Here is a 53192-nt window from a genome sequence, read left to right on the forward strand (position 1 = left end):
TTCTTCGCTAGCATTCAAAATTGCCAGCATACCCGCCATGGCTTCTTTACCAAAAAGAGTTGTGGCAGCTTGAGTTTTTTGTTCTTCGCTTAAACCACTAAATGATTGCCTCATCTCTCCCATAAGTTGGTTAAAAGGTTTGATTTCGCCATTGGAATCCGTTATTGAAATTCCTAGTCGCTCCATCTCGCTTGCAACTTCATTGGTTGGAGAAGATAACCTTAGTAGTGCGGATCTTAAAGAAGTTCCCGATTGACTCCCTTTAATACCAGCATTAGCCATCAATCCCAAAGCTACAGAAACATCTTGTACTTTGTACCCTAAGGCTCCAGCAACTGGGGCTACATACTTAAATGATTCCCCTAGCATGCCTACTTTGGTATTAGAAGCAGTAGAAGCTGCAGCCAAGACGTCGACAAACTCGCTTGTATCTTGTGCAGTAAGACCAAAAGCGGTTAAGGCGTCAGTCACGATATCAGAGGTAGTTCCTAAATCCTCGCCAGAAGCAGCAGCTAGGTTCATAATTCCTGGTAAACCATCAAGCATTTCTTTACTAGTCCAACCCGCCATACCCATGTACTTAAGGGCTTCTGCTGATTGAGTGGCTGAAAACTTAGTAGTAGCCCCCATCTCTTTTGCTTTTGATCTAAGGGCTTCTAGTTCTTTGCTTGATGATTTGGATATAGCTTGAACCTCACTCATAGAAGCATCAAAATCTGCCCCTGCTTTTGCTGAATAAGCTCCAAATCCTACAGCTGCAACTCCTGCAGCTTTAAAGCCTGTCTTAATTCCACTTACCGCCTTGTCAGTAACACTTTTTATACCGTTACCTGCAGCGGTTGCCATAGAGGTAAGAGAAGACAAGCCACTTTTAAATCCTGAGGTGTCTAGCTTGGTATCAAATAGCAGTTTACCATCACTTGCCATAAGTCACCTCACTTTCTTTATATTTGCATGCTTGCCATCATAGACCTTGCAAAGGATATTTCTTTTTCCTCCTCGGTTCTTTCATCTGGCAAGGCATATATTTTTTTCATTTGTCTATAAAATTTCTTTTCATCTTTACTCATCTTTGAAGTGATTTTCATAGATCTAAAAGACATGATTTTTGAGAAAAGACACTTATCACTAAGGCCATTAAAAAGAGCTTTAAACTCCCACCAATGCAAGTGATCGGTAAAAAGATTGATATTGTAGCACTCCATATAGGCTGAATAGATATAAGACCAGTCATGTTCATAAGAATAAATTTTCTTAGGTTTGCTAAAGTCTGAATCTTCTTCCTCGCCTTCTTCTTTTTTTCTGCCCTCATCTATCTTTTCACCTAGGCTATAGAATTGCAGAAGTGCATCAAACAGCTTTTCAAGGTCGTCTAGGCTTGATATAGATACATCTTCCGCCAAACATAAATTTAAGACCTCTATCACTTGCTTTTCTGAATCTTGGCTTTTGTCAAGCATAAGCTCCTCATACTTAATCCAAGTTCTAAAATCTGTTTTTATAGCTATGCGCTCACCACCTACATCTACATAGTTAGGTAATTCTTTAGTTAAGTAGCTCACTTCTCATCAACTATAATTCCGTCTACTGCCCCCTTATTTCTGTTGACAATAAAGGTTTTAGTTAGTTCTATAAGCTCTTTGTTAGCTTTATCTACTTCTCCGATTAAGTAGTTTCCAATACCTAGGTAGTCAGTAAGTAAGAGGTCATCTCCCCCAAATACTTTCTCTTGGATATCATCCATAGCTCCTAATCCTAAAATAGTATCATAAGCCCTTCTAAGTGCTTGCTTAGCCTCAGCAGAAGACATAGTTTTAAAATCTAGTTTGCCTATATCTGTAAGCTTTTGGGCAAGGTCAGTATCATGTTCTACTTCGTAGTTTAGATATTTTGTTTCGCCTTGATCGCCTGTGTACTCAAATTCAAATTTTATAAGGTGTCTTTTTTGTCTTTTAAATGCCATAATTTACTCCTTTTATTGTTTTTTATATTTTTATGAAAAGAAAAAGGGAGCTTGTCGCTCCCCTAATTTCTACATTGTTTCTGATTCGTGTGCTGGCTCGCTTGCTGCCTTACCTTCGGTAAATTTAATTGTTAGCCATTCAGAATCTCCTTCTTCTAATTCGGCGTACCCTTCAATTAGAGGACCGTTAGCTTTAAAAGATCCTGAGTATTGGAAAGCACCAGTACCATCTCCTGCTGAATCAGGTACGATTGTGTGGTTTCTTTTGATAGCGTAATACTTGCCTTTTTGCCCTTCTATCTCTTTGCCAAAGTCCACCACGACAATATCTACAGTAGCATCATCTGCCAACTGCTCTTTATCAAAGACTTCTTGTATTCTGTTGTGTACTGGGTTGTCTTTATATCTGTCGAGGGTGAATTCAGTTGTTGAGGTCATCTCTGTAACTGATGTTCTTTTTGATTTCTCATCTACGTATTTTCTTGAATATTCTTCTGTTTCTTTTGAGGTTGGAAGTTCTGTAAATCCTTTCATCCTGTAGAATTTATCACCAATCCCCATAAAGGAAACTACATCCGCTCTAAGGACTATCCCTTTAAATTCCTTCAAATTTTGTATACTGTTAGTATCTGCCATTGTTTACCTCCATATAAACTAAACGCATTTGTATTTGATACTGGCTAGAGCCTACCTCGGCACTAGATAAGTATCCGTTTGTTACTATTTCCAGATTGGTTGGGTATCTCTCCCCCTCTAAGTCTGGATAAATTTCTTTGTAATTTTGCTCTTGTATCCATTCGATTAAATTATCAAAAAAAGCGGAGTTTTCTAGTTGTGTTACTAGGTCTCCGCTCATGTGACTTCTTGTAGTAAAGATGAACCCAAATTGCTTAAGTTCGTCTCCGTCTACATATTTTTTAATTGTTGGATTTATAGGCTCAGTATAGATTCCATACTCCAGGGGTTGGTCTCCTAGAAAATCCACACTAAGCCTTACATCATCTTCTAAGTAAGGGCAATCCAAAAAGTATTCCCTTACACTTTCTATTATTGACTTCATCTTGCTTTTGCTCCTGCTATACTCGCAGCCCCTCTAAGGATTGAGTCTTTATGACTTGACTTCATACGCTCAAACCAGCGGTTGCCCCTCATAGGTGCTCCTTGGAAGTTTGCTGGCTCATAGTACCACCTTTTAGCATAAGGTGTTTGTTGTACTATCCTTCCACTTCCTATGCTCGTTTGAGTGGTCGCCGACCCTATAAGAGTCCCCACATCTTTTGGGGTATAGGGATCCATTCTTCTTATACACTCGCTATCGATATAACTTTGTACCTTGCCCCCTGTTTCTAGGTCTCTATTTTTTAAGGCTTTTACTTGATTAAAATCAAATCTATTAAAATTAATCATTATTTCGCCCCTATTCTAGTGTGCTGCATACTAGGTGAGCCAAAGTCGAATACATCTGAGACTGTCACTATCTTAGCCTTGTAATTCTTTTGATAGTCCTTAGCTGTCTTTAGTTCTTCAATAACTTTCTCTTCGTCATTTCTGATTACTAAGTCCTCGACTTCCACACTTCTTAAAAGTTCATTAGGGATATAGCAGGTTACTTTGTCTATATCGTCCTTACTTCTTACGGTACGATTGGTGTTGATGCCCCTAGTCTCTTCCCAGTGGCAAGGATAAGTTCCTAGGGTTTCATATACATTTTCTCTATCTATAACATTTCGCTTAATTATAGTTACTTTAGCGTTCGTTTTCATAAATTCCCCTATACATAAGCCCTGTATGGATAAAAGCTTCTCTAATCATTTGATCTATAAAGCCTGCCACTATTCCATCTTTTTTATCTACTGACAAGGTGTTAGCTTGTGCGTACTCGACTTTATATTCACCTACAGACTCCGATTTAATATTTCCTGATGAATTACCCTCTGAATCATTTAAAAGCTCTCTATCCTTAAAATAAAGTCCTAGAATGATATCTTCTGTTACTTCATCAATCCTTTTCTGTAGGTCTATATCGTCATCATTAATTCTTTCGAAAGTAAGAAAGTCTATACGCCTTTTAATTCGCCTTTGTAAGGATAAGAAAAGTCCTTCAGTAATATCTACATCAGGACTCATCTTTTTAAATTCTTGATAGGTTAACATTAATTAACCCCTTTCTATTAAGCTGCTGGGCTAGATGGCTCTCCATCAGCTGGTTTTTTAGCTTCAAGCTTAGTTAGAACTCTTGCTATTGGAATTTGGTTAAGTGGGAAAGTTGTTCCGTCTGCATCCTTAACTACTTCCCAGTTAGTACCCTTCTTAAGCTCTGCTTCAGTTGGTGATAGAGAAGCCATAGAAGCCTCAGTAAAAGAAATACCTCTTGGTGCAAAACAGAATCTATCTCTAGTGTATAGGGTATCTTCTCCACCGTTCTTCATTGGGTTTCTATCAGTTTCATAAGGAACTTTAGCACCTGCTTTAGTGTATTCAAAAGCACCTTGACCAAAGATATAGGTTGTGTACTCACCTTCTTTGCTTACTGGTAGGGAGTCATCAATAATGATTGGTCTACCATTAAGGTTTGCCAAGGCAAGTGGTCTTTCTATTCCTCTAGCGTCGGTGTATTTTGCATATTGAATTAGGTTTAAGTTCTCTAATTGAGTTGCAACAGCAGAATTCATTATAGCAGCTGCAAAGTTTTTCTTTCTAGCTCCAAAGGCTTGTTGTAAAGCGTTGTTTAATGTGACTTGACCGAATACATCATCCTTATAGGTGTGTCCGTCTACGAACTTCTTGTCCTCTGCCTTAGACATTGAGAAAATACCTTCAAGGATTGCTAGTAGTGAATCTTGTTTTAAATCTGCCCACCAATCTAGAAGTTGATTAGCAACGGTTCTCATTGGGTCGTGTCCGCCTGTAATATCAAATACAAAGTCTTTCTCAGTCCACGCATGAGCTCTACCAATAACTACTCTTTTTTGGTAGAAAGTATTAGTTGAATCTGATGTGATATCTGTTTGTCCGTCATAATTATCAGCGTCTCCTGATAGAATTCCTGCAATTGGGGTTACAATGATATTTCCGCCTACTTGCTCGTCCATTCTAGTTTTAAGGTCTGGTCTTTCTACAATAGCAGTAGAATTTAATAGCTCATTTGTTCTTTCTCTTTCGATTGTATCAACGTATTTTTCAAATACTTCCGCATTAAAGTATGTCTTATCAAATAATTTAGGCATTTAAAACCTCCTATAAAATACCTTTCTTGTTAGCTTTAAGCATTTCCTCATAGGTCATATCCTTAAGCTCCTTATCTCCTAGGCTTTGAGACCTACCCATGCTTCTTTGTTTTTGTTCTTCCTCAACTTTAAATAGGTATGAGTCACTTTCTTTTAGCCCCTCGATTTGTGCTTTTAAGTCGTCGTTTAAGTTCTTAGAATCCTTTAGGCTATCAATATCAAGTAAAGCCTTAGCTGCCTTTAAGTTCCTACTGCCCGCATTAACTAAGCCTAGATCAATAGCATTATTAAGAGTGATTTTATCTATATCTTCTTTAGCTTTGATTTGTGCTTGCTCATACTTGTTTTTGTACTCTTCAGCACTAGCCTTAATGGAATCAATATCCATATCTTTAAAGGCTTCTATTTGCTCATTTGCACTTGCTACTTGGGACTTATAATTTTCATTTTCAGTTTTTAAAGTTTCAAAGTTATTTTTAAGCTGGTTATAATCTTCAACTTCTTTTCCCCTTAACTTAAAAACTTTCGCTATCTGTTCATCATTTAAACCTATTTCTTTTAACTCTTCTGTCTTCATAAAACATCTCCTTTTAAGCTTTTTAAGTCGTTGCTTTGACTTAGATATGTGTTTATTTTGCATTTTAGGTCCGCTTGACCGTGGTGGGAAGAGTGGGATTCGAACCCACGAAGGCTAAGCCAACGGTTTTACAGACCGTCCCGTTTTCCACTTCGGTATCTTCCCATAAAAAAAGGAAGCCCGAAAGCTTCCTAATTTAATACTATTTAATTGTTTATAATCATCATTTTATAATTTTGAAATTTACAACCCAAGTTCCAACCTTCTAGAGTATGCACACGCAAATCTCTGCATTTATGGTCTAGAAATCCTAGTTCAACATATTTCTCTGAAATTATTTCAGTTATATCACCTTTCATTTTTTCATCAATGCCAAATCTTTGTATTAGAAAATATAAGGCATTTAAATTTTCTACTTTTTGTAATATTTCAACATCCTTTACTTTTATACTCTTTTCCTCTCTAGGAATAGATGAATTATTGAAATACTCATTAATTCTAATTCTCTTTTCTCCAGGTATGTTTTGATTTTTTGTCAACCTATAAACATCTTCATTAAAGAGAATATTCAACCTTCTTGTAGCTCCTAAAGCAAAACTATTTTCTTCTCTAAAATCTTCAAGTGATCTACCTTGTAGCAACAAACCTAAGCCATCTCTTTTAATTGCCCAATTTAAAGAATCTCTAGTTTGTCCAGTTAAATAAACTATATCTCTAACAGTCATAACAGGCTTACCCTTGTAGGTTTTCTTTTCTAGCTTATAAGGTTCTAGTTCTAGTTGTTCACCTTTAAGAAGTCGTTCCATACGATTAAACTCATTTATATATGCCATTTTGAAATCATTATATCCTTGAATGTTAAACATATATAAAGTAAAACCGTCTTTTGTTAGTAGATATTCCTTGTATTCTCTTTTTTGACCCTTTACCTTGTAGGTTGTTGGAATAATCAGAGAACTCACTTTTGAGTTTTCTAAAATCCTATCTAAATCTCTGATTATATTGCTGTGCCTTTTACCTAATCCATCGGCAACAATTCTACTGGTTGTAATTAATCCATAATCTTTGTCATTTTTAACTTGCACTAAATTGTTCATTTTAAGTCCTTTCATATTGAAAAAAACCGCTATTTATAGTACAATGTTGATAAAGAAACACTGTATTTATATTTATAAATAGAGTTTCTTGGCAAGACGGTTATTACTTTAGTCGGTATGCCGTCTTTTGTTTTACTTTTTTTTAAAATATTCAATTAATATTAACCTTACTAATGCAGCCATCGATAAGCTCTTTTTATCAGCTTCTTCTTTAATTTTTTTGTGCAATTCTTCAGGTATTTTAAAATTTAACACTTTATCTGCCATTAATCCCTCCTTGCACTACAATAATACTACTGTTTTAATAGTGCGTCAAGAAATAAATTAAATAATAGATAAATTCGTACTAAAAAAGCACATCTAACAATCGCTAGTGTGCTTAGTCTAATATTTCTACATTCCAGGAATCATTTCATTAATTCCCTTAGCTGCTTTTTGTATTCTTTTAAAAATTGTATTAGTTTCTAAATATTCTAAACCCTTTAAAGTTATTTTAGTTTTATCTAAATTTGTAACCACAAAATCTCCATCTACATAATACTTGACTGTCAATCCCTTTATATATCCAGCATCAAAAAGCATTTCAAGAAGATTGTTTCTTCTCATTTCTGTAATACCTAGTGTGCTAGCAGATATTAAGTCTGAATCAAAATATTCTTCATCAAGTGATTTGTTTAAAGATGTTAGAATCTTTAGTATTATTTTAAAGTTTTCAATCATATCAATCTACCACCTCTATATTTATGATATCAGGTGTATTAATATCGTAATATCTTTTTGGGGTTTCTAAGCTTATACTTTCTATTTCAGGATCATTATCACCTGCTGGTGTGTATATAGAATAAACTCCAGTAAATACATTTTGATTTTTAGTAGTAACTCTTATTTTTTTATTAGAATATTTTTTAAGATTTTCTAATCCTGTATATTTGTTCATCTTCTTAATTCCTTGAATTCTCTTAATGTTGGGACTATATGATATCCATTTTTAGAATAATGTACTATTGCCCTCTTTGTAGTAACTACATTACCTTCTCTATTAATACAGTATCCATCAAGTCTATTATCCTCAATTAATTCAGTCAATTGAGATTTATCTCTTCTAATAAATTCTCCACTGCCCCTGTTTTCTTTATAGACTAATTCTATTTCTTCAATAGTGTTTTTAAATTGAGACTTCTTTTTAATATTTTCCATATTATTTAAATGGTTCTCTTGCTTGCCGACTTTTAATCTATCAAATTCTTTATTCTCTTTTATATATTTTCTCAGTGGTCTATCTTTTAGGTATATGTCTAAATTCTTTTTATCAGACCCTAGATTATAAATAGTATTTGCTTTCTTTTGTGCTCTTCTATTCGCCCAAACTTCCTTACTTGCTTTACTCTTACTATACCCGTAAACGTTAGTATTTACACTAGTAGGGCGGAGTTTTCCAGCCTTGTTAAAGTCTTTATATAGCTGTCTTTGTCTTTGTAATCTGACCTGTGCAACAAGCTTGCTTTCGTCGTCTCCTACCTTGTCATACATCATAACTCTATGCTTGTACTTCCTGATAGTTCTTTCAATTTGCCTTTGTTTTTGGGTTGCTTCGTAGAAAGTATATTCCTTATCTTCAAACTCAAAAGGCTCTGGATCTATATCTTCTAGCATTTCTTTAGTCCATGCTCTTTCAGATATACCCTCAAAGAATGGATACCAGTTATGGCGACAATTTGCACCTAGAAATCCCGTTACATCTCCGTAGCCTATATCATCAAGACTTAGATATTCAGTGTTATCACCTGATAAAGAAACAATTTGTCCTTGCCATTCGGCATGGCTTGGTCTTGCTCCAGCATGGGCGGATATTTCCATTAAATCTTGTTCCATATCCTTTGCATTAAGGAAAGATATTTCCCCAGTCATCTGGTTAAGTGTAGTTCTTACAAGCATTTTAGCTGCCGACTCAACCGTGTAGTTTCTTCCTGATTGTTGGTAGTTTATTACTCTTATTCCTGAATCTGAAAGGTCATTTACTATACTTCTTACTACTTGTTGACTAGAGAAAGCTCCGCTTGCTACTTTAAAGGTTGCTTGATTAAGGGTTTTCATATAAAAATCATTAAGACCTATATTCTGCCCGTTATAGACAACGCCTAAGGACTGAGTGATATTTGCACTTCCTAAAATTAATCTTTCCATGGCATTATCTATGATGTTCTCCGCGTGCTTATTCTTGCTTAAATCCACTAATCTTTTATTTACCGACCTATAAGCCTTAGCTTCATCTTCATAGTGCTTTAGGCTCGATCTGGTAATTATATCCGATATTTCTTCGTCGATATCTTCAAGATGTGGCTTTAAAAGACTTTCTATTTCTTCTGTTGTGTAACCATTTTGTATCAATACCTCCGCTTGCCTTTCAGCAGTAGCTGTTAAATATCCATTTTTCTTTATCCTTTTAGCTATATCTTCTAGGATAGCATCTTCTAGGTCTTGGTATAGCTCTATAAGATAGTCGGTTACCCTTTCCATATATTCTGGGCTAAGCATTATTCTTCCTCAGCTATATCTTCTCTATTTTCAGATACATTTGCTTGAATTTCTCCTAATTCTTCATCAGTAACACCGTATCTCCATTTTAGATAAGCTTCTGGCTTTAAGATACCTGCTGCCACTTCTTGAAGTCTTATCTTTTGCTCTGTCTCAGAGTCAACTACAAGACTATCGTCAAAGTCGAAGGACACTTGGCAATCGTCTTTATAAGGAATGCCTAACTCCTTATACCAATACTTTAATATTTCGATAAAATCTTCTAAGCATTTTGCTAGCTCATTTTGTATATCTTTAACGGTTGAATAAGACCTCTGCTGGCTCGTATTAATTTCAGTAGCTGTCTTTGCGGTAAACTCCATATCGGACAAAGTCCCATAAGCTAGTCCACATAAGAACTCGATTTTCTTTAAGATCCCATTAAGTCCGTTAAATAGTGAAGAATCTCTTATCTGAGGGCTAAACACTTCATAGAAATCTCTTCCGCCGTCTCCCATATCAAGTCCTAAGTTTCTGAATAGCCTTTCCTTACCTGCTGGCAATTCATTTGCATTTTTAAGAGCGGTTATATCTGCGTCAATAGCAAGCTCTGACCCTTTATATTCCCAAATAATTCTTTGATATTGCTCGTCTGCGTCTTGTATCAAAGATAAGGCCCTAGCAAAACAAGAAATGCCCTCGTTAGAGTCTAAATCAAGGTTATTAGCCTGTGGATTTTTAAAGTAAGCGAATAATGGCCTGTCTTCATCCACTCTCATCTCTTCCGCCATATCCGCCCATTCTTCCACCACTCCTAAGCTTATCTTATCCCCTAATACCTCTTGATTATTAGATAGGTAGGCTGTATTTGTTATTAGATACTCATCATCTATCTTATGTTCTTCAAGTCTAGTAAAGAATATATCTTTGTCTTTCTTATCTTTTTTCTTTATCCTGTCTATAAAAACAATATGATTTATATCTCCAAAGCTTGTAAATCCTAAAATTATAAACTTATTTGCTGGAACTATATCAATATCAATAAGTTTTTTTGAGTAGTCCTCTACATAAGGCTTTACTACAATCCCACCTAAGGCTAGGCCATACTCGGTAAACTTCCTAATATGCCTTATAAACTTTTGATATGTGATATCAAGGTTTTCATCATCAACCCTTGTTTCAAGCTCCATAGTTGTTAGCCTTGCAAGTTCAGATGATATCGCTGCACACAAATTTAAAGATTGCGAAGTATCAGCGTCCCTCATATCTTCTAGCCAAAAAGGTTCACCATGGTAGCAGTCTAGCCATATCTTATAATTATTTTCTATATTGAGGGCAAGGCTACCCAGCCTCTCCCTTATTTCTCTATCTAACATCTTTACTCCTAAGCATTCATAAGCACCTTTATAAACTTCTCTATGGAGTACTCAAAGGCATCTAGGGTATCAATATCACTTGTACCATCATCAAGCCTTATATCTTCCATTTCTTCTTCCTTCCATACTGCAGTAGATAAAGCATCTACTAGACTCTTACAATTTTCAGTATAAAAAAATCTATCAGAAGCCACCAAAGTATTGACAAGCCTTATCCTGTCATTGATTGGGTTCTTGATAGAATTCTTAATCTTTATATTTAAATTTGCATCTAATAAAGCCTTTTGCATACCTTTAATTAGAACTTGCTCCGCATTATCTGCATATATTAGGTCAACATTGCCATAAGTAGATTGAATTACCCTTACAAAGTCTATAAGTTGATTGTATAGGTCTGTAGGCTTATCAGGTTCTAACCTTTCAGACCTTAAAGCATATACCTTTTTAAATCCTCGACTTATTCCTGTACAAACAAAAGCATGCTTTGAATTATTACCACCAAAGTCCACTCCAATCTGTATCATCTGTAATTCGTGAGGTTTTTCTTTAATTAGATAGTTTTCCGGCCCATCAGCAAACTGCTTATATATAAGCCCCTCAGCTACTACCCTAAGCCCCAGTATATCTCTTTTATACCAAACAGAATTAGGATCGTATTGAAGCTTAATATCCTTCTTTCTCTGGTCTGAAATATTGATATTATCATCGATTGTAAAATGTTTATAATTATATCCACCAAAATCTATTCCATCATCAATCATATTTTGGTACTTATCTATGTGATCGGAATAAATAAAATGGTTAGGACTTGATGGGTTTAGGTCCCAAAAGAATTTACGTCTTTTAGCTGCTGCGGTTCTGTTAAAAGCTTCTTTGATTGAGTCTTTATGGTGGAGGTTTATTTCTGTAGCAATCCACATTCCGAACGAATTACCACGTATCTTTTTATATGAATCAGCCTTGGCAGTACCAGCAAATATCACTATTCTTTCTCTAAATTTAGTGTAAGGCCCTTTAATTATTAAAGCTTCATTTCCTTTATGTTTCCCCCATCTGCACTGCCCACGGAAGATGTATTCCAATCCAAAGCCGTTAGCATCTCCTATGTTTAGTTTGGCATTTGCCCCAGTAGATCCAGTAGCTAGGTGAAGCCTATCTTTAGTGGTTCGTAGTTCATGGGCAAAAGCATAGATGTTGTCTACTGTTTTCCCTGCCCTTACTGCACCTTCTGCGATATTGTAGGTGTTATCTTTACACTTTCTTATGTAGTCGATATGCTTATCAGAAAAATTGAATGGTATAGTTTTTCTTTTCTTAATCTTTTCCATAAATCATCCCGTCTATATCGTCTAAGTCCTCAATTTCTTCTGATATACCTTTCATGATTTCAATTTCTGTTTTAGTTTTCTTGATTTGAGTTTCTTGTTTTTCTTTTTCTAGGTTCTTTAATTCATTATCTACAGAATCGTAACCCGCTCTATCTAATATGGTTTTTATCGCTTCTAGTTTTACAAATTCACTATCAGCATCAATTAAATCTTTTAGTCCCCTCATTGCGGGAGCTACCAAATCTTTTAAAAATTCTCTTTGAAGTTCTTCTTTTTTACTTTGGAAACTCTCTTGTTTTTTCCACCTAGATACAGTTTCTTCTCTTACATCAAGTTTTTTAGCTATTTCTCTTTGTGATAGATTGGTGAAAACCATTAAATTTATAGCTTTATCCTGTTTGCTTGCCATTGTATTCCCACCTCTCAAAACTTGATATTTTTTGATTCGAATAATGGATAACTTCGTCGAAGTTTATTACTCCATATTTATATAATGGCAAAGTAAAGTTCGGATTAAGTTTTAGCATTAATTTTGCGGCATTTATTTTATCTCTAGCTTTTACACTATTTAAATATAACCAAGCTGAGTTAAATATAACACATCTAATCATATCTTCCCTGTTTGACACGTCAATAGCTTTTTTGTTTTCTTTATCAACTAGATTGCAAAAGTTTTTTTGCTTGTTGGTGAGTTTTAATTCTAAATCTTCTACTAAGCTTGCTCCATCTCCGCCAATTGTTTGGTTGTAACCATCTCTATAAGAATTATAGTTAGATATATATTTCACTTCTAAGTCAAACAACTCTTCTTTTGAGTGTGCTATGTCTAATACTTCAATAGAAAAGTTATTTTCCCCGTATTTCCTTATAGCTCTCCCTATATATGAATTTGCTTTACAATGTTCTTTAAACCTATCTGATATATTTCTAGTAGTTATGCCGATGTATTTCTTATTATTTATTGTATTTGTAATTAAATAAACCACTCCGTACGGGTTTAGAATTTCATATTTATATTTCTTCAAAGCACATCACCTCCAAACTACCTAAAAATTTTATCTAAACCGCTGTAACGCTTAGTGTCAACTAAATCAAATGACATTTTGAAAAAAAGATGTATCGCTAATGTTTTTTTATTTGTTTCTGTATCTATATCGAAAGGAGGGTTACAGCGGTTTAGATAAGACTTCTAGGCATAAAAAAAGACGGATATAATATCCGCCTTTAAAAATATATATACTTTTATATCTTACTTAAAATCTTACCATAAAAGCTTTTTTGTCGCAAGGTTATAGGCTTTCTCTTCTAAGCCTTATCCATTCTTCCACTTCTTTTAGGTCTTCTTCATTTGCCCAATCCCTAATGTAAATTTTACAACCTGACTTATTTCTAGATTTCTTCTTTACATCGGGATTATTGGCATCCCACTTATTTCTTGCCCTAGCTTGTGCATCACTTGTCTTGTTTTCTGTCATATTATCTCCTAACTAAATAAATTAATAAACCAACAAGTCCGACCATAGCCAACGACTCGATAATCTCTCTTTTGCTTGGCTTTTCCCAAGATAAATCCACTTTGATTTTCATAACTTTATTAGTATAATGGTATCAAAAGCTAGGGGCTTAACCCCTAACTATTTTGATTTTGAGTCTTAACCCGAAGAATCTGATTTCTAGTTCGAATTCTCTGACGTTAAGGCTCTTTTTATTTTTCTTAACCATTATACTTTCCTCCTTTCATACTTATATTATACACCAGTCGTATATATTTGTCAACACTTTTTACTATTTTCCCAACAAAAAAAGACGGTGAAACCGCCTAATCAAGTATATAATCAAAAGTTTTTAGCAATGATTTCTTTAATTTTTCAACGTCAGTCGTATCTAGATTATAAATCATGTCCCCATAAACTCTATGTATTGAAACTTCTCGCATCTTATTGACCATTATAAAAGCTTTTTCTTTGCTAGGGTTTTCTTGGTATTTCTTACAATCAATTGTAAAACCGCCTCTATACTTCTTGCCAGATTTCTTACTTGTAATCGGAGCGACCACAAATGTTTTATAATCTTTATTAAAGTCTGTTAAAGCTACGGCGTAATGATTACCAGATAGCTCTCCTCCTCTTGAATTTGAAAAATTAATTAAATACACACCAAATTTTTCTATTTTCATATTGTCCCCATAATAAAATTAGGTGCGTTCAAAGAACACACCTTCGGTCAACCTTAACTAGTAAGGTTTTTTCTCCTTTTTAACCGTATCCTTAACGAATAAGGCTTTTGGTATATACATAATACCACATATTGTAGTATTATACAACTTTTATATATAAAAAGACGGATACAATATCCGCCTATAATTATAGAGTTAAACAGTTTTTTTAAAATTCTACAACCTAATTATTTTTTTATATAAATTAAGCAAAGCAACATCTGACTTTCTCCAGATCATATCTTTAGACACCCCGTATTCAGTCGCTAAACTTCTCATACTATCAGTATTATCTACCCATACCCTCATAATTATAGCTTTGTGTTGAGGGTCTTCTATGCTCTTTATAGCACGTCTTACTGGGCGTATCTCTAGCTTTATGCTATATATCTCTTCTTCTAGTCTTTGGATATCATCTAGAACCTTTACTATCGTGTCTTCTTGGCTACTACCACCTCCTTTGATTGGGTCAGTATTTCCGAACCCAGACTTTACACCATCTATCCTATCCCTTTTATTGCTTATTTCAGCTTTAAGGGCTTCTATATAATCTAAATTCTCTTTATAATTCCTTAGAATCGCTTTAGTTATTTCTCTTCTGCCCTTATCTCTTTGTCTTCTTTCTTCCCTAATGCTTTTACTCACCCAATCCTCCGTACTTATACTCCCATAGGTTTTCCACTTTCCTTATTTCTTTTAAACTATAAGGCTCTATGTATGCCTTTATTATGTGCTTTTTCTTATCTCTTGTAACTTTATATTCTTTTAGAATTCTTCCCCCGTCTATAAGACTTATAAGCTCCCTATCAGTATACTTATCTAAGGGAAAGATAGGTTTACCTTTAAAAATAATCGAACCTCTATGATATACTTCTTTAAAATACACAAAATACTCATCTAAAGATTCGCTGTGTAACTGAGCCACTCTTTACCTTTCCCCTTCTTCCAAGATAGTTTCAAAGTGTATAAAAGCATCTTCTTTGGATTCTAGGATTTTATTCCTTTCTTTCCTGTCAAATTCTTTCGCTTCCTCTAGGTCGGTAAACTCACCAATCACTTCTCCGCCTCTAAATTCGCTGTCATACTTAATCACTTCATACTTAGTCATATTATTCCTTTTTCTCCTAAATAACCCACTCTGTCTATCCTTTCTTTTTCTCTCTCTAGATCCATTTCAATAACAGTCATAAGAGCATAATTGGCAATATCTATAAAAGTATCCCTTATAGGTTCGTCTTTAACCCTTATATCCTCTGTTTTAGATAGTTGTTTGATTCTCTCCATCTTGTCACTCATCCTTACAACTGGAGCTATAATTCCAAACTCTTTATAAGATTTTGAAAAGCTGTCCCCATAGTCTGCGTTTTTATCCATGTATATCTTTAAAATTTCGTTAGTTAAATCTTTTAGTTTATCGTACTTAGTCATTTCATCCCCTAATTCTCAAACCTTTTTTATTTTCATCTATTACTTCTTTGGATATATATAAATCCAGTCCGCCACGGCTCACTCTCACGCCTGTTTCTTCAAAAATAGTATCGCTAATATCATCAAAGCTTATATCTTTTGACAAAATGCTACCCAGTATGTCTACACACCCTTCCGCCATATCTCCTAGCCTTTTTTTACCAAATCCATAATTTTTCCTCATATAGAGTAAAGGGATATAAATCATCAAGAGTGTTTTTTGTGCTAGTTGTCGGTCATAGAAATACTCCGCCCTTTCTACAGGATCCTTATTAAGTCGCCTTCTTGTTTGCCTATTCATAAGTCCTCACTTTTAGAAATTTCCCAATTGATCGTTATCCCATACAGAAATCTGCTATTAGTAAATATATTTTTTGCATATTTAAAATCTACATCAAGGTCAGGTAACATATCCTGTAATTTTGACAAAAATTTACGCTTACGCATCCATCTTTGTTCTTCTATATTATAATTACTAAATACAACATCAAGACCTGTAAATCCATTCTGATTAGCTTTTTTTATCTTTTTTTCTAGACATTCTTTTTTCCACCATTTCTCAAACCACGCATCAAAAGCTTTCTCGCGTTCTTGCCTTAACTTCTCAACGTCCAACATAAACACCTCCTAAGGTTATAAGTCCTCGCTTTTGTAAAATTGCCCATTTATAGTCTTTCCAGTCCTTTTGCTAATCTTTCTGTACGCCATATCAAGGCACATAAGAGGATCTAAGCCTAATTGCTTGCATAAAATTATAAGAGTTACAAAGATGTCTCCCATTTCTAAATTTAAGTTATCCCAAAAGTTTTTGCTTACTTCACCTTGATAGTAGCTGATATCAAATTCAGTCTTAAACTCAAACACTTCTTCGATAAACTTCATAAACTGCGTATTCGCATTTTCACTATGGAGCAAATCCTTATCATCTGCCCACTCCAAAGTTAGTTTTTGTAAATCTTCAAACGTCATCTTTTATCCTTTCAATCACACCACGCAAGTGTTAAATGCACATTTCCGTCTTCATCAATACAATTCAATTCTTCAGCACTTAATTCAGTCCATCTTTCCCTATAATTTCCATTTATGTCAACAATTTCTTCAAATAGTTCAAATTTCAATTCTTTTTCAGGATCAAAATATTCAAACCATTCTAAAAAATCTTTTACTTTCATTCTTCCACCCTATCTAGTAATTCTTTATCTTCATATATATTTCCTGCTATTGCATAATCACCACAATTAGTAATGGATTCAACAATTCCTTCATCTTTCCAAACAATACAGTAAGTATACTCATCTTTGTCAAAACAAATCCTTGCATAATCCCAATAGTCATTTTCAAAATAACCTTCATCAGTCAAGATATCACCTTCGTATATTTCATGTCCGTCTCTGTCTTTCACACCAATACCTCTCATTAAAATATATCCTGGTTCTTCAATTTCTGTCCATTCAGAAAAAGCATCTAAAACTTCAACCTTTTCATACTTATCCGTACTAGTTATTCTTACATCATAATCAAGATATTTAGCTTCTTTATCCCAAATTCTAAACTTCATTCTTTCTCCTCTTTTACCACAACAAATCGTAAACAAATTCTATAAGCTTAGCGGCTATCAAAGCTGCTAACCACATAAATGTTACAATCAACACTAACGCAATGAAAACTAGTAGAGCTAATGCTATTAATTTTAAGAAGTTCATATTCTATTCCTCAGCCTCGACCTCTTTAGTTTTTTCTAAGTTTAGATACACTTCGCTTTTATCAAAACAAAAACCTATTTCAAATAAATGTTTTTTTACACAATCTCCGCTTTTCCAGTCAAACCAGTAACCCATAACTTCCTTATCTGGGTCCATCTTGTTCAACCTATCTATAAGTTCTTTTACTTTCATATATCTTTCCTATAGTCCAATAATTTATCGTATAGTTCATTCAATGTTTCAATTTCTAATTCGCTTTCCTCACTTAAATAACCAGCATCATATTTCTTAGCCCAACCAAATATAGATGTTTTCCTTTGCTTAATCAAACGTTGTATTTGTCCTATATCAGACATTGTTAAATCAATTTTCATTCTCCAACCTCAACTTCTTTAAAATCAGCCAAATCTGTATTAAACTTTTATTTGAAGCTCCCTGTGTATCCCTAAAAATTCTAATTCGTAGTCATATAGTTCTTTATCAGTTAATTTCCTATCGTATAACAATGTGTCGTGATATTTCATACTAACCTGATCTAAATCTATCTTTAACAATTTAAAAGCATTTGAGCTCATAAGTCCCTCCATAGGCTGACAACCAATACTAAAAGGTCTCGCTTTCATACCGTAGATGTAATAGTCTGTGAAACTCATTCTTCCACATCGTTCTTTTCAAAATTATCTAAACATATTCCGTATTCTTTTTTGAATATTTCTATTTCATCATCTGTAAATTCTACCTTGTACTCAAATACATCTTTACTTGACCCTTGCAATACAGGATAGCTTATACTTGGCCTTTGCTTAATTGCTAGATAAGTTGGATTGCCACCTTTTGTTTTCATAGAATTATGCTCATAAAAATATTTTTTTATCTCTTCCCTATCCTCTGGGGGTGTTTCAGCAAACTCAACTGCTGCTTTTATCATTTTTACATCTTTATCATCACAATATTCATTTTCAATAAAAATTAGATTTTTAATAATTAAACTTATTGTAATAACATTTGAAATTAAACCGTCATAAGTCACTTTCCTTTCCAATGTAATTTCTTTAGTTTCTTTTTTTTCTTTTAATTTATAATCATTTTCTTTAGCAATTTTCTTTAATTCATCAATTTTCATATCTACTCCATTTCTTTAAAATTTGAACCTTATTCCCCATCTCTACTATATAAAGGTGCATAATAAATACCTTTAATTTTAAATGCACATACAGAATAGTAATAATCTCCATTTCCGTTATCAGCATATAAATCCGCTTGTGCTATTTTGTTTTGATTGTGGATAAATACCACTTCTTGCGTAGTAGATGTTTCCTCTCCACCATAGTAATTTAAAGCAGGTTTATTAAATCTTATATCAGTAATAACAGCTTCTAATTTAACATCTTTAAACTCTCCGTAAGCCATAGCACAGCAATCATAATCTGTCATTTCGATAGTTATGATAGACCCGTCATCTAGCTTTAAATGATCCTTGCTCCATTCAGTTATTCTTCTGCCTACAAGCCTATCAACCATTTCTTTTTTGTCTTTATACTCAAATTCTTCGTAACACATTTCTTCCTCCTTATCCCAAATACGCCCATTGCCTATACATAACAAACAAATATCTTGCTATCGCTATTAGTGTGAAGATATCTATCCACTTCTTAGCTTCTTTCTTTTCACATAAGCTCGCTATTCTTGATCCTGCTAAAAGAATCATAATCAAATTTATTGCCTTAATTGCACTTGGTGTCATCATATCCTCCATGCTTCCCAAAATACTTTGTAATTCTTTATCATCTGGCAGTTTTTGTATTTGCCATTGTCAAATACCGCTATCTTCTCATCTAGATATATAAGCTTTGTATCCTGCTTTTTATCAGACTTTCTATTATCCCCTTGGCTCACTTGTAATTTATAACTCTCTCCCAATTCTAAGTCTGGCCTCACTTTATTTTTTGGTATATCTGGTATCCTTTTAACGTGCATTTTTCTCCTCTTAATTTATACATATATTCATATTAAATCTTTATTTATTCAGCTTTTTCTATTTCAATCTCAACTCTAGGACATTCTTTGTCGTATTTGACCCTTGATCCATCATGGGAAACTACAATCTTGCAGTTGTCATCCTCGATAACTCCACAATCCGAAAGAATATCGCAAGTCGCAGCAAGTAAGTTTGTTAGGTCTACCCTGTGCTTGGTCTTTCTGTAGTACACGCATTTAAGGTTAATCGGGTAGTCTATTTTCTTCTTATACTTGCCCGTTATTTGCCTTCCGCAGTCTATTGCGTAGTCCTTGTATCTCTTGGACTGAGTCAAGAAAGGTTGCCCTGTCCTAGAGTTTTTGAAGATCTGCATTGAGTTTTTCTTAGTGGCTGGATTGCCATATAAAACTAATTTCATCAATCCTCCGCCTCACTTGCTGAGTTCTGTTCTCTTATCTCCTCAATTAATTCTAAAAAATTGTTAGCTATTACTTTATCTATATTTTTACAAGCCTTTTTCTTAAAAAAATTATTTTCCCAAGAATTTCCCATCTTGTAATCAGCTATCACAGTATCCATTTTGATTTTTTCAATATTGTTTATGTCCTTCATAACTCCTCACTTGCTTTAGAACGGAATTCTTCCATCGTCTTCTATTTCCTGGAAATCATCTTCAAAGAAATCGTCCGTATTTTGCCCTGTATTAAAATCGCCACCATCGTTGGTATAATTACTCCTGTTTTGTCCTCTCATCGCTCCTGCGTTATTCTGTGCGTTGTTTCGACTATCTAGGAACTCAACTCTATCTGCGATTATGTCAGTAGTGTAAACTGTCTTACCTGTTTCCCTATCTAGGTAGGATCCTGTCTGAACTCTTCCAATAACTGCACATTGACTGCCTTTACTTAGGTAAGTGCTTGTATTTTCTGCCATCTTGCCGAAGACCATAATCCTTGGGAAGTCAGCGGTAGGCTTACCCGCCGACTCCATTTCTTGCCTTTTATCTCTTGATAGTCCCTTATCTACAGCAAGTGTAAAGGTACATACCGCTTGTTGACTTTGTGTATATCTTAGTTCTGGGTCTCTGACTAAGCGACCGATTAGATTTACTGAGTTCACCTATTCCTCCTCGTCTAATATCTCTGCATCCATAACACCTTCTGACATCTCTGCTACCAGCTTAAAGTTAGCCATTAGGACTTTATTTGATAAGCTTGTGAATGATTTTTGAGCCCTTTCAGCCATTTCGACGTCTTCTTGGTCAAACATTCCTTTTTCCACATCCTCGCTCATTGCAAGAATAATAGCTGTTAGTACTGCCATTTCGTCATTAGTAAATTCAATTTTCATAGTTATCTCACATACTCCTTTTGATATTTTGCCATCATCTCTTTTAAGTTAGTTTTCCTTACCGCTATTTGTTGAGGAGTGGCTTCAATCTCGCCATCCTCCATCATCCCAATTATTGCTCTAAGTCTTTTTATATCTCTAAGTTTGGATCTGGCTCTTATGTCTTGATTTTCCATCACATCCCCATTTCTCTTTTGATTTCTTCAAACTGCTTTCTAGTAGACTCAGATATACCGCCTCCAGCATCACTCGTGTTTTCGTAGCTATTAGGCTTTCTAGCTGGTTTTTTGTCTGTGTAGTTGCCTTCTAGGACTTTTACAAAATTGTTAGGTCTTACAAACCAATCAAAAGTTATAGCAAAGTCATTTACATATCCTTGTAAAAACCTTGATTGTCTTATATTTTTTATTGCTTTGATTACATCATCAATCCCGTATTCATTTATTCTTGCAGTTAGCAGTTTATATCTCTTAGTGCCAGCATTTAAGGCAGTTACCTTTGGGATGTTATTATCTAGAGAGTTCCACAAACTAATTATTTGCTTGATTTGAGATGAGTTCATCGACTTTTTCTCAGTCTCTATATCTTTATCTCTATATCTATCTCTAATCTCTATATCTCTATCTCTTATATCTGTGTAACATTTTTGAACATTGTTACGCTTATCTGTAACATTGTTACGCTCATCGCTATTTAGAGTAGGGAGTTTCCTCTTGTTTTCAACGTCTATAGATTTTCTAGCTCTCATCTTTCGCATTCTAGTAGCTGCTTGTGTTTCTGAGCCTATCATCTCATCAATTTGATTCATGTAGAGTTCTCCAGTATCTAATCTTTCTACAAGACCGATATTTACAAAAAGCTCTAGGGCGACTCTAACTGTGTCTGTGTCAGTATTAGTCAGCCTTGCAAGAGATTTCACATCATAAGGCATAAGTCTTTGCCCAACATATCTTATAAGTCTGCCATCATCTGATAGGCTCTTTAGGAGCAGCTTTAAGTAGAAATTTACATAAGCCGCTCCGTTTTCTTGGTCTTCAATCCATTGGATTGTGTCATCATCGTAAAAGTCTTCTGGTAATTTCAACCAGTAATACCTTTTTTTATCACTCAAATAGACCTCCTATTCCTCAACTGGCACAAAGTCATCTCCGAAGAAGTCATCTTGTTTGCTGTCTTTCTTATCCTCAATTATTTCTCTAGTCTTTGGGTCAACATTATCTGGCACATCTTCTGCCACTACTTCATAGTCGACTTTGAATTCTCTATCCCCATCAGAGCCTTTGACGCTGTCTTTAAAGCTCGCATTGTCAAAAGTCATAGCTTGGGTTAGACCTTGAGACTCAATCGCTTTAGGAGCGTATTTTAGGACTTGTATTAAGCATGATTTCTTTGCCATGGAGTCGAAGTTGGTCTTCCATGGTCCACTGTGGTAACTTTTAGAGAATTTCTTTCCGTAGGTCTCTGCATCTTTTTTTGACATGTAGAAAACATCTTGCCCACCATCTTTGGTTTGATAAATGGCGTAGTAGCCTATAACTTCTCCACTATCGCCAGTTAGACAAGGTTTGTGGCTTATCTCTCCTGTCCCATAATTGATTGTGAAATCTTCATTCTCCCTCACTTCTCTTGCAGTAATTCTTTTAAATTGCCCCGTGTTGTAAGCAAGCTTTAAAAGTCCTTGATATCCAACTTGGAAGTTTACGGTATTTCCATAAGGAATTAGATAAGACTCGCCAAGTGGTGTGTTAAACTCTAGTCCTAATTGTGCTGAGTTCATAATTGCGGCAAGTAAGCTTTGCTGGGTACAATTAGCAAGCTTAGGATTAGAGCTTATAGCTGTCAAAGCAGTTCTTACGAACTTATCCACAGGTAAGTAGCTAGGTAGAGCATTTTGGATTTCTCCCTTCATACTCATCAGTAAGTCCCTTACTGTGTCTTGCTTGGTGTTCGCTGGTTTGTTTTGTGTGTTTTTCTTTAGTGCATTTTTTGCGTTAGTCATTTGCCGTCTCCTTTATAGAAAATCTCCTGTACTCTGATTGTCTTGTATATTCTTTGTATAAATTTGGCTCTTTTTCCTTAAATTTCTTACTGTCAAATCTGTTACTTACATAAGGCTTATATGATACAGATATGAAGTCATTAGACCCAAAGTTGTTATCCTTTAGCTGTAGTTTGATCTTCTGTTCAAACTCTTTATTGTCTGCTTCTAGGGTCTTTATAAGGTCTTTTCTCTCCTTGTAAGCCTCATAGTCTGTCTTATCTACTTCAAGGCTTACCTCTTCTTCTTGGCCGCCTTTAAATCTTTCTTTTAAAGCTTTATCGTATTCGCTTGTCCCGTCTGGTGCTGGAATCTCTCCTTTTAGCACGTAGTTTTCCCAAAAATCTATTTCTTGGGATTTTAACATCTCGATAACTTCTTCATCTCTTGGAATTTCTCTTATGATGAAATCAGTTGAGAATATCAAGCAAGCTATATAACATTTTTCAGCCCCTGTTACCATCATGTAGTGGTGGCATTGTAGTTCATAGTTTATTGGTATTGCTCCATCATCCCACTTGTTTTTTGCGTATGGGCTTGTAGTTTTACACTCTAGGATGGCGTTTTCTCCTACTACTTCCCTATCTATATCAGCTAGTAGATAAGGATGGTCTGTATCTACCATCATAAAATTATTTCGCCTTACTTTCTTGCCTGTAGCTTCTGTAAATCTTTTTGCTACATAGTCTTCAAGGTCTCGTCCCTGTCTTAAAATCTCATTGTCTATATCTTTTGTGACTTGACCCGTCTTTTCAAAATATAGCTGGGCTTTAGATTTCCATGGATTGAGTCCACAGGCGGCAGCTGCATCTGATCCACCTATTCCTTTTTTTCTAAGTTCAAGCCATTCTTCACGGGTAAGTGTTGAAACATTAGCGATTTTCTCCATTACATAAGCCCCTTATAGTATTGTTCTTTCAGAATTCTTTCGTCTTCTTTCTCTTCCTCATCTATCCTTCTAAGGTAAGCCTTATCGTCTTCATCTAGTTCGCCCTCTTCGATATCCTCGAATTCAATATCTTTTATCTTACAGTTTTCGGAAACTTGAAATCTTTCTTTCAAAGCCTCTTCTATATCCCCGTCGTAGCCTTCTTCTATAGCTTGTAGCGGGATATCTACTTCATCTTCTACATATAGGATCTTTGTAAATTTAACTTTCATAGCCTATTTGCTCCTCTTAGTAGCGTTTCTTTACCTTCAATTACAACTTCAATAATTTCTATCTTGTCTTCTCTGCTATCTTCACTAGTTTTAGTTTTTAGCCAATCTCTTAAATTCTTCAAATCCTCAATTTTTAGAGATTGTATGGCATCCGCAAATTCGCATCTTCTTTTAAAATTCATCTTTACTCCTTCTTAGCTATAAGGTATAATCCTTACATAGCTTATTTTATATGTCCCTTAGTATGTGCTAGGGGCTTTTTTATTGTCTTCATATACTCCAGCATCTTCTGGAAACATCTCTCTTATATATCCACAAATTTTCTTATGCTCTCTTTTTCTGCTTCTTAAATCAATCCCTTCTACTACTTTTAACTCTGGTCTTTTGTTTCTTCTGTTTGCTTTTTTGTTTTTTCTACTAAATAATTTCATTGTCATTTTCATCTCCTTATTTAAATAAATCTTTATTTCCTGCCAAACACTTTTCAAAGGCATTTTTATCTACTAAAAACACCCACTTGCCACTTTTCTGTTGATATCCTGTGGCAAAAGATAATTTGTTATTTCTTATAGCTTGCCTCATGGATTCCGCATCCCAACCCATACGATCGCTTGCTTCTGGTAGGCTTATAAGATAGTCACTTCTTGCCACTTATGTCCTCCTTAAACTCTTTCTATCATTGGTAAGTATCCATTTTTCTTAAGCTCTTCATATAGGAAAATTCTTCCTTTTTGAGTCCATTTAGTAAGTAGTTTTACATCTGTAGTTCCATCTTTTTTAGGGTATACATGAGTTTCTGAACTTGTATATCCTTTATCTTGAATATTTGCATATAGTAGCCATTGACCGCCCTGGTTGTATTGAATTTTTAACTCGTGGAGTAGTTTATTCATCTGTCGGGCACTCATTCCGTAGTCTTTAGCTATGGAGCTAACTTTTATTAGTGATTTGTTTTGTAGTATTTTATCTACATAATCAGCTTTAGGTTTTAACTCTCCTATGATTTGGTCTTTTTGCTTTCCTTCCAGTTTTAGCCTTTCGATACTTTTGTTTGCAATTATTATTGCCCTTGCCAAGATCTCTTCATCGCTCTCGCCTTTTTTAGTCACCATGTATCCGCCATCTCTTCTTATAGCAGGTAAGACCTCTGCGGTTACCCATCTTTTAAATTCTTTGGCTTTCTCCATTTTTGATGAAAAGATTAGGGAGTATAAACCTGATTCATTAATTACATACATTTTTCTTTTTTGACCTGACCCGCTAATTTGGCGGGTTAGCTTATCTTCAGAATCAACATGTTTTCTTAATGCACCATCAGTATCTTTGTATTCTAAAATCTCAGCTACATCTTTACCTACAAACCATGGCTCGCTATTTTCATCTACAATCGTTCTTATTTCTCCAAATTCTTCATTATTAAAAATTTTTAAATCTTTCATTATCCCTCCAACTTATATAGGTTTTAATTTTAAATTCACGACCTTATACACGTATTAATTGTATTTTTAGGTAAAAAAATATCATCAATACCAACCCCAAAATAATCAGCTATTTTCTTAGCGGTAGTAAGACTCATAGCTGAAGAATTTTCAGCTCTACTTATAGTCTGTTGAGTAAGCCCCACAGCCTCCGCCAATTCTTTCTGGCTAATATTCTTCATAGCCCTATATACTCTTATATTATTTCCTTTACTTTTATTATCTATTATAACACTCACCCCCTTCAAATCTCCCCTTTAGTGTATAATATAAGTAAAACACTAAGGAGAAAACAATGACAAACATTCCAACAACAATTTTATACTATGATAATCTAGAATTAGATGTTCCTAAAGTCTGCCCTCATTGCCACAAAGAGATGGTTCCTACAATAGTAACCAAATCTGAGATTGTAAAATCTTCTGGTCAAAAGGTATTTGCTGTACTACTCAGATGCCATATCTGCTCTAGCTTTTATGCTGCAGAGTATATATACAGCAATAAAAGTGGAAATATAAATCAAACTTTAGTTCCTTATCACTATTCGCCAACTGTGGACTTAGATATTCCTAATAATATAAAAGAAATATCTGAATACTTCGAAGATATCTACACTCAATCAGAATCTGCTTATCAGCTAGGTTTAAAGCAAATTGCAGGTATGGGTTATAGAAAATCTATCGAATTCTTAGTTAAGGACTTTTTAATATTTCTCAATCCAAAAGATACTGATAAAATTTTAAAATTAACTCTTGACAATGCTATTTCTAAAATAGATAATGAAAAACTTCAAAACCTAGCCAGGATGACTAATTACTTGGGCAACGACCAAACTCATATCAGAACCTTACATCCAACTAAAGACATTGATGACCTTAGAGATTTTCTAAAAAATCTAGTCCTTCTTATATCTTTTGAAATCAATTATCACGATGGATTAGACACTATCTTATCAAACTGATCAAGTGTATCAAGTTTGCCGACATACCTCCCGTTCGTAGTGTAAAACTCCTTTACCTCCCTTTGAAGCTCATCATAATCATTTTCTATATCATAAGTCACTTCTATAATAGAGGTGACTTTTATTCCTTTTGGAACAACCTCACTTCCTGTTCTTTTATCTAAATCATTTAATAAATTATTATCTTTCATATTTTCCTCTTAATCTTCGTATAATTGCCACCAGTTAACTTGAAAATATTCTCCAATCTTCTTAGCTTTATCAACTGGTAAATTTCTGCGTCCTGTTTCATAAGTGCTTATAGTTTTCTCACTCACTCCAATAGCCTTCCCCAACTCTTCTTGCGTAACTTTTTTCTTCAATCTTAATTGTGTTAATTTCTTCATACTATATCTTGTATCTCCTTTTTAATTTAACTACTATATGTAGTATAATAGTATTATATTTATGGAAAGGAGGTGAAACTATGAATCAAGACCTAGCTAAATACATCAACAAATGGATCAATTCTTCATTAGATAATAGTGCTAAATCTAATACACAACTATCTGGCGACTTGAAAGAAATTCAAAACAAACTTAGCAACTCGAGTTTAAATGAAGATGAAGCTAAAGCTATTTACGAATCAATTTATACAACTATAAAAGCTAGCGTAAATATTTCTATAATATCCACATTGGAAGTTCTTGAACAACACGGGATAAAATTATCATAATTCATATTTATCGAAAGAAGCATAAGGATGATACTCTTGCGTATTGTCCTTAGTTTCTTTTTTATCTATTTGTTGAATCTTGATGTTTCCATCGGCGTCAATAGTTACCCCGCTATTGTTTTTATTTTTAATAGATAAATTATCATCTTTTAGTTCCATTTTTATTTCAGACTCCTTATCATCTATCCTTAGACTACCAAGGTAAAAAGTTTCTCGAAAAATGGTGTTTACATTTTCTTTTAAAATATTTATCTTTTTGCTAGACTCATCTATAACTATAGATATATTTACATTTTCGTTACTTCCAATTAATGATATTTTTTTGTTTTCTTTACTCATCATTTCCCCTTTCTTGTTTTGCTAATTATATAATACACGTTTTAATTGTTTTTGTCAACATTTTTTTAAATTTTTACGTGTTTATTGGACTATATACACTTATTAATTGTTGTTATATACCTATTTTAATTGTAGAATACAAGTAAAAGGAGTAATAATAATGGAGATAAAAGATAAACTACGACAATTAAGAAAAGACAATGGATATAATCAAGAAGATGTTGCCTTTAAGCTTGATATGTCCACTAGTGCATATGGTTATTATGAACAAGGAAAAACAACACCACCACTAAATAAACTTAAAAGATTAGCTGAGATATACAAAATATCGATTAGTGAACTTACAGGAGAGCCTAAAGATAAGATAGAGGTTGTAGGGCGATCTCAAAACATGCATACCTATCCTTATTTCGATAGCTACGCTGCAGCAGGGAATCCAATCACTATTGATGGTATAAATAACGCCCCAAGGATACATGTAGCTGATGAACTCCTAGGGCAATATGCGGGAAATGAAAAACTTGTATTTTTAAAAGTAAGTGGCGAATCTATGAATAAGATAATTCCTGATGGTTCTACTATTGGTATTTTAGAATATGATAGCGTTCACGACCTAAAAGATGGTGATATTGTTGTTTATGCTACAAAAGATGAAGAATACGCAGTGAAGTTCTTTTACAGAAACGGCGATAAAATTATTTTCAAACCCTTTTCTACATATAGTTATTACTACGATAAGATATTCGATATAGATGATAATATTAAAATAATTGGAAAAGTAGTGGTTTATTCTGTGATGATATAATGTTGAAAATTATTAATTAAAAAATTTAGAGGAGGAAATAGTGGAAATTTTTATTTTAATATTAATTATTTTATGTATATATAGAGCTATCTCAAATAAGAAAGAATTAATACAAAGCGGCTTTAAGAGTTATAAAAATTTAGAGGCTAAGAAAAGTGAACTAGAAAAAGAATTAAGAGAGTTAGAAGATACATATAAAATTAATAAAAAAGATTATCTGAAATTTAAAGAAGAAACAAAAATGCAGGTAATAAAAGAAAAATCAGAAGAAATTAACGAGCAAATAAAATTATTATCTGAAAAAGAGACTTCTTTATCCAATAAGGTTTTTGATCTAGAAAATAAATTCAAAAAACTTAATGCAATTGATTTCGGTGTAGTACCAACAGATTTTGAATTTGAAAAATCAGAAACCTACAAAGAAAAATTAAAAAATATCAAGCTAAAAGAATCAGAATTACTCAGAAAAATAAAAAGCAACAAATCCACTGAAGTTACAATAAATTTAGATAAGCTAAATAGATTACTTTACAATGCTTTCAATACTTTCTGCGATTACAACCTCAGTAGACTAACTTTTAAATCATACCCTACTAGGCAAAATCAAATACACACAAATTACAATAAGTTAAATAGGCTGGTTAAAGGCGTAACATCTATTGATGAAAAATTACTTGATTTAAAACTTGAAGAGTTAGAATCTTCTTATGCGTACTACAAGCTAAAAGAAGAAGAAAAAGAAGCACTCAGAATCCAAAGAGAAGAAGAAGCAGAAAATAAAAGAGCTCAAAAAGAGTTGGAAAGAAAGCAAGCTAAACTATATAAAGAAATAGAAGCTTTAAATATTGCTAAAGATAAAGTTAATGATAAATTACTAGCTGCGAAAGATGATGAAATTGAAGCTTTAAGATTAGAGCTACAAAAACTAGAAAAAGAAATAAGCGGTCTCCAAGATGAAAAAACTGATATAGATTATCGAGTGGAAAATACTGGAGCTGGTTATGTATATATAATTTCAAATATCGGGTCTTTTGGTGAAGAAGTTTATAAGATTGGAGTTACAAGAAGGTTAGACCCTTACCAAAGGATACAAGAACTATCTTCTGCCTCAGTGCCTTTCAAATTTGATGTACATGCAATGATTTTCTCTTACCAAGCTTATCAGCTAGAAACAGAATTACACAGATACTTTGATAGCAAGCGACTAAATAAAGTTAATAACAGAAAAGAATTTTTCAATATCAAATTAGAAGATATTAAAAAGGTATTAGACCTTCATAAAGAGCTCACATTCGACTTCAATCCTGATTTTGAAGCAGAAGAGTATTGGGCAACTTTGAAAATGATTGAATCTGACGAAGAAAAAGAAACAAATTAAAAATAGCACCAGGCGACAAATCCTGGTGCTTTAAAAAACCTGCGGACTAGACAATTAATGATTATATATTTGCCCCATCCTCTTTAAATGTACCGTAAAAAAGAAAGGAGTCAAGATGGCAAGAAAAAGAAGAAAGCTCCCCAATGGCACGGGTAGTATAGAAAGGGTTAAGCTCACACCCCAAGGCAAAACTAGAGTCAATCAGTATAGGGCAAGACTACCTAAAGCTAAAGGAAGAAAGGATATAGGCTTCTATAAGACCTATAATGATGCTCTAGAAGCTTTGATAAATTATCAAGAGCCTAAGCCTCTAATTACATTTGAAGAGCTATACGATAGATATAAGGCGACTAACTCATATAAAAAGCTAAGTGATAAGACACAAAGAAGATATGAAACATCATTCCAAAGATTTGAAGAAGTTCATAGTATGAGTATACATGATATAAAGTATTCTGATTTACAAGATGTACTGGATCAGATGGAGCTAGAAGGATACGACAAGACTTTAGAAAGCGGAGAGATTAAGCACATGGAGTATAGTAAGTCATCTATAGAAAGACTTAAACACCTAGTATCTAAAGTGTATACTATAGCAATAAAAAATGACATGATCCAGCTAGACTTATCAAAGTATCTTGAAGTTGGAGGTGTAGGTATAAGAAGAAAGAAAGAAATCTTTACAAGAGAAGATATAGAAAAGCTATACTCATCTATCCCCCACAATCTTAATGCTATGCACGTGCTTAATTTAATCTTTACAGGTATGAGGACAGGAGAATATCTAAACTTAAAGACTGAAAATATAAACCTAGACACAAATCAAATTCTAGACTTTGGAGAAAAAACAGAAGCAGGTAGGACTAGAAAAATGTATATACACCCTAAGGTAAAAGATATCATGGCATACCTAGTAGACCAAAGTAAGCTCGGATATATAATAGAAGCTAAAAAAGAAGATGGCGGAGTCTACAGACCAAGTGATACAACTTTTTATAAAAGCATATATTATCCAGCACTTAAAAATGCAAGAGTAAATAAAAAGATCCCTTATAGTTGTAGATATACTTTTGCAACTATCGCCCACTACTCAGGAATTAGTGATAAAGCTTTACAAAAACTTATGGGACACACTAACTTTAACATTACCGCCAATTCTTATATACAAGATTTAGACGACTATATTTGGAAGGAATTTTCTAAGATAAAATGACAGTTACCCACAAATTACCCACACACAAAAAAAGAAGCGTTGATTTCTCAACACTTCTTAATGTTTGTTGGTGCGGGATAAAGGAGTTGAACCTTCACGGGAAATTCCCACTAGATCCTAAGTCTAGCGCGTCTGCCAATTCCGCCAATCCCGCATATGGGGTGAGTAGTGAGATTCGAACTCACGGCCTCCTGGGCCACAACCAGGTGTCTTAACCAACTGGACCATACCCACCAAGCCATCACTATTTCATAATACCATTTACAAAACAGCTTGTCAAGTTTTTTTAACAATTATTTTCATAATATCTTTGTTTAATTGTTACATCTCTCTCTCAACAATAAATATAATACCACGTTTTTTATTTTTGCGCAAGTATTTTTTAAAATTTTATTTTTTTCTTAGATGTAGTAGAATATGAAAAAGAGGTGAATTATGAAAGGTAGAAAAACAATACTTAAAATTTTTGCAATTGTTATTGCAATTTCAATGGTAGCTCCTATTATCTATAGTGCCTACAATTCTATTGCCGGTCTATGATTGTAAAGGAGATTGAATATTCTGATAAGTACAACTTGTGTAGGATAAATATATCTGGAGAGATTTTTTATATTTCTTATGACTTGTTTAATGATTTGAAGATTTCCAAGGATGATGAGATAGATTTTGACACTTATAAGTTGATCCTGGATGAGAATTCATATAACAGAGCAAAAAACTATACTCTGTCCAGAATATCTTATGCGAACAAGACTACATTTGAAGTAAGAAAAATCTTAAAGGACAAGGGCTACGATTCTGATATTATTGATAGGGTCCTAGATTTTCTAGTTAGCTATCAATTGATTGATGATAATGAGTTTGTCAGAGCCTATATTTCTGATAAGTCTTCTATTAGCGGATGGCCAAAGAATAAGATTAAGTACAAGCTAAGGCTTAAGGGTATTCCTGATTATATGATTGAAGATAATCTAGATATAATTGACGATGATGTGGAATATGAAAAGGCGATGTATTTTGCAAAGTTAAAGGCTCGTGATGATTTTTCTTTTCAAAATAAGAACAAGGTCTACAGACATCTTGCTTCCAAAGGATTTGACTATGATATTATTGGAAGGGTCATAGGTGATTTGTTCTCGTGAGTCATTTTGTTTATATTCTAAGGTGTAAGGATAATTCCTTGTATACAGGCTATACTACAGATGTTAAGAGAAGATTAAAAGTCCACAATTCTGGCAAGGGAGCCAAGTACACTAGAGGAAGAAGACCTGTTAAATTAGTTTATTATAAGGAAGTTTCTTCTATGTCAGAAGGACTCAAATTAGAGAGTGTTATCAAAAAACTCAGTAAAGAGAAAAAAGAGGATTTAGTCTCAGACTTTGATTTAAGAAAGTAAATTTCTTTTATCAAGGTCTTTTCTTAGACTATCTCCTCTTCTTTTTATGGTTAGTTCAAAAAGCCCCATCGCTGTAAATCCAAATATTTCAGCTTCAAGATTCATTTCTTCTATCTTTTTTCTAAAGCTTTCTTCGACTATTTCTCTGTTTTTATTTCTTAGAAAATCTATCACAACCATCCCACCAATATTTCTTAATTTAAGGTTATAGACTATAAAATCTATTAGGTCTAGATTTATATTTTCCAAGAATTTATCTTTATTATTTTTTGATTTTTTACTATCAGTATTTACATCAATCACCGTCAGAGTTTCTAATTCATCGATAATTAGAGAGTATTCCTTGTATGATGGTCTCCTATCTTTTATAAAGTTAAGACAATCTTTAAACTCGGATAGGTTATTAATATTTCCTTCTCTTATTTCGATTTGTCCTTGCTTTTCTAAATAATTTTTAAGATATGAATTCTCGTACAAGAGCTTAGGTGTAGGATAGAACTTCTCTTCCCTAATGAGCCTTTCTTTTTCTTCTACTAATTCATTAAATAAGTCGTCGTTTCTTTTCTTATCTTTTTTCTTGGTTGGTTTTTTTCCTAGGGGAAATCTTTTTACATAATAGCTATCATTTTCAAGCTTAAAGTTAAGAGATCCTAGGGCTAATTTGCCATTAGCAGGATCTCTTACATATTGGACTATAACATTATCACCAATCTTGTAGCTTACAGGACTTGTCATATAGAGGCTCTCACCTTCGTCATATTCGATGAAATAAGCATTAAGGGCATCTATTTTATTAGTCACCTTTCCCCTATAGATGTTTCCTATAAGAGAATCATAAAATTTTACTTCTACGATTCTCCCATCTTCAATTTTAGCTACAAGCTTTTTTTCTTTGTCTATAAATATAAAGTCTGTCATTTGCTAAACTTCATCTTTAGTTTTTCAAAGAAAGATAGGTTTGGAACTACTACATAGTTATCATTTAATAGGTTGTCTATGATTTTGTCGAAGCCGTCTCCAAGCTTTACTTCGCCTAGGAAGTTTTTTCCTATAGATTCTATTTTTTCTTTGAATAATCTTACATCAAAGTCAGCACCAACACCATTTAGGAAGAAATCATCTTCCTTGATAGTAGCTGGAATCTTATTTTCTTCTACTATAAATACTGATTTCTTATCTTGTATCAAATCTAAATCTAGCTTATCAAAAACTACATATTTATAATCGCCCTCTTTAGTTAATTTTTCTATATCTTCTTTTTTGATGTCGTGTTTGTCTGAAACGAGAGGCGCAATTATAAAGTTTAGCTTGTCATCTTCTTTTACACAGACATCGTCAAAGCTTGCTAAATCTGTGAAATAATCTGCCAAATCATAGGTAATCATCCCATCTTTGCCATAAAAATCTTCTATGTTTGATTCGCTTCTTTTGCTAGATACAAGGAGAGTTTTTCCTTTTTCTTTGAGCCTATTAGCTAGACATGTAGAAAACTTCGCCCTATCTTTATCTACACTTGAGTTTATTACATATACTTTCATATATTAATTTCCTTCGTTTGTTTCTTCAGTTTCTTCTAGGTTATCCTCATCATCGACAACAGGTGTTAGTGAATCTTGACTTCTTCCGTATTCTGCATTGTTAAAATCATCTGTTGATTGATTTGTATCGGATGAATCAACCTTTAGATCAAAATATTTTGCAATAATATCTCTCATGATTGGAGAAGCATTATAACTTTTGTCTCCTTGGGTTATGATAACTGAAACGGCTATTTCCGGATCATCATAAGGAGCAAATCCAATCATCCAAGCATATGGTTCGTAATCAGATCCATCTTCATTTTCTCCTTCAACCTCCGCTGTACCAGTTTTTACTCCTATATCAATTGGTAGTTTGCTAAGGGTAAAGTTATCTTTTGCAACAAGCATAGTTCCGTATTTGATATCTTCGAGATATTTAGGATCTTTTATGTCGATTTTGCTTGATTCTGGAACATTTTGGAATAAAACTTCCTTAGAATCGTGGTTAGCAATCTTATCAATCAAGGTGAATTTGTTTAGATACCCACCATTACTTATAGCTGACACTACTCTATTCATCTGAAGTGGTGTATAGGAATTTTGACCTTGACCTATGACGATGTTTAACATATCTGTTATATCCCAGTTTGCTTGGTTCAGGTAGGTAAACTTGATTGTATCGGCAAGCCCTGCTATTTGTCCATCATATATGCCTTCTGCTTCATAGCCTCTTTCATCTAAGAAGTCTATTATTTTATCTCTAGTCCAAGCTTCTGGGTCATCAGCAAAATAAACAATATCTTCTATATCTTTTTTAAATTCATCTTTAGGCTTTTTGACTCCATCTTTGATAAAAGTAGCCAAGTTATTTTCCAGATATTTTCTAAGGATTGACTTAGTTACTTCTATTTTCTTTCCTATAGATGGAATATTTCCGTTAGCTTCTTGAGGAATATTGATCTCTATACCTGTAGTTTGATCGAGTCCTAGTTTTTCTGCAGCTACTCTTATATCATTTAGTTCTAGTTTTACCCCTAGAGTATCACCGTCTTTTGGGCTTTTTCCTAGAGCAAGTGTATAGAAATAATAGTTACATGAATCTCTCAATGCTCCATATAGGTTTTCTTCACCATGAGTATTGCCTGTTTCTGTCCAGATTAGGCAAGAAAATCTTCTATTTCCTATATCCATAAATCCATAACAATAATTTATAGAAAGTGGATCTAGTCCTTTTTCCAAAGCTGCAAGGCTTGATACTACCTTGAAGGTAGAACCCGGCATTACTGCTGTTTGACTTGCGATGTTTAACATAGGTCTTGGAACAAGTGGCCCTGCTCCTTCCTCAACTTGTAGGGATTCCCAATCGGAAGATGAAATTCCTGTTGAGAAAATATTTGGATCATATTGAGGATAGGATGCCATTGCTAGGACTTCTCCTGTTTTGACATTTGTAACTACAACTGCGCCACTTTCTGCATATGGAGCAGGTCTAATCGGAGTAAATGTTCCATACTCAGATTCATACGGAACCCCGCTCCTTATAGCTGCCAAGACTTCCTCTAGAGATTTTTCTGCCATCTCTTGGAGGTCTTTGTCTATAGTTAGGTAAACATCATCACCTGGTTCTGATGTAGATTGGGATATGGTCTGCTTTCTGTTACCATTAGAATCAACTGTAACTAGAGATCTACCATTTTTACCCTTTAGGTTATCTTCGTAGGATTCTTCAATACCCGTTTTTCCTATGACCTCATCTCTTAGATATCCTCTCTCATTTACATATTTGTCTAGCTCATCACCGGTTGCAATTGGCCCCATATATCCCAAGACATGACTTGCCAAATACCTATTTGGATAATGTCTAATTGGAATAGTATCAACTACAATACCTGCTGACCTGTCGATTTTTTCTTCGATTTTTAAAACTGTAGATTCGTCGATATTGTAGACAATATTTATAGGTCTATATCCGTAGTTACCTTGCATATTTAATTTATTGTCAATTGTTAGAATACCAATCGCTTCGTGGTCGCTATATTTTTCTATATTATTTACTTTTTTAAGATAGGCTACGATTTTACTAGCATCTTCTTCCTTTGATAAAAGGTCTACTATATCGTCTGTCTTGTTGGCCTTGTCTTTTTGAGCATAATAAGTGTAGAAATCTTTCTCATCTTTGACAAAGGTATACATCCATTTATTAGGATCTTCGTCAGTTATATCTATATTTGGATATATATTATTTTTGGTGTTGGCATCTTGTGCCATATATTTTATTTCTTCTGATAAAATAAGTTTCTTTAAAAGTCCCTTTTCATCAGCTAAATCTGCTAGAGCTTTTACAGGACTACCTGCTTGAGGATTTTTGTACCTAATTTCAACTGAATAATTGTTTGCGTCATCTGTTTTTTCTGTTACAACTTCTGTTTCAAAGTTAGCATATATTCCCATATTTTCAAGTTGTTCTATAAGGATATTGGCTGGAATAATATACTCACCATTATCATCTACACTTGCTTCTGTAAGTACATCTTCTATAGTTGAGTTTTTAACTATCTCAAAGAAGTCATCACTTGCTTTTGATTCTTTAGTTATATTTTCAAAAAGTTTGTGTAGTTTTGCCTTCTTTTCTAAGAAATCTTCGTCAGATTTTACAGCAAAATCTTTTATGGTTAGATCCTCTGTTAGGCCGTATTCTTCCAAGATATCATAGGCTAATTTTCTTGCGTGAGAGTTTTGAAGGATTGATGAAATAACTGATCTATCATTTCCAATCTCTTCTACTATAACATCTACTGGATCTGAGTTTACACTTTTTCCTATTGATTTTAGTTTCTCACCAGCATTTTTCTTAAAGCTTATGGAAAGCTCACCATCTTCTTGGCTTATATGGCAAGGAATATCTATTCCTCTCTTCTTTAGAGCAAGGAGAGCTGTATTTGCAGTTTCGTAATTAATATTATCTTTACTATAGGTTGAAACTATAAGATCTCTAACTAGGTCATTGTCGATTAGTAAATCAACTACATGATCCATTGGCATCTTTTTACTAGCAAAATAAGTTTTCTCATCCTTATATTCAAATGAATTAAGCTTTATATTATAATCTTCGGTGTAATTTACACCATCTTCTTCTAGTATATCTACTAGTTTGGAAATATTTGCTATCTTTTTCTCATCATCTAGACTTGTTAGTTGATCTTTGTAAAGTTGAACAGCAAAAGAAGGAATAGATGTGGCTAGCACTTTCCCATTCCTATCATATATGTTTCCACGACTAGCAATTTCGTCGACTTCCTTAACTTTTCTATTATCTGATAGGTCCCTGTAATAGTCACCTTGCACTAGCATTAGTTTGGCAAGTCTTATCCCTATTGCAAGAAAAAGAATTACAACTATAACTTGGACGGCAATCAGTCTTTTTTCTTTTATTCTTCTCAAATGAATCACCCTTATATTCTGTAAGTAGGAATGTACATGATTTTCTCTACTATTTTCTTATATATCATATATACTAGTCCGTTTAGGATAGCTTCTACTAATAGTCCCAAAGGTAGGTAGGCTAAAATACTTGCCTGAGATTTTCCTAGGATAAAATATAGTAAGGAAACTAGAATAAAGTTAAATAAACTAGCTACTATTGTTGTTATAGCACCGCTAAGTTTATCTTTAGGTAGTTTCAATGAACCTACCACATAACCTATCAAATAATATGATAAGGCTCTAACTCCTATAAAACTTGTTAACAAGAAATCTTCCACTAGACCTACTATCAGTCCACTGTATCCGCCCTTCTTTGCACCAAGGTATTGGCCAATAGCGACAATTGCAGGTATTAGGATATTTACATTCGCTCCTAGGATATCAATTTTTGAAAATACTGAAGTTTGCAAGATAAATGATATCAAAAGCAAGATAAAAGTTTTAAATTTATTCATCTATTTCTCCTTGGTAATTTTCATTTTCTACAACTTCGTCGACATTATATTGGTCTGTCTTTTTTAGAATCAAAACCCTGTACAAGTGAGAGAAATCTACTGGTGAGTTTAGAGTTATATTTTTCTTTAGGGCATCTTGGCTCATAGTCACATTTGATACTGTTCCTATGTATATGCCCTCAGGATAAACTCCACCAAGTCCACTTGTCAAAAGGACATCTTTAGCTTCTACCTCACTGTCTACATCTAACATGTATCCTTGGATAGTCTTTTGAGTAAACCTATCTATAACACCGTAATCACCACTTTTGGAGTTTACAAATGAAACATCATTGGATTTAGAATTTATAGTTTCTACTCTGGCTGTTGTTTGATAAACTTCAGTTACTTTTCCAACAAGACCTGTATAATAATTTGAATCTCCTACAGCTTGGAGGATTATGTCGTTAACTTCAATCCCATCATTCTTACCCTTATCTATAGTGAAATTTTGAGTCATAGAATTGGAATCTGTATTTACAACATTTGCCTTCATATACTCGTTCTCACTTGATTCTAGGGCGTTTTTTTCACTTTCCAGAAAATCTTTTTGAGCTATAATTTTATTTAGCTTAGCATTTTCAATCTCCAAAGCCTTGTTCTCTTCTTCTAGCTTTTCTACAGCAGCTCTTGTTTCTTTAGATCCAAAAGATCTTTCTACTTGCTCTTTGATGGCAGATGAAACAGAGTATGTTACTTTTTCTACTGGAGAAAAAACTGTGTTAGCTATGTCAGATCCCTTCTCATTTAATTGTTTTGTCTGAGAGGATATAGCTATAGTTATCAAAAGAATAGAAACTGTTGCTATAAATCCTTTGTTGTTTTTTTTCTTTCTTCTATATGCCATACTAACCTACTTACGATACTTTACAAATCTATCTGGATCATCTAGGATAATACCTGCACCCTTTATTGCATCGGCAATTGGATCTTCAGATAAACTAACAGCAAGGCCTAATCTTTCAGCTATGTATTCTTTGATTCCCTTTAGATTAGCTAGTCCACCTGTTAGATATATTCCGTTTTTTCTAATATCTGAACTAATTTCAGGAGGAGTCTTTTCCATTACTTCATAAACCATATCCACCACCATATTACTATAAGGCATAATACAATCTATCAAGTTCTCACTTGATACGCTCACTGTTTTTGGCATAGCTGTTTCCAAATCCCTACCATCAACTTTCATTGATAGTTTTTTATCTTTTACTTTCAAGCTTACAATGGTATTTTTAACTTCTTCAGCTGTATTTTTACCAATTTCTAATGATAATTTTTCTCTAAAATAAGTAACAATCTCATCATCTATAAAATCTCCGCCCTTGTTTATAGACTTATTTGTTATGACTCCATTTAGTGATATGACAGATGCTTCGCTTACTCCGCCACCTAGGTTTAAGATAAGATTTCCTATTGGCTCATCTGGGTTTAAATCCATGCCATATGCTGCAGCTAAAGATTCATCTACTAATATTACATCCCTACTTCCAGCATGAAGGGCAGCATCTTCTACGGCTCTTGCTTGGATATCAGTTATGCCAGATGGAACACAGATAACAACTTTTGGTTGAAGTATAGAAAATCCACTGTTGATTTTCTTAAAGAAATAGTCTAACATAGCCTCTGTTAGGTTAAAGTCTGTAATCACACCATTTTCAATAGGTTTAACTATATGAATATTTTCATGGGTTTTGCCTAACATTTGTTTAGCTTCGTCACCAATAGCTAAAACTTTTGTATTATTTTCGTCCAAAAGCAGAAAAGATGGTTCCTTACAAATAAGGCCCTCACCTTTTTTATATAACAATATATTGCTTGTTCCAAGATCTATTGCAAAATCAGAAGCAATAATTCTAAAATTCATAATTTATACCTCTTAAATATTTCCTTCTTTTTTAAAACTATAAAAATCATCCCTACCTATAATTATATGGTCTAATACTCCTATATCTAGGATATCTCCAGCTTCTTTTAACCTTTTCGTAATGTGATAATCCTCCATGGAAGGGGCTGGGTTGCCGCTTGGATGATTATGGATTAATATAACAGACTTGGCTGATTTTTTGATAGCTGGCTTAAAAACTTCCCTAGGATTAACTATGGTTGAGGATAAATCTCCAACAGAAATTGTATCTGTTGATATTATAACATTTTTGCAATCCAAAAGAATTATTACAAAATGTTCTTTCTTCTTAAATCTTAGCGAATCTTTCATGTAATCGTAGACATCGATACTTGAAGTTATCGTCTTTATTTTTCTCTTGATAACTTTATCATTTATCCTCTTTCCAAGCTGAAGGGAGGCGACAATCTTAGTCGCCTTTGCAGCTTTTATCCCTTCTATCTTAACTAATTCATCAACTTCTATCTCTAAAAGCTCTTCATAGCTAAAGGTATCTAGAATCTCCTTGGAAAGTTCAATCACATTCTTTTTCTTACTGCCAGTAGAAATAATGACAGCCAAAAGCTCCTCATCTGACAAAGATTCGTAGCCTTCTCTTATCATCTTCTCTCTTGGCCTATCAGAAATATCTAAGTCCTTAATTTTCTTTGTTTCCATAATATTTACTTATCCCAATTTTTTCCATGTGTTTAATAATATAGTTAGAACTTAAACCTACAAAAAAACCACTAAAGGTTCCTATAAATACTAGGAGAGGAAAATAGTAATACATCTTTATATTTCCCATAACAAAGGCTGCAACTAAGATTTGACCAAAGTTATGGAAAAATGCCCCTATCTCACTTACTCCTATAAAGGAAAGGCTTTTATCTAAAAACTTTAAGCTTATATGCATAGAAATTGTGGCAAGAATTGCTCCCATCGCTGAAAAGAAAAATGAAGTTACCATGCCAGTTGCAAGAACTAGCAAAAATGACTTCAAAATTCCAATCGCAAGACCCGCCTTTAATCCATAAAAATACAAGCTAACTAACAATACTATATTAGAAAGTCCAAGTTTTGCACCTGGAATTGGAATAGGTAAGGGGATATAATGCTCTATCAAAGAAATGGCAAGTGCCATAGCTGTTAATAAAGCAAGATTTGTAATTTTTCTTACATTTGTTTTCATCTGATCACCTTATCTATGTTATCTTCTCTACTATCCGCTCCATCACTAGAATAAACCTCAAGGAATAGTCTATTTGGCAGACAAATTATAGTTTCACCTACATCGTGGATTGGTGACATATGAGTACAAATTTGATCTTGGCAATCAGCATCTGAAACATATGCTTTCCCATCCTTTATTTTAACTATGTTATAGTGACCTCCATAAGAAATCTTAAATTCTTGGTCCTTATCCAAAGGCACTTCCTTAATAATTTTAGAATCCTGCTCTATTCTTAGGATATTTCCTCTATTTTGGGAGGTTATCTTAGAAATGATAAAAGAAAAAGCTAGGGAAAAAATTAATAAGAATCCTATAACAAATATATCACCTTTTTTAATTTTCATTTTACACCTCACTCTTTAGTCTATCATTTTAATTACTAAATTGTCAATTTTAGACAAAGAAAAACAGCATAACAAATTACGCTGTCTCTTAACTTTATTCAAATATCTCAATACATTTGTTTGGACATTTTTCCGCTGCTTGTTTTAATAATTCTGGATCAAATTCATTGCCGATTTGCTCAACTGACAAGAAATTGTCCATAGCAAATGCTTCTGGATAAGTTTTTGCACATATTGTACAACCTATACAAGAATTCTTACAATTGTTTCTTGCATCCTTACCCTTGTCATGGCTTGAACACAATACAACTTGTTTTTGGCTGAAAGGAACTAGTGTGATAATATTCTTTGGACATGTTGCAACGCATTTTCCACAGGCCACACATTTTTCTCTATCAACAACAGCTACGCCGTCTTTGACATGAATTGCATCAAATGGACAAACTTTCTCACATGATCCGCATCCTACACAACCGTAGTTACAAGCTTTCTTGCCGCCGAATAGGGCAATCTGTGCTCTACAATCTTCAAGTCCTGAATATTCGTAAAGGTCTTTTGCTGCTTCACAAGTTCCGTCACATTTTACAACTGCAACTTTTCTATCAGATCCGCCTGCTGATTCAACTCCCATAACAGCTGCCACTGCATCTGTAGTTGCTTTACCACCGATAGCACAAGCGTCAACTGGTGCTTCTCCTTTTGCTATAGCTGCTGCAAGTCCATCACATCCAGGGAAACCACAAGCACCGCAGTTTGCACCTGGTAGGGCATTTCTTACTTCTTGTTCTTTAACTGATTTTTCTACATGGAATTTTTCACTAACAAAGCCTAGGGCGATAGCAAAAACAAATCCCAAGATAGCCAAAACGGCTACAGGTATAATTATTGTTTGTACCATGCTTTCCCTCCTATGCTAATCCTGCAAAACCCATAAAGGCAATTGCCATAAGTCCTAGTGTAACTAGTGTTATTGGCACACCTTTAAATGTTTCTGGTAATGAGTTATATTCAATTCTTTCTCTAATATATGCAAGAATCATTATTGCTAGCATAAAACCAACAGATGCTGATAGTGCATAAACTATTGTTTCGATTAGAGTGTATGATGAATCAATAGCCTTTATTGCTACACCTAATACAACACAGTTTGTTGTGATTAGTGGAAGAAATACTCCCAAAGCTCCGTATAAGGCTGGCATTGATTTTTTCATTACTGTTTCTACTGATTGTACTAAAGCTGCGATTACTAATATAAATACAACTGTTTGTAAGAATCCGATATTTAGTGGATTTAATATGTAGTATTGAATTATCCAAGTTATGATTGAAGCAAGTGTTATAACGAATATTACCGCTAAACCCATACCTCTAGCTGTATCTACCTTGCTTGTTACACCAAGGGCTGGGCAGATACCTAAGAATTGACCTAATACATAGTTACTTACAAATATAGTTGCAATGATTATTGAAAATAGATTTGCCATATTATCTCCTATCTTATTTTCTCTTCTTTGAAATAGCATTAAATGCTGCAACTAACATACCAAGTACTATAAATGATGATGCTGGTTGTTGTAAGAATCCAATTGTATATGCTTCTGGAATTATTGTTTTTCCTAAAAGTGTTCCTGCTCCAAGTAGCTCTCTAAAGAAAGCTATTAGTGAGATTGCAAATGTATAACCAAGTCCTTGACCAATACCATCAACTATTGATGCAACAGGTCCATGGCTTGATGCAAAACCTTCTGCACGAGCAAGGATCAAACAGTTTACAACTATAAGTGGGATAAATATTCCCAAAGATTCATCTAATGCTGGCAAATAAGCTTTGATTGCCATTTGTACCATTGTTACGAAACCTGCTATGATTACTATGAAGGCAGGAATTCTTATTTCATCTGAAATGAAATTTCTAAGTAGGGATATAACTAAGTTACTCATCACAACTACAAATATTACAGCAGCCCCCATACCAAAGGCATTTGTCAAAGTTGAAGATATAGCTAAAGCTGAACACATACCTACAGTTTGAACAAATACAGGGTTATTTGAGAAAATCCCTTCTTTAAATACTTTTCCTAAGTTTTCCTTAGGCGCCTTTTTCTCTTTTTTATTTTCAATAGGCTTTTCTATTTGTTTTTCCATAATATCTCCTATTTAAGCTCACCTAAGACTTTTCCGGCGTCGTTTATACCTCTAAGTATTGTGTTAGTTGATATAGTCGCGCCAGAAATACCTACGATTTCTGTTTCGCTGCCAGATTCTGAAGCTTTCACTTCACCATCCATGCTAACACCCTTAACACCTTCTTTAAATGCGTCTTCTTCCATGTTTTTACCAAACCCAGCTGATTCTGCGTGGTTTAATGGAGCAAATCCAGTTATCTTATGGTCTTTATCAACACCTATTAGATATTCTATAGCACCACCGTAACCACCTGGAGAATTAATTTGGAATACATAACCTTCTCCGTCAGCTCCTGTAGCCTTGTAGATTTTTTCTAAAGTTTCAGCTTTATCAGCTACTTCTACTTCTTCATAATTATCTGCAGGAAATACTACTCCCAAAGATTCTTGTAGTTTTTCTTGAGCCTTAGCCTCTATGATTGGTTGGGTTGCATTATTTGTTAGTGCTAGAGCGAAGGCAGTAACTGAAGTTATCAAAAACAATTTAAAGCCTAATTTTAAACTATTATTCATTGTCTTTTCCTTTCTTTGCCTCAACTTTACCAAAAGTTTTAGGTCTAGTGTATGTTTCAATTATAGGAACTACTAAGTTCATAAGTAGGATTGAGTAGGAAACTCCTTCAGGATATCCTCCAAATACTCTTATTACTGCTGTCAATATTCCTGCTCCAATAGCAAATACATATTGACCCTTAATAGTTACTGGTGTTGTTGTATAGTCTGTTGCCATAAAGAAAGCACCTAGTAACATACCACCTGATAGTACTGTTGTTAGTGAATTTTGGAATCCTTCACCAAATATTCCAATAAGTACTACAGATGTCAAAATATATGTAAGTGGAATTCTTATGTGAATTACTTTTCTTACTAGTAGGTAGCATGCTCCTATTAGGATAGCTAGTGATGATACTTCACCAAGACAACCTGGAATATTTCCTAAGAATAAATCCATAGTTGAATATGATTTTGGATCCATAAGTGGTGTAGCACCAGTTAGCATTGATACATCTTTTACAGATTTAAGAGTTGCTACTCTGTGTGGTGGTACAAATTGTGTCATTGTACTTGACCATGATGCCATCAAGAATGCTCTTGCAGCAAGGGCTGGGTTTACAATATTTTGTCCAAGTCCACCAAAGAACATTTTTGCAACAATTATTGCAAACATAGCTCCTATTACCATTTGCCAAACTGGTAGGGTAAATGGCACATTGTAGGCCAATAGTAAACCTGTTACTACTGCTGATAAATCTTTTATTGATTGTTTTCTTTTAGTTACTTTGTTAAATATGTATTCTGATAACACGCATGTTAATACAGATGCTAGAATAAGTACCAAGGCTCTGTAGCCAAAGAAATATACTGAGGCAATGCCTGCTGGTATAAGTGCTATAATAACATCTAGCATATCTTTCTTAACTGTACGATTGCTTCTTACATGAGGAGAAGCTGTTACCAAAAGTTTCTTTGTATTTTCCATATACTCCTCCTATTTACCTGCTTGTCTTATTTGTCTCTTACCGAATTTGATTGCTTCAACAAGTGGTCTGTTGGATGGGCAAACAAATGAGCAAGATCCACATTCTATACAATCCATTATGTTAAGCTCTTGAGCCTTTTCGAATCTCTCTTCTAGGGAGAACTTGTGAATATATAATGGAAGTAATTCAACTGGACATACGCTTACACATCTTGAACATCTGATACATGGATCAACATCAAGAGGTTTAGCTTCGTCACTAGTTAAAACTAGGATACAGTTGCTGGCTTTCTCTACAGGTCTGTTTAGGTCTGGTTGGGCAATACCACACATTGGTCCACCATTTACAAGTTTAGCTATATCATCTGCTCCACCTGCTTGTTCGATACAGTGATTAAATTCTGTTCCGCATCTTACAATCATGTTTGTTGGATTTTTGACAGCTTTACCTGTAACTGTAACGATTCTTTCATAAAGTGGTTTGTCCATATATAAAGCTTCATATATAGCATTCATTGTAGAAACGTTTGAAACTATTGCTCCAACGTCCATTGGTAGTCCGCCACTTGGAACTTGTCTGTTTAGACATACATCTATTATTCTCTTCTCATCACCTTGAGGATATTTTGTTACGAGTTTCTTAATCTCAATATCAAGGTTTGAGTTTTCCTTGGCGATTTTTTCAAGAGCAGCTATCATAGAATCATAAGCTTTTGGCTTGTTGTCTTCTATGGCAACGATACCTTTTTTAGCATCAACTGCCTTCATCGCTTGGATAAGTGCCTTTAGAATTCTTTCAGGTCTGTTTTTCATCAAATAGTCATCACAAGTTATGTATGGTTCACATTCTGCACCATTTATGATAACTGTATCAACCGGTTTGGTTGGTTGGTATTTAATATGTGCAGGGAAAGCTGCTCCACCCATACCTACTATTCCAGCTTCTTTGATTTTTGCTACTATTTCTTCTGCATTAAGGCTTACATTATCTTTTTCTATGTATTCTATATCTTGGTTGTAACCTTCGGTATCAATTACAACAGCCTTGGCATTTTTGCCAGATGCTGTTTGTATATCGATAATGTCCTTAACCACTCCTGCTACTGAGGAGTGGATATTTGCAGAGAAATTTCCGACAGCTGATCCTAAAAGCTGTCCTACACTAACTTCGTCTTTTTTAGCTACTAGACACTTGCTAGGAGCACCTATGTGTTGAACTAGAGGAATAGTTACAAGTTTAGGAATACTTGCTGTAATTAGCTCACTGTTTTCAGTTAGCTCTTTATATTCCTCCATGTGCACACCATTTTTAAATGTCATGGAATTAAGTGCCATAAATCTCTCCTTACTTTCTAATATTTCGTCACTTACTATTATAAATTAAAATCGCTTTTCGTTCAATGATTATCTTACATTATTGATGAAATCTTTTATAAAAATTTCGAAATTTCTAAGACTTAGACTTCTAAGATCATTAATTTCGTCTTTTGTTGGCAATCCATCCTTGTAAAACTTTTTCATAACAGAATAGTTTGCGTTTATTTTTGTTACATATTGTCTAGTTTCCTCAAAAGGAATATCCAAAGGATCTGGATTGTCTTTGTCTATAATGCCATCTTTTATCCAGCTGTCGACATTGCCAACGCCTCCGTTGTAGGCTGCAAGGGCTAGATCTTTATTATTATAATATTTATAAAGATAATCATAATAACCAATCCCTAGATCAAGGTTGTAGTCGACATCATTTAGTTTTTCTGGATAATAGTCTATCCCAACAACATCTGCCGAATGTTTGGCAGTATCTTCTAGTAGCTGCATTAGTCCGTGGGCTCCTTGGTGGCTTTGGGCGTTGTTGTCAAAGTCTGATTCTACCTTGATGATCGATGCTGTTAACAAGGGATCTACATTATATTTTTCTGAATATTCGTAGATTTCATCTTGGTAGGATATCTGAGTCCTAGAAGTTTGGTAGGCAATTAGTCCATAAACTATAGCAAAAAATATCACTACAGCAAGGACAATAAAGCCTAGGACTTTTCCTAAAAATTTTATAACTTTCATTAGTAGTTACCTCTGTCTAACATATTTTTTATTTTTATTCTCAATTCTTCCTCATCCCCACTATTATCAATGATTATATCGCTATTGTCAACCATATATGCTAGGGTATCTTGACTTTCAATTTTCTTTTTAGCAAAACTTTCACTTATCTTATCTCTTGCCATAAGTCTTTTAATTTGAACATCTTTCTTGCAAGTAACAAGGATTACTCCGTCATTTTCAAATTTTTCCTTCATTTGAAAATAAAGGGGTATTTCTATAAAGACTGTTTTTTTATCAACTGATTCTATTTCTTTTTCAATCTCTCTTATGATATTTTTGTGAGTTATGGAGTTTAATTTCTCCATTTTTTTAGGATCAGAAAAAATAATTTGTCCAAGTTTTTTTTTATCTAACCTATCACCATCAAAAGCTTCTTTGAAATCAGCCTCATTTTTTATCGCAAGATAGTTTGTACCGCCTTTTTCGATTAACTTTTTATTGACCTTGTCGGCATCAATTACAACAAATCCTTCTTCTCTCAATATTGCTGCTAGAGTAGACTTGCCAGAAGCGATTAATCCTGTTATTACGATACTACTTGGATTCATACATGCTATCTCCTGTGTCTATATCAACAATAAGAGGCACATCGAGGTTTGCGGCAGACTCCATTGATTCTCTTAGGATTTCAATCGCCCTATCCTCATCTTCTTTGCTTGCCTCAAGGATAATCTCATCGTGAATTTGAAGGATTATTTTAGCATCTATTTTTTCTTTTTTTAGGTTCTTATATGTCTCAATCATTGCAATTTTAATAATATCCGCTGCTGTACCTTGGATAGGTGTATTTAGGGCAACTCTTTGACCAAAGCTTCTTACATTGAAATTTCTAGAATTAATTTCTGGAACGTATCTTCTTCTCTTAAACAGAGTTTCAACGTAGCCATCTTCCTTGGCTTTTTCCACAATGCCGTCCATATATTCCTTAATGGATGGATAGGATGCCATGTAGTTATCTATATATTCTTTAGCTTCTTTACGGGAAATATTAAGGTTTTGAGATAGGCCATAGTCGCTAATTCCATAAATAATTCCAAAGTTTACAGCTTTAGCTTCAGACCTTTGTCTTTTAGTAACTTCCTCTAGTGGAGTATGGAACACTTTTGATGCAGTTTTCCTGTGGATATCATCTCCATTTATAAAGGCATCTATCATATGTTCATCACCTGACAAGGACGCCAGTATTCTAAGTTCTATTTGTGAATAATCAGCATCTATTAAGATTTTCCCTTCTTCTGCCTTGAAGGCTTTCCTTATTAGTCTACCTTCGTCAGTTTTGATAGGTAGATTTTGGAGGTTAGGATCTTGGGAAGATAATCTTCCAGTGGCAGCTATATTTTGCCTAAAGGTTGACCTTATTCTTCCATCATCGTCAATTGCCTTTTCAAGTCCTTCTATATAAGTAGACCTTAATTTGAAAAGCTCCCTATATCTTTCGATTTTTGGTATGATTTGGTGTTTATCCCTAAGCTTTTCAAGAACTGATGCGTCAGTTGAAAATCCTGTCTTAGTTTTCTTGATGACTGGAAGTTCTAGGTCTTTAAACAAAACTTCTCCCAATTGTTTGGTAGAATTTATATTAAATTCACTACCACTAAGCTCATATATTTCTTGAGTTAAATCATCTATATCAGCATCAATTCCTTCTTTTAGTTTTTCTAAGACTTTTTTATCTGTGACAAATCCAACTATTTCCATATCGGCAAGAACCTTGGATAGTTCAATTTCTATCTCTTTGTATAGATCATACATGTGATATTCATTTAGTTTATCTACAAGTTTATCCTTAGCATCGTAGATAGCATTAATTTCACTTGCCATGAAATTACCTAACTTGTCAAAATCTAGGTCCTTGTATTTTAGAGCTTTCTTGCCCTTTCCCAATAAATCTTCTGGATTGTGCACTTTGTAATCTAAATAAGACTGACTAAGTGTTTTCATATCATAAGATAACCTAGAAGGATCTATCAAATAATGCATAAGCATTATATCATCATATGGTAAGGCTCCATCTATTCCTAACTTCGCTAGTAATACTAAATCTTCTTTTATATCAAAAGAGTTTTTAAGTATTTTTTCATCTTCGAAAATCTCTTTCATATTAGTAACAAAATCTTCGTCAGGATCAGCAATATAAGTTGGACTTTCCTTAGTCTTTATGGCAATTTTGTAGGCATTGCTATGGATATATCTATCGCCGTCATAGATAACTTTGAATGTAAATTCTTTATTCTTTTTGATCTCTTCTACTAATTTAGGATATTCTTTTAGTTTTTCGTAGGTAAATTCTTTTGCCTCGATAGGATTTCCTCCATCCATATCCTCTAAAAATTTATTAAAGTTGTACTTAGAAAACTTCTCCCTAAGGCTTTTCTCATCAACCTCACCAAGTTTTATTTCCTCAAGGTCATACTCTACAGGAGCACTTGTGACTATTGTTCCTATTTTCTTGCTCATGTAGGCTATAGCCTCGCTATTGACGAGATTTTCCTTGGTTTTCTTGCCTGAAATTTCATCTATATTTTCATACAAGCCTTCGATAGAACCGTATTTTTGGATAAATCCAATAGCTTTCTTAGGCCCAATTCCATCGACACCAGGAATATTATCTGACTTATCTCCCTCAAGACCCTTAACATCAATTAGTTGTTTAGGAGTAAGACCAAACTCTTCCTTTATAGTTTCAACAGTGTATTCTTTAGTCTCAGAAACTCCCTTTTTTGTAAGATTTACTACGATATTTTCATCGACTAATTGTAGGTAATCTCTATCCCCTGTTATTAAAACAGAATTATAACCCTTCTCTTGAGCCATCTTCGCATATGTTCCTACAATATCATCTGCCTCGAATCCATCAAGGTCAGTGTATTTGACTCCCATAGAATCTAAAATATCCTTTAGGATTCCAAACTGATAGGAAAGTTCGCTAGGCATTTTATCTCTAGTTGCCTTGTAATCTTTAAACTCTTTATGTCTAAAAGTCTTTGATGCTCTATCAAAAGCAACAAGTATATAATCTGGTTTATATCTATCAACGGCGTTATTGTACATGGTCAAAAAACCATACACGCCATTAGTCATCACTCCGTCATTGTTGGTAAGCTTAGGAAGAGCAAAAAACGCCCTGAAAATTAAGCTAGACCCATCAATTAACATAACTGTTTTATTCATCATATCTCCTTCATATATAGTATATCATACTTCATTTTGCTCATAAAAAATAAAATATAGATGTTTAGTACTTGCTTTAATTATGAATCATGTGATTTAATATAGCATTTCTAATCATATATAATACATGTTCAGATATAATAATATATAAGTTTAGAAAACTAGCATATTAAATTATATCTACAATACTCAATGTATTTATTAGATGGTTCAATAATTTTTTTAATTAAAATTGGTATAATGCAAAGTTTCCTTGACAATAAATGCAAAGTTTACTATACTAACTTTAAATACTTATTATATCAATAAATAGAAGGTGGTTAATTGAAAACAAGGATTCCCAAATTAAGAAAAGAAAATAAACTGTCACAATCTGAACTCGCTAATAAAGTTGGAGTTACAAGGCAAACTATTACATCTATAGAAACCGAAAAATATGTAGCTTCTTTGCCATTAGCTTATAAGATAGCTAAATATTTTAACTTAAAAATTGAAGATGTATTTGAACTAGAGGAGAATGAATAATGAATTTAGAAAATTATCATGAAGTATTGAAAAAAAGAGAAAAGTTATATAAATCTTATATAAGTTTTGCACTGATATTTTGGGGAATAGGAAATTTTTTATTAAAAGATCAAGCTATGATAAATGATTCAGTATTAGGATTTTTTAATGGCTTAATATTAGGAATAGAAATAATTTGTGCTTTATGGGTATTTAGAATTAGGAAAGCTTTAAAAGACGATAATTTATCGAGAAAATTATATATAAAAGATTTTGATGAGAGGGAGAATTTAATTAAATTAAAATCTAGTTCTACACTAATAGGTAAAATTGCAATTACGATTTTCGTAATTGCTATCTTAACGAGTTTTTTTAATATAGTTGTATTTTACACACTCGTAATAACTGGAATTTCTCTAATAATGGTTAGTTTATTTCTTAAATTATATCGGAGAAAAACAATATAGAATCAAAATAAAATCATTAATTTAGAATAATACAAATTAGAAGGCGATAATAATTATTAATCGTCTTTTTATTTGTCTAACTTAATATTAATAAACTATTATATTTCGTTTTTGTGAATATGTAGTTGATAAAGAATAAATGAATGAATTTAAAAAAAAAAAAAATCATATAAAACTTTTATCAAAAATCATTACTATATATTATGATTGATGTTGATATAAATAATAAAGGATAAAATATTTTACTAAAAATTTTCTATAAAATAGAAATGTCCTCACAACGTTAATAAAAAATGAACGTGCTGTCTATAAGCTCCACCCTCTCCTATTTGCATCCACTTTCTTTTTGGTAGTTTTGGATAATATTTAATTTTTAATTTCATTTTTTGTAATTAAAAAGCACATCTAACAATTGCTAGTGTGCTTAGTCTAATATTCCTATACTCCAGGAATCATTTCATTAATTCCTTTAGCTGTCTTTTGAATTCTTTTAAAAATAGTGTTAGTTTCTAAATATTCTAACCCCTTTAAAGTTATTTTTGTTTTATCTAAATTAGTAACTACAAAATCTCCATCTACATAATACTTGACTGTCAATCCCTTTATATATCCGGCATCATATAGCATTTCAAGAAGATTGTTTCTTCTCATTTCTGTAATACCTAGTGTGCTAGCTGATATTAAGTCTGAATCAAAGTATTCTTCATCAAGTGATTTGTTTAAAGACGTTAGTATTTTTAATATGATTTTAAAGTTTTCAATCATATTTTTCTAAACCGTAACTTCTTAATTCTTTATTAGGATCATCAATAATATAAAAGGTTCCGCCTTTTGAACTACCGTCTGCTGGTCTAGGGTTTATAATGCTATATATATAATCTTCGTTACTATCATCTACGACTTTAATGTTACCATCTTTATATCGAACGATATTATATTCTCTATTATTTGTTAGACCGTCAACTCCAAATGTTTCACCGATATATTTTACTTTACCAACATATTCTAAAGGAATGGTTTTGTTTATTTGGCATTGAAAAACATCTAGATATTTCACTTCTTCCTCCTACTTTTATGCTTAAATTTCATTTCATACTGAATATTATTCTTTTCATACCAATGTACATCAAAATAATATAATTCTGAATCGACCCTACCTACCATTTTAGACCATTCATTTGGTTTGCCACCGTATTTTTCACATAATTTGTTAACAACTCTTATTTCATCGCCTTTATATATAGCTTTTGAATGATTTATTATAGTTTTTGATGGTATAAACTCTTTAAAGTTTGTAATAGGATTTATATAGTCTAATCTAGACTGCATAAACCTTTTCTCCGTGTAGATATCTCTAAATTTTCTAGACTTTACTTCTTCATTGTATCTGTCTTTACTATACCCGTAAACGTTAGTATTTACACTAGTAGGGCGGAGTTTGCCAGCCTTATTAAAGTCTTTGTATAACTGCCTTTGTCTTTGTAATCTTACTTGGGCAATAAGCTTACTTTCATCATCTCCTACCTTGTCATACATCATAACCCTATGCTTGTATTTCCTGATAGTTCTTTCTATCTGTCTTTGTTTTTGGGTAACTTCGTAGAAAGTATATTCTTTTTCTTCAAAATCAAAAAGCTTTGGATCTATATCTTCAAGCGTTTCTTTAGTCCAGTTCCTCTCTGATATTCATTCAAAAAACGGGTACCAGTTGTTCCTTCAATTTGCACCTAGAAATCCAGTTACATCTCCGTATCCTTTATCGTCAAGGCTTAGGTATTTGGTGTTATCATCCGATAAAGAAACAATTTGTCCTTGCCATTCAGCATGACTTGGTCTCGCTCCAGCGTGTGCGGATATCTCCATAAGGTCTTGTTCCATATCCTTTGCATTCGCTAAAGATATCTCTCCAGTCATCTGGTTTAGGATAGTTCTTACAAGCATCTTACTTGCTGACTCTATTGTGTAGTTTCATCCTGATTGCTGATAATTAATTACTCTTATACCTGAGTTTGATAGGTAGTTGATTAACCCCCTTACTACTTTCT

Annotated in this window: 83 protein-coding genes, 3 tRNA genes and 1 pseudogene (1 of these 87 cut by a window edge); 9 read left to right on the plus strand and 78 right to left on the minus strand. The window is 33.7% G+C overall.

Translation table 11 applies throughout. The features are described from left to right. The 52 genes from E0D87_RS00860 to E0D87_RS01105 form a co-directional block, all read right to left on the minus strand. Positions 1-927, minus strand: partial view of a phage tail tape measure protein gene (locus E0D87_RS00860; RefSeq protein WP_130818976.1) — the 5' portion only. The gene continues 3723 nt to the left of window position 1, outside the view; the window shows 927 of its 4650 coding nt (coding positions 1-927); it begins with the start codon at positions 925-927; the stop codon falls past the left edge of the window. Between the two features lie 17 nt (positions 928-944). Beyond that, complete coding sequence (locus tag E0D87_RS00865; protein WP_130818977.1) at positions 945-1562, minus strand: Gp15 family bacteriophage protein; 618 nt, start codon at positions 1560-1562, stop codon at positions 945-947. Continuing rightward, the gene (locus E0D87_RS00870) at positions 1559-1963 is read right to left on the minus strand and encodes a hypothetical protein (RefSeq protein ID WP_130818978.1); all 405 of its coding nucleotides are present in this window, start codon (positions 1961-1963) and stop codon (positions 1559-1561) included. The genes E0D87_RS00865 and E0D87_RS00870 overlap by 4 nt, the downstream gene beginning before the upstream one ends. Positions 1964-2032: 69 nt before the next feature. Next, a complete protein-coding gene (locus E0D87_RS00875) occupies positions 2033-2599 on the minus strand; it encodes a hypothetical protein (protein WP_130818979.1) in 567 nt (188 codons plus the stop codon). After that, positions 2586-3023 carry a hypothetical protein gene (locus tag E0D87_RS00880; protein ID WP_130818980.1) on the minus strand — a complete coding sequence of 146 codons (438 nt, stop codon included), beginning with the start codon at positions 3021-3023 and terminating at the stop codon, positions 2586-2588. Before E0D87_RS00880 ends, E0D87_RS00875 begins: the two co-directional genes overlap by 14 nt. Then, positions 3020-3370 carry a minor capsid protein gene (locus E0D87_RS00885; RefSeq protein ID WP_130818981.1) on the minus strand — a complete coding sequence of 117 codons (351 nt, stop codon included), beginning with the start codon at positions 3368-3370 and terminating at the stop codon, positions 3020-3022. Before E0D87_RS00885 ends, E0D87_RS00880 begins: the two co-directional genes overlap by 4 nt. After that, positions 3370-3726: a hypothetical protein gene (locus tag E0D87_RS00890; RefSeq protein WP_130818982.1), complete on the minus strand. Its 357-nt coding sequence runs from the start codon at positions 3724-3726 to the stop codon at positions 3370-3372. The genes E0D87_RS00885 and E0D87_RS00890 overlap by 1 nt, the downstream gene beginning before the upstream one ends. Then, positions 3710-4117, minus strand: coding sequence for a head-tail connector protein (locus E0D87_RS00895; protein ID WP_130818983.1), 408 nt, complete (start codon positions 4115-4117; stop codon positions 3710-3712). Before E0D87_RS00895 ends, E0D87_RS00890 begins: the two co-directional genes overlap by 17 nt. A 17-nt stretch (positions 4118-4134) precedes the next feature. Further along, complete coding sequence (locus E0D87_RS00900) at positions 4135-5190, minus strand: major capsid protein (RefSeq protein ID WP_130818984.1); 1056 nt, start codon at positions 5188-5190, stop codon at positions 4135-4137. Between the two features lie 10 nt (positions 5191-5200). Next, positions 5201-5767 carry a phage scaffolding protein gene (locus tag E0D87_RS00905; protein WP_130818985.1) on the minus strand — a complete coding sequence of 189 codons (567 nt, stop codon included), beginning with the start codon at positions 5765-5767 and terminating at the stop codon, positions 5201-5203. 81 nt (positions 5768-5848) lie between these two features. Then, positions 5849-5932: transfer RNA gene (locus E0D87_RS00910), tRNA-Tyr, on the minus strand. A 41-nt stretch (positions 5933-5973) separates the two neighbouring features. Then, complete coding sequence (locus E0D87_RS00915; RefSeq protein WP_207278246.1) at positions 5974-6864, minus strand: Rha family transcriptional regulator; 891 nt, start codon at positions 6862-6864, stop codon at positions 5974-5976. A gap of 132 nt (positions 6865-6996) precedes the next feature. Continuing rightward, positions 6997-7131 carry a toxin-antitoxin system HicB family antitoxin gene (locus tag E0D87_RS00920; RefSeq protein ID WP_130818987.1) on the minus strand — a complete coding sequence of 45 codons (135 nt, stop codon included), beginning with the start codon at positions 7129-7131 and terminating at the stop codon, positions 6997-6999. A 126-nt stretch (positions 7132-7257) separates the two neighbouring features. Further along, positions 7258-7584, minus strand: a complete 327-nt coding sequence (locus E0D87_RS00925) for a YjcQ family protein (protein ID WP_130818988.1) — start codon at positions 7582-7584, stop codon at positions 7258-7260. 1 nt (position 7585) lies between these two features. Further along, positions 7586-7801, minus strand: coding sequence for a hypothetical protein (locus tag E0D87_RS00930; protein WP_130818989.1), 216 nt, complete (start codon positions 7799-7801; stop codon positions 7586-7588). Next, on the minus strand, positions 7798-9399 hold the full coding sequence (locus tag E0D87_RS00935) for a phage minor capsid protein (RefSeq protein ID WP_130818990.1): 1602 nt from the start codon (positions 9397-9399) through the stop codon (positions 7798-7800). Before E0D87_RS00935 ends, E0D87_RS00930 begins: the two co-directional genes overlap by 4 nt. After that, on the minus strand, positions 9399-10754 hold the full coding sequence (locus E0D87_RS00940) for a phage portal protein (protein WP_130818991.1): 1356 nt from the start codon (positions 10752-10754) through the stop codon (positions 9399-9401). Before E0D87_RS00940 ends, E0D87_RS00935 begins: the two co-directional genes overlap by 1 nt. Before the next feature lie 8 nt (positions 10755-10762). After that, positions 10763-12082, minus strand: coding sequence for a PBSX family phage terminase large subunit (locus E0D87_RS00945; RefSeq protein ID WP_130818992.1), 1320 nt, complete (start codon positions 12080-12082; stop codon positions 10763-10765). After that, complete coding sequence (locus E0D87_RS00950; RefSeq protein WP_130818993.1) at positions 12069-12491, minus strand: phBC6A51 family helix-turn-helix protein; 423 nt, start codon at positions 12489-12491, stop codon at positions 12069-12071. Before E0D87_RS00950 ends, E0D87_RS00945 begins: the two co-directional genes overlap by 14 nt. Then, positions 12472-13107, minus strand: coding sequence for a GIY-YIG nuclease family protein (locus E0D87_RS00955; protein WP_130818994.1), 636 nt, complete (start codon positions 13105-13107; stop codon positions 12472-12474). Before E0D87_RS00955 ends, E0D87_RS00950 begins: the two co-directional genes overlap by 20 nt. A gap of 264 nt (positions 13108-13371) precedes the next feature. Continuing rightward, complete coding sequence (locus E0D87_RS00960) at positions 13372-13557, minus strand: hypothetical protein (RefSeq protein ID WP_130818995.1); 186 nt, start codon at positions 13555-13557, stop codon at positions 13372-13374. Positions 13558-13901: 344 nt separating this feature from the next. Continuing rightward, complete coding sequence (locus tag E0D87_RS00965; RefSeq protein ID WP_130818996.1) at positions 13902-14258, minus strand: type II toxin-antitoxin system PemK/MazF family toxin; 357 nt, start codon at positions 14256-14258, stop codon at positions 13902-13904. A gap of 216 nt (positions 14259-14474) precedes the next feature. Next, the gene (locus tag E0D87_RS00970; protein ID WP_130818997.1) at positions 14475-14942 is read right to left on the minus strand and encodes a hypothetical protein; all 468 of its coding nucleotides are present in this window, start codon (positions 14940-14942) and stop codon (positions 14475-14477) included. Beyond that, positions 14935-15183 carry a hypothetical protein gene (locus E0D87_RS00975; RefSeq protein ID WP_130818998.1) on the minus strand — a complete coding sequence of 83 codons (249 nt, stop codon included), beginning with the start codon at positions 15181-15183 and terminating at the stop codon, positions 14935-14937. Before E0D87_RS00975 ends, E0D87_RS00970 begins: the two co-directional genes overlap by 8 nt. Before the next feature lie 42 nt (positions 15184-15225). Then, a complete protein-coding gene (locus tag E0D87_RS00980) occupies positions 15226-15405 on the minus strand; it encodes a hypothetical protein (RefSeq protein WP_130818999.1) in 180 nt (59 codons plus the stop codon). Continuing rightward, positions 15402-15725 carry a nucleotide modification associated domain-containing protein gene (locus E0D87_RS00985; protein WP_130819000.1) on the minus strand — a complete coding sequence of 108 codons (324 nt, stop codon included), beginning with the start codon at positions 15723-15725 and terminating at the stop codon, positions 15402-15404. Before E0D87_RS00985 ends, E0D87_RS00980 begins: the two co-directional genes overlap by 4 nt. Before the next feature lies 1 nt (position 15726). Next, positions 15727-16065, minus strand: coding sequence for a hypothetical protein (locus E0D87_RS00990; RefSeq protein ID WP_130819001.1), 339 nt, complete (start codon positions 16063-16065; stop codon positions 15727-15729). After that, positions 16062-16382, minus strand: a complete 321-nt coding sequence (locus tag E0D87_RS00995) for a hypothetical protein (protein ID WP_130819002.1) — start codon at positions 16380-16382, stop codon at positions 16062-16064. Before E0D87_RS00995 ends, E0D87_RS00990 begins: the two co-directional genes overlap by 4 nt. Positions 16383-16397: 15 nt before the next feature. Continuing rightward, the gene (locus E0D87_RS01000; protein WP_130819003.1) at positions 16398-16733 is read right to left on the minus strand and encodes a MazG-like family protein; all 336 of its coding nucleotides are present in this window, start codon (positions 16731-16733) and stop codon (positions 16398-16400) included. An 11-nt stretch (positions 16734-16744) separates the two neighbouring features. Further along, positions 16745-16936 carry a hypothetical protein gene (locus E0D87_RS01005; RefSeq protein ID WP_130819004.1) on the minus strand — a complete coding sequence of 64 codons (192 nt, stop codon included), beginning with the start codon at positions 16934-16936 and terminating at the stop codon, positions 16745-16747. Beyond that, entirely contained in the window at positions 16933-17322 is a 390-nt protein-coding gene (locus tag E0D87_RS01010) for a YopX family protein (RefSeq protein ID WP_130819005.1), read from the minus strand. Before E0D87_RS01010 ends, E0D87_RS01005 begins: the two co-directional genes overlap by 4 nt. Positions 17323-17470: 148 nt before the next feature. Continuing rightward, a complete protein-coding gene (locus tag E0D87_RS01015; protein ID WP_130819006.1) occupies positions 17471-17659 on the minus strand; it encodes a hypothetical protein in 189 nt (62 codons plus the stop codon). Next, positions 17656-17841, minus strand: coding sequence for a hypothetical protein (locus E0D87_RS01020; protein ID WP_130819007.1), 186 nt, complete (start codon positions 17839-17841; stop codon positions 17656-17658). Before E0D87_RS01020 ends, E0D87_RS01015 begins: the two co-directional genes overlap by 4 nt. Before the next feature lie 39 nt (positions 17842-17880). Next, positions 17881-18120 (minus strand): defense against restriction DarA-related protein, encoded by a 240-nt coding sequence (locus E0D87_RS01025; protein WP_130819008.1) that lies wholly within the window; start codon positions 18118-18120, stop codon positions 17881-17883. Beyond that, positions 18117-18590: a hypothetical protein gene (locus E0D87_RS01030; RefSeq protein ID WP_130819009.1), complete on the minus strand. Its 474-nt coding sequence runs from the start codon at positions 18588-18590 to the stop codon at positions 18117-18119. Before E0D87_RS01030 ends, E0D87_RS01025 begins: the two co-directional genes overlap by 4 nt. 29 nt (positions 18591-18619) lie before the next feature. Next, a complete protein-coding gene (locus tag E0D87_RS01035) occupies positions 18620-19027 on the minus strand; it encodes a DUF7448 domain-containing protein (RefSeq protein ID WP_130819010.1) in 408 nt (135 codons plus the stop codon). Between the two features lie 10 nt (positions 19028-19037). After that, positions 19038-19211 (minus strand): hypothetical protein, encoded by a 174-nt coding sequence (locus E0D87_RS09060; protein ID WP_165442716.1) that lies wholly within the window; start codon positions 19209-19211, stop codon positions 19038-19040. Further along, positions 19211-19444: a hypothetical protein gene (locus E0D87_RS01040; RefSeq protein ID WP_130819011.1), complete on the minus strand. Its 234-nt coding sequence runs from the start codon at positions 19442-19444 to the stop codon at positions 19211-19213. The genes E0D87_RS09060 and E0D87_RS01040 overlap by 1 nt, the downstream gene beginning before the upstream one ends. 44 nt (positions 19445-19488) lie before the next feature. Then, positions 19489-19863, minus strand: coding sequence for a RusA family crossover junction endodeoxyribonuclease (locus E0D87_RS01045; protein ID WP_130819012.1), 375 nt, complete (start codon positions 19861-19863; stop codon positions 19489-19491). After that, entirely contained in the window at positions 19863-20057 is a 195-nt protein-coding gene (locus E0D87_RS01050; RefSeq protein WP_130819013.1) for a hypothetical protein, read from the minus strand. Before E0D87_RS01050 ends, E0D87_RS01045 begins: the two co-directional genes overlap by 1 nt. 15 nt (positions 20058-20072) lie before the next feature. Then, the gene (locus E0D87_RS01055) at positions 20073-20564 is read right to left on the minus strand and encodes a single-stranded DNA-binding protein (protein ID WP_130819014.1); all 492 of its coding nucleotides are present in this window, start codon (positions 20562-20564) and stop codon (positions 20073-20075) included. After that, the gene (locus tag E0D87_RS01060) at positions 20565-20795 is read right to left on the minus strand and encodes a hypothetical protein (protein WP_130819015.1); all 231 of its coding nucleotides are present in this window, start codon (positions 20793-20795) and stop codon (positions 20565-20567) included. A 2-nt stretch (positions 20796-20797) separates the two neighbouring features. Beyond that, positions 20798-20971 (minus strand): hypothetical protein, encoded by a 174-nt coding sequence (locus E0D87_RS09065; RefSeq protein WP_165442717.1) that lies wholly within the window; start codon positions 20969-20971, stop codon positions 20798-20800. Beyond that, positions 20971-21906, minus strand: coding sequence for a phage replisome organizer N-terminal domain-containing protein (locus tag E0D87_RS01065; protein WP_130819016.1), 936 nt, complete (start codon positions 21904-21906; stop codon positions 20971-20973). Before E0D87_RS01065 ends, E0D87_RS09065 begins: the two co-directional genes overlap by 1 nt. Positions 21907-21915: 9 nt before the next feature. Beyond that, entirely contained in the window at positions 21916-22794 is an 879-nt protein-coding gene (locus tag E0D87_RS01070; protein ID WP_130819017.1) for a recombinase RecT, read from the minus strand. Continuing rightward, positions 22787-23722: a YqaJ viral recombinase family nuclease gene (locus tag E0D87_RS01075; protein ID WP_130819018.1), complete on the minus strand. Its 936-nt coding sequence runs from the start codon at positions 23720-23722 to the stop codon at positions 22787-22789. The genes E0D87_RS01070 and E0D87_RS01075 overlap by 8 nt, the downstream gene beginning before the upstream one ends. After that, positions 23722-23994 (minus strand): hypothetical protein, encoded by a 273-nt coding sequence (locus tag E0D87_RS01080; protein WP_130819019.1) that lies wholly within the window; start codon positions 23992-23994, stop codon positions 23722-23724. The genes E0D87_RS01075 and E0D87_RS01080 overlap by 1 nt, the downstream gene beginning before the upstream one ends. Then, positions 23991-24176: a hypothetical protein gene (locus E0D87_RS01085; RefSeq protein WP_130819020.1), complete on the minus strand. Its 186-nt coding sequence runs from the start codon at positions 24174-24176 to the stop codon at positions 23991-23993. The genes E0D87_RS01080 and E0D87_RS01085 overlap by 4 nt, the downstream gene beginning before the upstream one ends. A 57-nt stretch (positions 24177-24233) precedes the next feature. Beyond that, complete coding sequence (locus tag E0D87_RS01090) at positions 24234-24431, minus strand: hypothetical protein (protein ID WP_130819021.1); 198 nt, start codon at positions 24429-24431, stop codon at positions 24234-24236. A gap of 10 nt (positions 24432-24441) precedes the next feature. Continuing rightward, complete coding sequence (locus tag E0D87_RS01095; protein ID WP_130819022.1) at positions 24442-24645, minus strand: hypothetical protein; 204 nt, start codon at positions 24643-24645, stop codon at positions 24442-24444. 11 nt (positions 24646-24656) lie between these two features. Continuing rightward, entirely contained in the window at positions 24657-25433 is a 777-nt protein-coding gene (locus tag E0D87_RS01100; protein ID WP_130819023.1) for a phage antirepressor, read from the minus strand. Between the two features lie 35 nt (positions 25434-25468). After that, positions 25469-25711: a helix-turn-helix transcriptional regulator gene (locus E0D87_RS01105; protein WP_278044790.1), complete on the minus strand. Its 243-nt coding sequence runs from the start codon at positions 25709-25711 to the stop codon at positions 25469-25471. A 56-nt stretch (positions 25712-25767) separates the two neighbouring features. Between E0D87_RS01105 and E0D87_RS01110 the strand changes: the two genes are divergently transcribed. Beyond that, entirely contained in the window at positions 25768-26433 is a 666-nt protein-coding gene (locus tag E0D87_RS01110; protein ID WP_130819024.1) for a DUF4145 domain-containing protein, read from the plus strand. Here E0D87_RS01110 and E0D87_RS01115 read toward each other — a convergent pair. Both E0D87_RS01115 and E0D87_RS01120 read right to left on the minus strand, forming a co-directional pair. Next, on the minus strand, positions 26400-26624 hold the full coding sequence (locus tag E0D87_RS01115; protein ID WP_130819025.1) for a hypothetical protein: 225 nt from the start codon (positions 26622-26624) through the stop codon (positions 26400-26402). The two genes, E0D87_RS01110 and E0D87_RS01115, sit on opposite strands and share 34 nt — an antisense overlap. Positions 26625-26633: 9 nt before the next feature. Next, positions 26634-26819 (minus strand): helix-turn-helix transcriptional regulator, encoded by a 186-nt coding sequence (locus E0D87_RS01120; RefSeq protein ID WP_130819026.1) that lies wholly within the window; start codon positions 26817-26819, stop codon positions 26634-26636. An 80-nt stretch (positions 26820-26899) separates the two neighbouring features. On the opposite strand from E0D87_RS01120, the gene E0D87_RS01125 reads away from it, so the two are divergent. Further along, entirely contained in the window at positions 26900-27148 is a 249-nt protein-coding gene (locus E0D87_RS01125; protein WP_130819027.1) for a hypothetical protein, read from the plus strand. On the opposite strand, the gene E0D87_RS01130 is transcribed toward E0D87_RS01125, so the two are convergent. After that, a complete protein-coding gene (locus tag E0D87_RS01130) occupies positions 27143-27487 on the minus strand; it encodes a hypothetical protein (protein ID WP_130819028.1) in 345 nt (114 codons plus the stop codon). The two genes, E0D87_RS01125 and E0D87_RS01130, sit on opposite strands and share 6 nt — an antisense overlap. A gap of 160 nt (positions 27488-27647) precedes the next feature. Between E0D87_RS01130 and E0D87_RS01135 the strand changes: the two genes are divergently transcribed. The 3 genes from E0D87_RS01135 to E0D87_RS01145 all read left to right on the plus strand — a co-directional run bounded on the left by E0D87_RS01135 (position 27648) and on the right by E0D87_RS01145 (position 30883). Further along, positions 27648-28292 (plus strand): LexA family protein, encoded by a 645-nt coding sequence (locus E0D87_RS01135; protein WP_130819029.1) that lies wholly within the window; start codon positions 27648-27650, stop codon positions 28290-28292. Between the two features lie 40 nt (positions 28293-28332). Continuing rightward, positions 28333-29670, plus strand: a complete 1338-nt coding sequence (locus tag E0D87_RS01140) for an SNIPE associated domain-containing protein (RefSeq protein ID WP_130819030.1) — start codon at positions 28333-28335, stop codon at positions 29668-29670. Between the two features lie 115 nt (positions 29671-29785). Continuing rightward, the gene (locus E0D87_RS01145; protein ID WP_130819031.1) at positions 29786-30883 is read left to right on the plus strand and encodes a tyrosine-type recombinase/integrase; all 1098 of its coding nucleotides are present in this window, start codon (positions 29786-29788) and stop codon (positions 30881-30883) included. A 68-nt stretch (positions 30884-30951) separates the two neighbouring features. Here E0D87_RS01145 and E0D87_RS01150 read toward each other — a convergent pair. Beyond that, positions 30952-31037 (minus strand) — tRNA-Leu (locus E0D87_RS01150). A gap of 3 nt (positions 31038-31040) precedes the next feature. After that, positions 31041-31117: transfer RNA gene (locus E0D87_RS01155), tRNA-His, on the minus strand. A gap of 302 nt (positions 31118-31419) precedes the next feature. On the opposite strand from E0D87_RS01155, the gene E0D87_RS01160 reads away from it, so the two are divergent. Next, positions 31420-32025 (plus strand): regulatory protein RecX, encoded by a 606-nt coding sequence (locus E0D87_RS01160; protein WP_130819032.1) that lies wholly within the window; start codon positions 31420-31422, stop codon positions 32023-32025. Continuing rightward, positions 32022-32279, plus strand: coding sequence for a GIY-YIG nuclease family protein (locus E0D87_RS01165; RefSeq protein WP_130819033.1), 258 nt, complete (start codon positions 32022-32024; stop codon positions 32277-32279). Before E0D87_RS01160 ends, E0D87_RS01165 begins: the two co-directional genes overlap by 4 nt. On the opposite strand, the gene E0D87_RS01170 is transcribed toward E0D87_RS01165, so the two are convergent. From E0D87_RS01170 to polA, 18 genes are all read right to left on the minus strand, one after another. Beyond that, entirely contained in the window at positions 32268-33197 is a 930-nt protein-coding gene (locus E0D87_RS01170) for a ribonuclease E/G (RefSeq protein WP_130819034.1), read from the minus strand. The two genes, E0D87_RS01165 and E0D87_RS01170, sit on opposite strands and share 12 nt — an antisense overlap. Next, entirely contained in the window at positions 33194-33817 is a 624-nt protein-coding gene (locus E0D87_RS01175; protein WP_130819035.1) for a hypothetical protein, read from the minus strand. The genes E0D87_RS01170 and E0D87_RS01175 overlap by 4 nt, the downstream gene beginning before the upstream one ends. 3 nt (positions 33818-33820) lie before the next feature. Further along, positions 33821-37240 (minus strand): penicillin-binding transpeptidase domain-containing protein, encoded by a 3420-nt coding sequence (locus E0D87_RS01180; protein WP_130819036.1) that lies wholly within the window; start codon positions 37238-37240, stop codon positions 33821-33823. 11 nt (positions 37241-37251) lie between these two features. Then, positions 37252-37737 carry a rod shape-determining protein MreD gene (gene mreD / locus E0D87_RS01185; protein ID WP_130819037.1) on the minus strand — a complete coding sequence of 162 codons (486 nt, stop codon included), beginning with the start codon at positions 37735-37737 and terminating at the stop codon, positions 37252-37254. Then, entirely contained in the window at positions 37730-38623 is an 894-nt protein-coding gene (gene mreC, locus E0D87_RS01190) for a rod shape-determining protein MreC (RefSeq protein WP_130819038.1), read from the minus strand. Before mreC ends, mreD begins: the two co-directional genes overlap by 8 nt. 6 nt (positions 38624-38629) lie before the next feature. After that, complete coding sequence (gene mreB / locus E0D87_RS01195) at positions 38630-39640, minus strand: rod shape-determining protein (RefSeq protein ID WP_130819039.1); 1011 nt, start codon at positions 39638-39640, stop codon at positions 38630-38632. A 12-nt stretch (positions 39641-39652) separates the two neighbouring features. Continuing rightward, complete coding sequence (gene radC, locus E0D87_RS01200) at positions 39653-40336, minus strand: RadC family protein (RefSeq protein WP_130819040.1); 684 nt, start codon at positions 40334-40336, stop codon at positions 39653-39655. After that, the gene (locus E0D87_RS01205; protein WP_130819041.1) at positions 40317-40850 is read right to left on the minus strand and encodes a Gx transporter family protein; all 534 of its coding nucleotides are present in this window, start codon (positions 40848-40850) and stop codon (positions 40317-40319) included. Before E0D87_RS01205 ends, radC begins: the two co-directional genes overlap by 20 nt. Next, positions 40847-41236: a NusG domain II-containing protein gene (locus E0D87_RS01210; RefSeq protein WP_130819042.1), complete on the minus strand. Its 390-nt coding sequence runs from the start codon at positions 41234-41236 to the stop codon at positions 40847-40849. Before E0D87_RS01210 ends, E0D87_RS01205 begins: the two co-directional genes overlap by 4 nt. Before the next feature lie 94 nt (positions 41237-41330). Further along, positions 41331-42134, minus strand: coding sequence for an RnfABCDGE type electron transport complex subunit B (locus tag E0D87_RS01215; RefSeq protein WP_130819043.1), 804 nt, complete (start codon positions 42132-42134; stop codon positions 41331-41333). Positions 42135-42144: 10 nt separating this feature from the next. After that, positions 42145-42720 carry an electron transport complex protein RnfA gene (locus tag E0D87_RS01220; RefSeq protein ID WP_130819044.1) on the minus strand — a complete coding sequence of 192 codons (576 nt, stop codon included), beginning with the start codon at positions 42718-42720 and terminating at the stop codon, positions 42145-42147. Positions 42721-42733: 13 nt separating this feature from the next. Next, positions 42734-43381: an electron transport complex subunit RsxE gene (rsxE, locus tag E0D87_RS01225; protein WP_130819045.1), complete on the minus strand. Its 648-nt coding sequence runs from the start codon at positions 43379-43381 to the stop codon at positions 42734-42736. Positions 43382-43389: 8 nt separating this feature from the next. Next, a complete protein-coding gene (locus tag E0D87_RS01230; protein ID WP_004834861.1) occupies positions 43390-43935 on the minus strand; it encodes an RnfABCDGE type electron transport complex subunit G in 546 nt (181 codons plus the stop codon). After that, complete coding sequence (locus tag E0D87_RS01235) at positions 43928-44902, minus strand: RnfABCDGE type electron transport complex subunit D (protein WP_130819046.1); 975 nt, start codon at positions 44900-44902, stop codon at positions 43928-43930. The genes E0D87_RS01230 and E0D87_RS01235 overlap by 8 nt, the downstream gene beginning before the upstream one ends. Positions 44903-44911: 9 nt before the next feature. Then, positions 44912-46237 carry an electron transport complex subunit RsxC gene (rsxC, locus tag E0D87_RS01240; protein ID WP_130819047.1) on the minus strand — a complete coding sequence of 442 codons (1326 nt, stop codon included), beginning with the start codon at positions 46235-46237 and terminating at the stop codon, positions 44912-44914. 69 nt (positions 46238-46306) lie between these two features. Beyond that, a complete protein-coding gene (locus E0D87_RS01245; protein WP_130819048.1) occupies positions 46307-46963 on the minus strand; it encodes a lytic transglycosylase domain-containing protein in 657 nt (218 codons plus the stop codon). Further along, a complete protein-coding gene (gene coaE / locus E0D87_RS01250; RefSeq protein WP_130819049.1) occupies positions 46963-47553 on the minus strand; it encodes a dephospho-CoA kinase in 591 nt (196 codons plus the stop codon). Before coaE ends, E0D87_RS01245 begins: the two co-directional genes overlap by 1 nt. Then, positions 47540-50176, minus strand: coding sequence for a DNA polymerase I (gene polA, locus E0D87_RS01255; RefSeq protein WP_130819050.1), 2637 nt, complete (start codon positions 50174-50176; stop codon positions 47540-47542). Before polA ends, coaE begins: the two co-directional genes overlap by 14 nt. A gap of 324 nt (positions 50177-50500) precedes the next feature. Here polA and E0D87_RS01260 point away from each other — a divergent pair, with 324 nt between their 5' ends. Both E0D87_RS01260 and E0D87_RS01265 read left to right on the plus strand, forming a co-directional pair. Further along, positions 50501-50701, plus strand: coding sequence for a helix-turn-helix transcriptional regulator (locus E0D87_RS01260; RefSeq protein WP_130819051.1), 201 nt, complete (start codon positions 50501-50503; stop codon positions 50699-50701). Next, positions 50701-51147 (plus strand): hypothetical protein, encoded by a 447-nt coding sequence (locus tag E0D87_RS01265; RefSeq protein ID WP_130819052.1) that lies wholly within the window; start codon positions 50701-50703, stop codon positions 51145-51147. Before E0D87_RS01260 ends, E0D87_RS01265 begins: the two co-directional genes overlap by 1 nt. Before the next feature lie 438 nt (positions 51148-51585). Here E0D87_RS01265 and E0D87_RS01270 read toward each other — a convergent pair whose 3' ends face one another. The 3 genes and pseudogenes from E0D87_RS01270 to E0D87_RS01280 all read right to left on the minus strand — a co-directional run bounded on the left by E0D87_RS01270 (position 51586) and on the right by E0D87_RS01280 (position 53106). Next, positions 51586-51912 (minus strand): YjcQ family protein, encoded by a 327-nt coding sequence (locus E0D87_RS01270; RefSeq protein ID WP_130819053.1) that lies wholly within the window; start codon positions 51910-51912, stop codon positions 51586-51588. After that, positions 51905-52204 (minus strand): hypothetical protein, encoded by a 300-nt coding sequence (locus E0D87_RS01275; protein ID WP_207278248.1) that lies wholly within the window; start codon positions 52202-52204, stop codon positions 51905-51907. Before E0D87_RS01275 ends, E0D87_RS01270 begins: the two co-directional genes overlap by 8 nt. Further along, positions 52201-53106 (minus strand): annotated as a pseudogene (locus E0D87_RS01280) (phage minor capsid protein). Before E0D87_RS01280 ends, E0D87_RS01275 begins: the two are co-directional and overlap by 4 nt. Positions 53107-53192 lie beyond the last annotated feature (86 nt).

Source organism: Anaerococcus vaginimassiliensis, assembly GCF_900626155.1.
Lineage (GTDB): Bacteria > Bacillota > Clostridia > Tissierellales > Peptoniphilaceae > Anaerococcus > Anaerococcus vaginimassiliensis.

Coding starts and splice junctions, on each gene's coding strand:
- E0D87_RS00905 (WP_130818985.1), bottom strand. CDS start 5,767: ATGAAGACAGAAGAGTTAAAAGAAATAGGTTTAAATGATGAACAGATA.
- E0D87_RS01100 (WP_130819023.1), bottom strand. CDS start 25,433: ATGAAAGATTTAAAAATTTTTAATAATGAAGAATTTGGAGAAATAAGA.
- E0D87_RS00935 (WP_130818990.1), bottom strand. CDS start 9,399: ATGCTTAGCCCAGAATATATGGAAAGGGTAACCGACTATCTTATAGAG.
- E0D87_RS01110 (WP_130819024.1), top strand. CDS start 25,768: ATGACAAACATTCCAACAACAATTTTATACTATGATAATCTAGAATTA.
- mreC (WP_130819038.1), bottom strand. CDS start 38,623: ATGGCATATAGAAGAAAGAAAAAAAACAACAAAGGATTTATAGCAACA.
- E0D87_RS00880 (WP_130818980.1), bottom strand. CDS start 3,023: ATGAAGTCAATAATAGAAAGTGTAAGGGAATACTTTTTGGATTGCCCT.
- E0D87_RS01010 (WP_130819005.1), bottom strand. CDS start 17,322: ATGAAGTTTAGAATTTGGGATAAAGAAGCTAAATATCTTGATTATGAT.
- E0D87_RS01210 (WP_130819042.1), bottom strand. CDS start 41,236: ATGAAAATTAAAAAAGGTGATATATTTGTTATAGGATTCTTATTAATT.
- E0D87_RS01000 (WP_130819003.1), bottom strand. CDS start 16,733: ATGACGTTTGAAGATTTACAAAAACTAACTTTGGAGTGGGCAGATGAT.
- rsxE (WP_130819045.1), bottom strand. CDS start 43,381: ATGGAAAAACAAATAGAAAAGCCTATTGAAAATAAAAAAGAGAAAAAG.
- E0D87_RS01090 (WP_130819021.1), bottom strand. CDS start 24,431: ATGACAATGAAATTATTTAGTAGAAAAAACAAAAAAGCAAACAGAAGA.
- E0D87_RS00990 (WP_130819001.1), bottom strand. CDS start 16,065: ATGAATAGGCAAACAAGAAGGCGACTTAATAAGGATCCTGTAGAAAGG.
- E0D87_RS01035 (WP_130819010.1), bottom strand. CDS start 19,027: ATGTGTTACGAAGAATTTGAGTATAAAGACAAAAAAGAAATGGTTGAT.
- E0D87_RS09060 (WP_165442716.1), bottom strand. CDS start 19,211: ATGACACCAAGTGCAATTAAGGCAATAAATTTGATTATGATTCTTTTA.
- E0D87_RS01130 (WP_130819028.1), bottom strand. CDS start 27,487: ATGAGTAAAGAAAACAAAAAAATATCATTAATTGGAAGTAACGAAAAT.
- E0D87_RS00930 (WP_130818989.1), bottom strand. CDS start 7,801: ATGAACAAATATACAGGATTAGAAAATCTTAAAAAATATTCTAATAAA.
- polA (WP_130819050.1), bottom strand. CDS start 50,176: ATGAATAAAACAGTTATGTTAATTGATGGGTCTAGCTTAATTTTCAGG.
- E0D87_RS01215 (WP_130819043.1), bottom strand. CDS start 42,134: ATGGTACAAACAATAATTATACCTGTAGCCGTTTTGGCTATCTTGGGA.
- E0D87_RS09065 (WP_165442717.1), bottom strand. CDS start 20,971: ATGGAAAATCAAGACATAAGAGCCAGATCCAAACTTAGAGATATAAAA.
- E0D87_RS00995 (WP_130819002.1), bottom strand. CDS start 16,382: ATGTTGGACGTTGAGAAGTTAAGGCAAGAACGCGAGAAAGCTTTTGAT.
- E0D87_RS00885 (WP_130818981.1), bottom strand. CDS start 3,370: ATGATTAATTTTAATAGATTTGATTTTAATCAAGTAAAAGCCTTAAAA.
- mreD (WP_130819037.1), bottom strand. CDS start 37,737: ATGAATAAATTTAAAACTTTTATCTTGCTTTTGATATCATTTATCTTG.
- E0D87_RS01040 (WP_130819011.1), bottom strand. CDS start 19,444: ATGCACGTTAAAAGGATACCAGATATACCAAAAAATAAAGTGAGGCCA.
- E0D87_RS00945 (WP_130818992.1), bottom strand. CDS start 12,082: ATGGAAAAGATTAAGAAAAGAAAAACTATACCATTCAATTTTTCTGAT.
- E0D87_RS01270 (WP_130819053.1), bottom strand. CDS start 51,912: ATGATTGAAAACTTTAAAATCATATTAAAAATACTAACGTCTTTAAAC.
- E0D87_RS01075 (WP_130819018.1), bottom strand. CDS start 23,722: ATGGAGAAAATCGCTAATGTTTCAACACTTACCCGTGAAGAATGGCTT.
- E0D87_RS01050 (WP_130819013.1), bottom strand. CDS start 20,057: ATGAAGGACATAAACAATATTGAAAAAATCAAAATGGATACTGTGATA.
- E0D87_RS01115 (WP_130819025.1), bottom strand. CDS start 26,624: ATGAAAGATAATAATTTATTAAATGATTTAGATAAAAGAACAGGAAGT.
- E0D87_RS00980 (WP_130818999.1), bottom strand. CDS start 15,405: ATGACTAAGTATGAAGTGATTAAGTATGACAGCGAATTTAGAGGCGGA.
- E0D87_RS00870 (WP_130818978.1), bottom strand. CDS start 1,963: ATGGCATTTAAAAGACAAAAAAGACACCTTATAAAATTTGAATTTGAG.
- E0D87_RS01245 (WP_130819048.1), bottom strand. CDS start 46,963: ATGAAAGTTATAAAATTTTTAGGAAAAGTCCTAGGCTTTATTGTCCTT.
- E0D87_RS00965 (WP_130818996.1), bottom strand. CDS start 14,258: ATGAAAATAGAAAAATTTGGTGTGTATTTAATTAATTTTTCAAATTCA.
- E0D87_RS01145 (WP_130819031.1), top strand. CDS start 29,786: ATGGCAAGAAAAAGAAGAAAGCTCCCCAATGGCACGGGTAGTATAGAA.
- mreB (WP_130819039.1), bottom strand. CDS start 39,640: ATGAATTTTAGAATTATTGCTTCTGATTTTGCAATAGATCTTGGAACA.
- E0D87_RS01025 (WP_130819008.1), bottom strand. CDS start 18,120: ATGAGTTTCACAGACTATTACATCTACGGTATGAAAGCGAGACCTTTT.
- E0D87_RS00960 (WP_130818995.1), bottom strand. CDS start 13,557: ATGACAGAAAACAAGACAAGTGATGCACAAGCTAGGGCAAGAAATAAG.
- E0D87_RS01235 (WP_130819046.1), bottom strand. CDS start 44,902: ATGGAAAATACAAAGAAACTTTTGGTAACAGCTTCTCCTCATGTAAGA.
- E0D87_RS01135 (WP_130819029.1), top strand. CDS start 27,648: ATGGAGATAAAAGATAAACTACGACAATTAAGAAAAGACAATGGATAT.
- E0D87_RS01265 (WP_130819052.1), top strand. CDS start 50,701: ATGAATTTAGAAAATTATCATGAAGTATTGAAAAAAAGAGAAAAGTTA.
- E0D87_RS00915 (WP_207278246.1), bottom strand. CDS start 6,864: ATGAACAATTTAGTGCAAGTTAAAAATGACAAAGATTATGGATTAATT.
- E0D87_RS01205 (WP_130819041.1), bottom strand. CDS start 40,850: ATGAAAACAAATGTAAGAAAAATTACAAATCTTGCTTTATTAACAGCT.
- E0D87_RS01160 (WP_130819032.1), top strand. CDS start 31,420: ATGATTGTAAAGGAGATTGAATATTCTGATAAGTACAACTTGTGTAGG.
- E0D87_RS00875 (WP_130818979.1), bottom strand. CDS start 2,599: ATGGCAGATACTAACAGTATACAAAATTTGAAGGAATTTAAAGGGATA.
- E0D87_RS00895 (WP_130818983.1), bottom strand. CDS start 4,117: ATGTTAACCTATCAAGAATTTAAAAAGATGAGTCCTGATGTAGATATT.
- E0D87_RS01060 (WP_130819015.1), bottom strand. CDS start 20,795: ATGAAAATTGAATTTACTAATGACGAAATGGCAGTACTAACAGCTATT.
- E0D87_RS00920 (WP_130818987.1), bottom strand. CDS start 7,131: ATGGCAGATAAAGTGTTAAATTTTAAAATACCTGAAGAATTGCACAAA.
- E0D87_RS01085 (WP_130819020.1), bottom strand. CDS start 24,176: ATGAATTTTAAAAGAAGATGCGAATTTGCGGATGCCATACAATCTCTA.
- E0D87_RS01230 (WP_004834861.1), bottom strand. CDS start 43,935: ATGAATAATAGTTTAAAATTAGGCTTTAAATTGTTTTTGATAACTTCA.
- rsxC (WP_130819047.1), bottom strand. CDS start 46,237: ATGGCACTTAATTCCATGACATTTAAAAATGGTGTGCACATGGAGGAA.
- E0D87_RS01170 (WP_130819034.1), bottom strand. CDS start 33,197: ATGACAGACTTTATATTTATAGACAAAGAAAAAAAGCTTGTAGCTAAA.
- E0D87_RS00940 (WP_130818991.1), bottom strand. CDS start 10,754: ATGTTAGATAGAGAAATAAGGGAGAGGCTGGGTAGCCTTGCCCTCAAT.
- radC (WP_130819040.1), bottom strand. CDS start 40,336: ATGGAAACAAAGAAAATTAAGGACTTAGATATTTCTGATAGGCCAAGA.
- E0D87_RS01070 (WP_130819017.1), bottom strand. CDS start 22,794: ATGACTAACGCAAAAAATGCACTAAAGAAAAACACACAAAACAAACCA.
- E0D87_RS01030 (WP_130819009.1), bottom strand. CDS start 18,590: ATGAAAATTGATGAATTAAAGAAAATTGCTAAAGAAAATGATTATAAA.
- E0D87_RS00900 (WP_130818984.1), bottom strand. CDS start 5,190: ATGCCTAAATTATTTGATAAGACATACTTTAATGCGGAAGTATTTGAA.
- E0D87_RS01175 (WP_130819035.1), bottom strand. CDS start 33,817: ATGAAAGTATATGTAATAAACTCAAGTGTAGATAAAGATAGGGCGAAG.
- E0D87_RS01005 (WP_130819004.1), bottom strand. CDS start 16,936: ATGAAAGTAAAAGATTTTTTAGAATGGTTTGAATATTTTGATCCTGAA.
- E0D87_RS00925 (WP_130818988.1), bottom strand. CDS start 7,584: ATGATTGAAAACTTTAAAATAATACTAAAGATTCTAACATCTTTAAAC.
- E0D87_RS01125 (WP_130819027.1), top strand. CDS start 26,900: ATGAATCAAGACCTAGCTAAATACATCAACAAATGGATCAATTCTTCA.
- E0D87_RS01015 (WP_130819006.1), bottom strand. CDS start 17,659: ATGAAAGTAAAAGAACTTATAGATAGGTTGAACAAGATGGACCCAGAT.
- E0D87_RS00985 (WP_130819000.1), bottom strand. CDS start 15,725: ATGACTAAGTACGATAAACTAAAAGATTTAACTAACGAAATTTTAAAG.
- E0D87_RS01020 (WP_130819007.1), bottom strand. CDS start 17,841: ATGAAAATTGATTTAACAATGTCTGATATAGGACAAATACAACGTTTG.
- E0D87_RS00950 (WP_130818993.1), bottom strand. CDS start 12,491: ATGGCAAGCAAACAGGATAAAGCTATAAATTTAATGGTTTTCACCAAT.
- E0D87_RS00890 (WP_130818982.1), bottom strand. CDS start 3,726: ATGAAAACGAACGCTAAAGTAACTATAATTAAGCGAAATGTTATAGAT.
- E0D87_RS01080 (WP_130819019.1), bottom strand. CDS start 23,994: ATGAAAGTTAAATTTACAAAGATCCTATATGTAGAAGATGAAGTAGAT.
- coaE (WP_130819049.1), bottom strand. CDS start 47,553: ATGAATCCAAGTAGTATCGTAATAACAGGATTAATCGCTTCTGGCAAG.
- E0D87_RS01220 (WP_130819044.1), bottom strand. CDS start 42,720: ATGGCAAATCTATTTTCAATAATCATTGCAACTATATTTGTAAGTAAC.
- E0D87_RS01045 (WP_130819012.1), bottom strand. CDS start 19,863: ATGAAATTAGTTTTATATGGCAATCCAGCCACTAAGAAAAACTCAATG.
- E0D87_RS01120 (WP_130819026.1), bottom strand. CDS start 26,819: ATGAAGAAATTAACACAATTAAGATTGAAGAAAAAAGTTACGCAAGAA.